Below are 45287 nucleotides of genomic sequence, written 5' to 3' on the forward strand. Positions count from 1 at the left end.
TCACCGGCTCCGGGGCGCTATACTCCCGCCCCTCCACGGTTTGGGGGGGCGCCCCCCCCCCCCCCCCCCCCCACCACCGCCTTGTCCGCATACGTTCGTCCCGCTGCGAGCCGCCGGGTCAACGGCGGCTCCCCATACGGGAGATCGGGGGTGTGCTCGTGCGCATCGGACTGCTGACGGAGGGTGGCTATCCGTATGTGAGCGGTGACGCCAGACTCTGGTGCGACCGGCTCGTACGCGGACTCGGTGGCCATGAGTTCGACATATACGCGCTCAGCCGCAGCGAGCGGCAGGAGGACGAGGGCTGGATCGAGCTGCCGCCGCAGGTCAGCCGGGTCCGGACCGCTCCGCTCTGGACGGCCGAGGACGACGGGGTGGCATACGGCCGCCGCGCGCGCCGCCGGTTCGCCGAGTGCTTCGGCGAGTTGGCGGCAGCGCTGTGTACCGGGCCCGACACGGGGAACGCGCCGGACGGACCGGACGCGTCCACCACTGAGGCGGACCGTTTCGGCAACGCGCTGTACGGCCTCGCCGAACTCGCCCGCGACGAGGGCGGGCTGGTCGGCGCGCTCCGCTCGGAAGCCGCCGTGAGCGCCCTGGAGCGCGCCTGCCGTGCGCCGGGCGCGCTGGGAGCGGCGCGCGAGGCGCGCGTCCCGGAGCTGCTCACCGTCGCCGCACAACTGGAACGCGCCCTGCGCCCCCTCTCGCTCGACTGGTACGAGGACGACGGCCTCGGCTCGGTCGACCTGTGCCACGCGGCGGCCGGTGGCCCGGCGGCGCTCCCCGGACTGCTCGCCCGCCACTTCTCCGGCGTCCCCCTGCTGGTCACCGAGTACGGGGTCCCGCTGCGGGCGCACTACCTCGCCTCGGGCGCCGACGACAGCGCCCCGGCCGTACGTGCCCTGCTCGCGGCCTTCCACGGCGGGCTCGCCTCGGAGGTCTACCGGCGGGCCACGCTCGTCACCCACGGCAACACGCACACCCGCCGCTGGCAGGAGAGATGCGGGGCCGACCGGGAGAAGCTGCGGACCGTGTACCCCGGCATGGACGCGTCCCACTTCGCGGAGGTGGGCGAGTCGCCGGGGACCGCGGATCCCGACACGCTGATCTGGGTCGGCCGGATCGAGCCCGCCAAGGACCTGGTGTCCCTGCTGCACGCCTTCGCGGAGATCCGCAAGGAGCAGCCGAAGACCCGGCTGCGCGTCATCGGCGCGGCCACGGGAGCCGAGAGCGAGGCGTACCTCGGCCACTGCCGGGCGCTGGCCGCGCAGCTCTTCCCCGACGAGGCCGAGGGCATCCACGCCGTCGGCGACAACCCGGTGTCGTTCGAGGAGATCGGCGGCCCGGACGCACCGACGCTCGCGGAGGCCTACGCGGCGGGCGGGATCGTCGTCCTGTCCAGCGTGGTCGAGGGCTTCCCGATCAGCCTCGTCGAGGCCATGTTCTGCGGCCGGGCGACCGTGTCGACCGACGTGGGCGCGGTGGTCGAGATCGTCGGCGGTACGGGGCTCGTGGTGCCGCCGCGCAACCCGAAGGCGCTCGCGGAGGCGTGCGTGGCGCTGCTGCAGGACCCGGAGCGCCGTGAGCGCCTTGGCGCCGCCGCACGCGCCCGTGCCCTCGAACTGTTCACCGTCGAGCAGAACATCGCGGCATTTCACGGCATTTACCTGGAGGTCGTCTCGCGCAGCCCCGTCGACAAGGTGGTCCTCGACGGCACCGGGGAACCGCTCCCGTTCGCCGTCCCCGCGGAGGCCCACGTCGCCGGCCGCTGGACGCGGGGCGGCATAGGCGTGGTGGCCCGGGGCGGGCCCAGCTGGGCGACAGGACGCGCATCCGCACCGGTACAGGCGACCCCCGTACCGGCCGGGGAGGGCGCGCGATGAGCGAGCTGGGATCACTGGACCGCCCCGGGACACCGGACAGCCCCGGCGCCTGGGACGAGAACGCGGAGGACTGGCTCATGGGAGCCGTGGAGACGGAGGAGACGGAAAGGACGGAGGAGGCAGAGGGGACGGCAAGGGCGGCCGGGGCAGCGGAGACGACGGCGTCGGCGGCAGCGTCAGCGGAGGTACGCGACACGCCGACGCGGGCCCGGTCGGCCGCTCCCACCACCACCCGTACCGCGCGCCGGGGCACCGCGGACCCCGTGAAGGCCCTCATGCACCGGCACCGCGAGCTGTGCGAGCGAGCGGTGGACCCGCTGGAGATCGCCGCGGGACTGGAGGCCTACGGCGTCACCGACCGGACGGCCGCCCGCTTCCGCCACCGGGACGTCTTCTCCCTGGCCGAGGAGATGTACGCCCGCGTCTCCCGGGACACCGAAACGGCACCGCGCCCCGCCCCGCCGACCGCGTCCGGCGTACGGGCCGACTGGGTCCTGCTCTCGCTGCTGCCGGGCGCCCTGTGCGCGGCGACGGTGACGGGCCTGAACCTCACCCAGGGGCGCGTCCGGCTCGCCGTGGCGACCCTGGGCGCCCTGGCCGTCACGCTGGCCGTACGCGCCGCCCTCGGCCGGGGACCACTGAGCCCCAGGTCCCACCCGGCGCCCCCCGGCAGCTACGCGAGCCACACCCCGACCACCACGCGCGCGTGGACCTACTGGCTCCTCGCGTACGCCCTCCTCGGCGACGGCCTGCTCACCCTCGGGCTGACGGGCGGCCTCGACAGCATCACCACCGCCGCCCGCGACCTGTCCACCGCCCCCGTGCTGGCCCTCACCCTGGCCTGCGCGCCGGCGGCCTGGTGCGCCCACCTGTTCACGGGCCGGGCCCGGCGCAAACTGACCGCCAGCCGAGGCCTCGCGGACTTCACCGCGGCCGTGAAACCCCTCCTCCTGGGCACCTTCGCCCTGTTCCTGTGCACCCTGACGGCCCTCGTGGCCGCCTGCGGCACGGTCCTGCACGAACCGGCCGCCTACACCACGACCGTCACCCTGGGCGCCCTCCTCCTCCTGGCCCGCCTTCTCACGGCCCACGGCTTCACCCACGCCCCGGCGGTACTCCTTGGCGCGGCAGCGGCCACGGAGGCAGCCGCCCTGGCCACCGCCTTCGCGTCCCGCCTCCCCGGCTGCGCCTTCTTGGCCGTCCCCGTGGACACGGTCGTGGCCGCCTGGGGTCCGGCGGCCGTCTCGGCGGTGGCCTGCGGAGGGGCCGCCCTGCTCCTCCTGCTGCACGCGACCCGCACGCTGACCAGGGCGTCGGCGCACGCGACGCCGGGTGAGCCCGGATGACGCCCCGCTCCACGACCACGGCAGGTGACCGATCCCGCAGCACCGCACGACCCCCCATCACGAACGCACCCGCAACCCCAGAAGGAGCACACCGATGATCACCTCCCGACCCGGAGCCGGAGATTCCGCCGAGGGAGTCGTCCGATGAGGGTTCTGCTGATCGGAGCCAACGGCTATCTCGGCCGCTTCGTCGCCGACCGACTGCTCGCCGACCCGGCCGTGCAGCTCACCGCCCTCGGCCGAGGCGACGACGCCGACGTCCGTTTCGACCTCGCGTCCGGCAGCCCCGGAGCACTCACCCGCTTCCTGGACGCCGTCCACCCCGGAGTCGTCGTCAACTGCGCGGGCGCCACCCGCGGCGGTGCCCGCGAACTCACCCGCCACAACACCGTCGCCGTCGCCACCGTCTGCGAGGCCCTGCGGCGCAGCGGCTGCGGTGCCCGGCTGGTCCAGCTCGGCTGCGGCGCCGAGTACGGCCCCAGCCAGCCCGGTTCCTCCACGGCCGAGGACGCGGTGCCCCGCCCCGGCGGCCCGTACGGCGTCAGCAAGCTCGCCGCCACCGAACTGGTGCTCGGCTCCGGCCTCGACGCCGTCGTCCTGCGGGTCTTCTCACCCGCCGGGCCCGGCACCCCCGCCGGCTCCCCGCTCGGCCGTCTCGCCGAGGCGATGCGCCGGGCGATGCAGTCGGGCGACGGCGAGCTGAAGCTCGGCGGCCTCGGCGCGCAGCGCGACTTCATCGACGTACGGGACGTGGCCCGTGCCGTCCACGCCGCCTCTCTCTCGGCCGCGCAGGGCGTCATCAACATCGGTTCAGGGCGCGCCGTGCGGCTGCGCGACGCCGCCTCTGTCCTCGCCCGCGTCGCCGGATACGGCGGCGCGCTGCACGAACTCGACGGCCCGCCCGGCCCCTTGCGGGCGACCATCGGCCACCCCCGCCCCGACCCGGACCACGCGGGCCCGGTCGCGTACCCGTACCCGGACGGCTGCGGCAGCTGGCAGCAGGCCGATGTCCGCACCGCCCGCGACCGGCTCGGCTGGCGCCCCCGGATCAATCTGGAGGAGTCCCTCGCCGACATCTGGATGGAGGCGGCGTGCCGCATCTGACCAGCGCCCGGGCGGGCACCGCGAGCACCGGTGTCCGTACCGGCTTCGGCGTCCCGGGCTTCGCGCACCCCCTGCTCGCCCCGGCCGAGTGGGGCGGGCTCACCCGCCCGGGCACGCCCCTGCACTGGGTCGTCCTCAATGTCGCCGACGGCCCGGGCAGCCGCCCCGACCCGCACTGTCTGGAGGCCGCGGGCCGGCTGCGCAACGCGGGCGTCCGCGTCCTCGGCCACCTCGACACGGCCCACGGGGCCCGCACGCACGGGGAACTCGCCGCCGAGGCGCGGCGCTACCGCGACTGGTACAAGGCCGACGGCTTCCTCCTGGACCGCTGCCCGACCGACCGCACCGCCCTCCCAGCGCTCGCCCGCACGACCGACATGCTCCGCGCGGCGGACGACGGCACGCACCTCGTCCTTGGCCACGGCACCCACCCGCACCCGGACTACCTGGACCACGGCGACCAACTCGTCACCTTCTCGGGCCACTGGAGCGACTACCGCTGGTCGCAGGTGGCCGAGTGGACCGCGGAGCATCCGCCCGAGCGGTTCTGCCACTTCGTGCACGGACTGCCGCACGGTCATCTCGAAGAGGCGCTGCGCGTCGCCCGCTGGCAGGGCGCCGCCACGATCTACTTCACCGACCGCACGGACCGCGGTGGCCGCACCGACCCGTGGGAGACCATGCCCGGCTACTGGGACGACATCGTCTCGCGCCTCGGAACGGGTGTCTCGGAATGAAGAAGGGCGTGGCAGTGTTACGGGGAGAACAACTGTAGTGATTGACCGACCAACGGAGTCCCCGTGTCGCTGCCACCCCTGGTCGAGCCCGCTGGCGAGCTCACCGTAGACGAGGTCCGCAGGTACTCCCGCCACCTGATCATCCCGGATGTCGGGATGGACGGGCAGAAGCGGCTGAAGAACGCCAAGGTGCTCTGTGTGGGCGCCGGCGGCCTGGGCTCGCCGGCGCTGATGTACCTGGCCGCGGCGGGCGTGGGCACGCTCGGCATCGTGGAGTTCGACGAGGTCGACGAGTCGAACCTGCAGCGCCAGATCATCCACAGCCAGGCGGACATCGGCCGCTCCAAGGCCCAGTCCGCCCGTGACTCGGTGCTGGGCATCAACCCGTACGTCAACGTCGTCCTTCACGAGGAGCGGCTCGAAGCCGAGAACGTGAAGGAGATCTTCAGCCAGTACGACCTGATCGTCGACGGCACGGACAACTTCGCGACCCGCTACCTGGTCAACGACGCGGCCGTACTGCTGAACAAGCCGTACGTCTGGGGCTCGATCTACCGCTTCGACGGCCAGGCCTCCGTCTTCTGGTCCGAGCACGGCCCCTGCTACCGCTGCCTCTACCCCGAGCCCCCGCCGCCGGGCATGGTCCCCTCCTGCGCCGAGGGCGGCGTCCTGGGCGTGCTGTGCGCGTCCATCGGCTCCATCCAGGTCAACGAGGCCATCAAGCTCCTCGCGGGCATCGGCGAGCCCCTCGTCGGCCGCCTGATGATCTACGACGCCCTGGAGATGCAGTACCGCCAGGTCAAGGTCCGCAAGGACCCCGACTGCGCGGTCTGCGGCGAGAACCCGACCGTCACCGAACTCATCGACTACGAGGCCTTCTGCGGCGTGGTGTCCGAGGAGGCCCAGGAGGCGGCGGCCGGCTCGACGATCACTCCCAAGCAGCTCAAGGAGTGGATCGACGACGGCGAGAACATCGAGATCATCGACGTCCGCGAGATCAACGAGTACGAGATCGTCTCGATCCCCGGCGCCAAGCTGATCCCGAAGAACGAGTTCCTCATGGGCACCGCCCTGGCATCCCTCCCGCAGGACAAGAAGATCGTCCTGCACTGCAAGACGGGTGTCCGCAGCGCGGAGGTCCTCGCGGTCCTGAAGTCCGCCGGTTTCGCGGACGCGGTCCACGTCGGTGGCGGAGTGATCGGCTGGGTCAACCAGATCGAGCCGCACAAGCCGGTCTACTGACCAGCACATCACCCTCCTGTACGTCCTGTTCGGCCGGCGGGGGTCTCGCGCACCACAGGTGCCCGGGGCCCCCGCCGCCGTCATGAACAGACCTTGCCGTCCTTCGGTGCCGTCCCGTCCAGCAGATACGTGTTCACCGCGGAGTCGACACAGTCGCTCCCATTGCCGTACGCCCCGTGCCCCTCGCCCTTCCAGGTCAGCATCACGCCGACGCCCTTGCCCAGCTCGTCCGCCATCTTGCGCGCGCCCTCGTACGGCGTCGCCGGGTCCCCGGTGTTGCCGACCACCAGGACGGGCGCCGCGCCGGGCGCGCTGACCTCCGGGGTGTCGTACCGACCGGTCACCGGCCAGTCGTGACACCAGCCGGCCGTGTCCCAGCCCATGAAGTCCCCGAACACGGGCGAGATCTTCCGGAACTCGGGCAGTCGCGCCTTGGCCTGCGCGGCGGTCGGCCGCTGCTTGTCGTCCGAGCACGATATGACCCGTTGGGCATGGGTCGTCGTGCCGTAGTGGCCCGAGGCGTCACGGTCGTTGTAGGCGTCGGCGAGCGCCAGCAGGTCCGTTCCGTCGCCCTGTTCGGCCGCTTCGAGGGCGCTGGTCAGCGCCGGCCAGCTCTGCTCGCTGTACAGCGGGACGATGACGCCGGTGACGGCCAGGCCCTGGGTCAGCTTCCGCCCGGAGGAGGTGGACAGCGGCTCGGCGTCGATCCCCTGGAGCAGGGCCGTGATCTTCCGCGACCCTTCCTCCGGGTCCTGGCCGGTCGACTTCAGGTAGTTGTCGAGGGCGCGCTGGAAGCCCCTGGCCTGGTTCTTCGCGTGTCCCACCATGTCGGCGGCCGGGTCGACCACGGCGTCGAGGATGAGGCGCCCCACGTTCTTCGGGAACAAGTGGGCGTACACACCGCCGAGTTCGGTGCCGTACGAGATGCCGAAGTAGTGCGTCTTCGTGTCGCCGAGGACCTGGCGCATCAGGTCCATGTCGCGGGCGGAGTCGGTCGTCGAGACATGCGCGATGAGGCTTCCGGCGGCCTTCTCGCAGCCCTTGCCGAAGTCGGCGGCGTCCTTGAAGTACGCCGTCTCCTCGGCCGCGTCGTCCGGCGTCGGGTCCACCGACTCGGCGGCCTGGATCTCCTTGTCGCTGCGGCAGCGCACGCCCTCGCTGGCGCCGACCCCGCGCGGGTCCCAGCTCACCAGGTCGTAGCGCTCGCGGAGCGCGGAGACCGTGCCTGCGTACGAGGGCATCACGGAGAGGCCCGACTGGCCCGGTCCACCGAAGTTGAACAGCAGGGACCCGATCCGGTCGCCCCCGGTGGACTTGGCGCGGATGAGCGCCAGGTCGATGGTCTCGCCTTCCGGTTTCGCGTAGTCCAGCGGTGCCTTGAGCGTCGCGCACTGCCAGTCGCTGCCCGGAGTGGGGGAGTCCGCCGTGCCCTTGCAGCGGCCCCAGTCGAGCTTCTGCGAGGTCAGCGAGGCGGGCAGTCCGGGCGAGGCCCGGGACGAGGACGTGGCCGACGAGGACGGGGTGGCGGCGCCCTTGTCGTCACCGCCGCCCGACGAGCCGCCGCTGCAGCCGGCGACCAGCAGCGCGGCGGCGGTCGCGGCCGTCCACCGTACGAAACGAGACATCTGTACTCCCCCCTGCGTGCCGCCCGCTCGGATCTGCGGGTGGCGGTCCGGCCATAGTAGGCGGATCACGCCGAGGCCGTATCAGCCTGTGGATAACCTTCTGACCTGCACTTTTCTAGGAGCAGACGGTTCCTGCCGCCGGTACCTTCCCGTTCAGCAGATAGCCGTGCACCGCCGTGAGCACACAACGGTTCCCGCTGCGGTACGCGCCGTGCCCCTGCCCCTTGTACGTCAGCTCGACGCCCACGCCCTCACCCAGTGCCCCCACCATTTTCCGCGCCCCTTCGTACGGCGTGGCCGGGTCGCCGGTGTTGCCGACGACGAGGATCGGCGCCGAACCGGTCGCGCCGACGTCGGGGTGGTCGGCGGCGCCCGGCACGGCCCAGTCGGTGCAGCTGACCATGGACCAGGCCATGAAGTCGCCGAACAGGGGAGAGGCGGCGCGGAACTCGGGCAGCCTCGCCTCGACATCCGCGACGGTGTAACGCGGCTTCCCGTCGGAGCAGTTGATGGCGATGTTCGCCGCCGCGATGTTGCTGTACTCGCCGTTGCGGTTACGTCCGTTCATCGAGTCGGACAGCAGCATGAGGGTCGTGCCGTCACCTTCGTACGCCTGTTCAAGGCCGTCGGTGAGGTAGGGCCAGAACTCCTCGGAGTACAGGGCCTGTGCGATGCCGTTGGCCGCCGCGCTCTGGGTCAGCTCGCGGGGAAAGAGCCCCGGGATCGGCTTGGCGTCCAGATCCTTGAGGAGCTTGGCGATCCGGTCCTCGACGTCCTGGGCGGTGTCGCCTAGCGGGCAGTCCTCGGTCTTCGACGTGCAGTCCTCGGCGAAGTTGTCGAGTGCGAGCTGGAAGCCCTTGGCCTGCCCGAGCGAGCCCTGTTCGGGGGTCTGGGTCGGGTCGACCACCGCGTCGAAGACGGCCCGGCCCACCTTCTTGGGGAACAGGTGTGCGTAGACGCCGCCGAGTTCGGTGCCGTACGAGATGCCGAAGTAGTACAGCCTGTCGTCGCCGAGGACCTGGCGCATCAGTTCCATGTCGCGGGCCGCGTCGGTGGTGCGCACATGCGGGAGCACCTTCTTGGAGTGCTTCTCGCAGGCCGCGTTGAACCTCCGGGTGTTGTCGAGCAGTTCGGAGCGTTCGGCCGCGCTGTCGGGCGTCGCGTCCTGCTGGAAGTAGACGTCGAGCTGTTCGTTGTCCTCGCAGCGCACACCGGCGCTGCGGCCCACCCCGCGCGGGTCGAAGCTCACCAGGTCGTAGCGGGTGCGCAGGGTCGCGTACTCGTTGCCGAACGCGGGGAGCGTGCTCACTCCCGAGCCTCCGGGCCCGCCGAAGTTGAAGATCAGGGACCCGATGCGCTTGTTCGCGGCGCCGCTCGCCCGCGCGCGGATCAGCGCCAGCTCGATCGTGTCGCCCTTCGGCTCGGCCCAGTCCAGCGGCGCCTTCATGGTCGCGCACTGCCAGGTGTCGCCGCCCGGCAGCGGGGACGGGGCATCGCCGCCGCCCTCCGACTCGGACGGCGCGGGGCAGTCCTCCCAACTCGGCTTCTGGGCCGACAGATCCTCGTCCGCGGAGCCGGAGTCGTCGCTGCACCCCGCCATCAGGGACGACAGCAGAAGGGCGGCGACCGTCAGGGCAGCGGCACGCGGCCGGGAGGGGTTGGGCATGCCCCCATCCTGCGGTCGTACCCGGCGGGGCGCTCGGGGCGCGAGCCGTACGAGGTACCGCGCGCGGGGACGTACTCCCTAGAGGGAGCCCTTGCGTGTCAGGTGGTTGAAGAACAGCCAGCCCGGCAGCACCGGGATCCACAGGGTCAGCAGCCGGTAGAGCAGCACCGCGGGGGCGGCGACCTCCTTGGGGAGGCCGACGGCGATCAGACCGACCGTCAGGGTCGCCTCGACCGCGCCCACACCGCCGGGGGTCGGCGCCGCGGACCCCAGCGCGTTGCCGGCGAGGAAGACGACGGCGACGCTGGCGAGGCTGAGCGAGGTCGACTCGTCGCCGAACGCGCGGATCGACGCGTCCAGGCACATCACGAAGCACGCGGTCAGCAGCAGCATGCCGCCGATGCCGGTGACCAGCTTCTGGGGCCGCTGGAGCACGTCCAGCATGCGCGGGACGACACCGGCGAAAAGCGACCGCACGCGCGTGACGACGAATTTCCGCAGGAACGGCACCGAGGTCACCACAAGGACGAGCACCGCGACGGTCAGCAGACCCGCGATGACCGTCCGGGACGGCGACAGCGACGGCGTCTTCTCGGTGCCGGTCAGATAACCGAACGACAGCAGCATCAGGATGTGGCAGCCGAGCCCGAACAGCTGCGACGCGCCGACACTGGCCACTGCGAGCCCAGGACGCACCCCCGCGCGCTGCAGGAAGCGCGTGTTCAGGGCCACGCCGCCCACCGCCGCGGGCGCCACGATCTTCACGAAGGACCCGGCGACCTGCGCGGCCACCGTGCGCATGAACGGCACCCGCTCGGGCACGAAGCCGAGCAGACTCATCGCGGCGGCGAAGTAACTCAGCGCCGAGAACAGCACGGCAGCGATGACCCAGCCCCACTCGGCGTTGTCGAACAGGGTGGCGAACTCGATGTGGGTGAGCTGGGAGAGCAGGAAGTACGCGCCGAACGCACCGGCGATGAAGCTGATCAGCGTGCGCGGTCTCACCCGCTCCAGACGGGCCGGTTCGACCGGCGCCTGGGGTCTGATCAGCAGCACCTGGTGGCGGATCTGGGTGAGCAGATCCTCCTCGCGGGCGTCCTCCAGAGCCTCGTCGATGGCCCGCTTCTCGGCCCGCTGCTCCGCCCGTACGGCCTTCTTGCCGGGCTTCTCCAGCACGACGACGGGCCCGGTGTCGGCGTGGGCCGCCTCCAGACGGGCCTGCTTGGCCTGCTGGGACGCCTCCAGGACCGCCTCACGCTGTCGCTGGGCCCGCTCGCGGGCGAGTTTGCGCAGTGTCGCGCGCGTGGAGCGGGACAGCGCGATCGGCTGGAGCATCGGGAGGCAGTTCGCCACCGCGTCCGGGCCCAGCACGCCGACCGCCGACGCCACCGCGCGTTCCGCGCCCACGCGCAGGCCCAGTGTCGACACCAGCTGGGCGATGTCCATGCGCAGCAGCAGGTCCCCGGCCGCGATCTCGCCGACCCGGAGGTCCGTCAGGATCACCTTGCCGGAACGATCCACCAGAATCGCCTCGCCGACGAGTCTGCGGTGTGCGATGCGCCGTGACTGCAGGGCCCTCACCTGGTGCCAGGTGTTGCGCAGCAGGTCGTCGGTGATCTCCTCGTCGTCCAGCGAGTCGAGCGTGCGGCCTCCGGTGTGCTCGTAGACGAGCATCACGGCGTCCGGGCCCAGCTCCGAGGTCGCGATCAGCTTGGGCGCGTTGGCACCGGCGGCGATGGCCGCGTACGCGAGGAGCGCCTCCTGCTCCAGGGCCTGGCGCAGTGACTGCAGGCTGCTGCGGGTGGCCAGGCCGCGCAGCGTGATGTTGCGCCACATGCGGTAGAAGAAGCCCTGCGCCTGCTGCTCGCGGTCGACCACGGTGACGTCCAGCGGTGGACCGTCCTCCAGGGTGACGAAGTAGCGCCGGCCCCGGTCACCGCTGTCCGTCGCCTCCGGCACCTCCTCACGGGCCGCGCTCACCGGGCGGAAGCCGACGTGCCGCAGGCCCGCCATCAGGTTGCGGCCGGTGGGGCGCACGTTCGGCGAGCCGACCGCGTACAGCGTCCCGTACGCCACCGACCAGCCGATCAGCACCGTCAGGATGATCGAGAAAGGTGTGGTGTAGCCGGTGACCAGCATCGAGAAGGCGTCGAGCAGCAGCACCACCCACAGCACGGCACGCCAGCGCGGACGCCGGGACATGCCGACGGCCGTCATGTAGGCGATGACCGGCGCGAGATAGCCGTGCACCGGGTCGGTGAGGGCTTGGATGTCGCTGGGGGAGGGCTGGGTGAGCGCCTCCTGGATGGAGTCCGGGGCGGCCTTGGCGACCCACAGGTCGGTGGCGAGGGTCACTCCGTGCGCGAGGACCGCCGCCAGGACGCCGTCGGCGATCCGCAGTCCGTCCCGCTTGATCAGCCGCTCGATCGCGAAGGCGACCGGCACCAGGAGGATCGCGATGCTCGACGCCAGACCCGCGATCTTGATCAGCAGGTCGGGTGCCTGGCCGGTGCCCTTGTTGATGTCCTGTTCGAGCCCTGAGGTGGTGCCGTGCGCGAACGCGGCGATGGCGAGCAGGATGACGACCGCGATGACGCCCGCCAGGAGCCGCATGAGATCGGAGGGGCGGTGCACGCGCGCGGGGAGCAGCGGTTCGTCGCCCTCGACCTCTTCGACGTGGGCGTCGTCGTCGGCGCAGTCGGCGGGCGGGCCGGCCGGATCCCGCTCGGCCTCGGGGCCGGTGCCGTCGGCACCGGGGCGCGACGAGACCTCAGAGGTGCCCTCCGCGTCTTCGGGGTGCACGCCCTGCTGCTTCATGGTCTCTTCTTGGTCTCGTATCACCGGTCACCGCCCGCACGATGGTGGCATGCCCCACTGACACGCAGGGGCATCAGGGTGTGGTGCGGGGGCGCACAGTCTGCCGCAAGCGCCGCCCCGGGGCGAGGAATACCCACGGTCGCCGCCTCGTCACGTTGTCGGTGGGGTGGGGCAGGATGGGTCGGATGAGTGACGAGAGCCTTCCGGCGGACGCCCTGCCGGACTACGCCGAGCGGGCCCTGGAGGCCGCGGAACTGATCCCGCCCGGGCGTGTCATGACGTACGGCGACGTGGCCGAGTGGCTGGAGGAGGGCGGACCGCGCCAGGTCGGGCGGGTGATGGCCCTCTATGGAGGGGCCGTTCCCTGGTGGCGGGTCGTCCGCGCGGACGGCGTCCTGCTGCCGGGCCACGAGCTGGAGGCCCTCGCCCACTACCGCGCGGAGGGCACGCCCCTGAAGGAGGCGAGCAGGGCCGCCGAGGGGCACCTGCCGCGCGTCGACATGAGACGCGCGCGGTGGGACGGCGGCGAGCGGGCGGAGGGTCACACCTGACAGCTTCCGCCATCGGGCGGGCGACAGGGGAACCTGTGGCCCGTACGGGGTAAACCGGGCACGTCCGTGCCATGGCGTACGTTCGTGGGGCGAGGGGGCGAAGTGGCGCCCGAGGCGGGAGGGAACGAGCGGAAGGTCTGCTTCCGGACCGCCCGTCGGCGTAGCGTCGGCGGCACCCGTCCCCGTCACCCTCGACAGATGGCACACCCACCAGGACCGGCGAACCACGTGAGCTCCTCTTTCTCCACCAGGCGCCTGTCGCACCCCCAGGGGCGACAGGGGGACCGTGGCGCTTACCGACTGGTGCGTACCCCGCCCACGCGGCAGGCCCCCCCTCCTCTGGACGCCGCACAGCGCGCGGTGGTTGACCATGAGAGGGGACCTTTGCTCGTCCTCGCGGGTCCCGGCACCGGAAAGACCACCACGCTCGTCGAGTCCGTGGCGGCCCGCGTCGCCCGGGGCGGGGACCCCGAGCGGATCCTTGTACTGACCTTCAGCCGCAAGGCCGCCGTCGAACTGCGCGACCGGATGGCACTGCGCATCGGAGCCGCGCGCGCTCCCCGCGCGACCACCTTCCACTCCTTCTGCTACGCCCTGGTCCGCGCCCACCAGGACAGCGAGCTGTTCGTGGAGCCCCTGCGGCTGCTCTCCGGCCCCGAACAGGACGTGGCCGTCCGCGGGCTGCTCGCCGGTCAGCCCGACCTGGAGCGGCTCGGCCTCGCCCATGTGCGCTGGCCGGACGAACTGCGCGCCTGCCTCACCACCCGGGGCTTCGCCGACGAGGTCCGCGCGGTCCTCGCCCGCAGCCGCGAACTGGGCCTCGGCCCGGACGCCCTGGACGCCTTCGCCCGCCGCATCGGCCGCCCCGACTGGCGGGCCGCCGCCGCCTTCCTCGCCGAGTACCTCGACGTGCTCGACATGCAGGGGGTGCTCGACTACGCGGAACTCGTGCACCGCGCGGTACTCCTCGCCGACCGACCCGACACCGCGGGGCAGCTCGCCGCCCGCTACGACGCCGTCTACGTGGACGAGTACCAGGACACCGACCCGGCCCAGGTGCGGCTGCTGCACGCGCTCGCCGGGAACGGCCGGACCCTCGTCGCCCTCGGCGACCCCGACCAGTCGATCTACGCGTTCCGTGGCGCGGACGTCAACGGCATCCTGGACTTCCCCGGGGCCTTCCCGCGCGCGGACGGCCGCCCCGCGCCGGTCGAGGTCCTGCGGACGTCCCGCCGCTCCGCCGCCGTCCCGCTGACCGCCACCCGTCTCCTCACCCAGCGCATGCCCCTGACCCGCCTCCCGGCCGAGAAGATCCGCGCCCACCGCGGACTCGCCTCCGTCCGGGACGGGGGCCGCGTCGAGGTCTGCACCTACCCGACGGCGGGCACGGAGCTGGACAACATCGCCGACACACTGCGCCGCGCCCATCTGGAGGACGGCATTCCCTGGGGCGAGATGGCCGTCCTGGTGCGCGCGGGCGGCCGTACGATCCCGACGGTCCGGCGCGCTCTCACGGCCGCCGGGGTCCCCCTGGACATCGACGGCGACGACCTGCCCCTGCGCCACGAACCGGCGGTGGCACCGCTCCTGACGGCACTCAGGGCGGTCGCGACGGCGGAGGCGTCCGGCCCGGACGAGGAGCCGCGCGCCGAAGAGCCAGGGGACGACGACACCGCCGCGCCGGGGGACACCGCCTGGCTCGGCACCGAAACCGCCCTGACCCTGCTCACCTCGCCCCTCGCCGGCATGGACGCCGCCGATCTGCGCCGCCTCGGCCGCGCCCTGCGCGAGGAGGAGCGGGCCGCGGGCAACCCCGTACCGCCGCCCTCGGACGAACTCCTGGCCCGCGCGCTCGCCGAACCGAAACGCCTTGTCGCCCACGACCCGACCTACGCGCGGGGCGCCCAGCGGCTCGGCGCACTGCTCGGGAAGGCACGTGGGCGCCTCGCGGGCGGCGGCACCGCCGAGGAGGCCCTCTGGGCCCTGTGGAACGGCACACCCTGGCCGGGACGGCTGGAGCGGGCCGCCCGGCGCGGTGGCGCGGCGGGCCGCAACGCCGACCGCGACCTCGACGCCGTGTGCGCCCTGTTCGCGACCGCCGCGCGCGCGGAGGAGCGCACCGGCGGCCGGGGCGCCCTCAACTTCCTGGAGGAGATCGACGCCGAGGACATCGCCGCCGACACCCTCACCCGCCGTGCCGTACGCCCCGACGCCGTACGCCTGATGACCGCGCACCGCTCCAAGGGCCTCCAATGGCGCCTCGTGGTCGTCGCCGGCGTCCAGGAAGGCCTGTGGCCCGACCTGCGCCGCAGAGGCTCCCTCCTGGAGGCCGACCGCATCGGCCGCGACGGCCTCGCCGAACCGCTCACCCCGGGAGCGCTGCTCGCCGAGGAACGACGCCTGTTCTACGTGGCCGCCACACGCGCGCGTGAACGCCTGATCGTCACCGCGGTGAAGGCCCCCGCCGACGACGGCGACCAGCCCTCCCGCTTCCTCACCGAACTCGGCGTCGAACCCAAGGACGTCACGGGCCGCCCGCGCCGCCCCCTCTCCGTCGCAGCCCTCGTCGCCGAACTCCGGGCCACCACGGTCGACCCACGCGTCTCAGGTTCCCTCAGAGAGGCCGCCGCACGCAGGCTGGCCCGGCTCGCCGCGCTCACCGACGAGGACAGCCGACCCCTCGTGCCGTCCGCCCATCCCCACCGCTGGTGGGGCATGTACGAGCCGACCGAGAGCAAGGTCCCGCTGCGCGACCGCGACCAGCCCGTAGTGCTCTCCGGCAGCGCCCTCGACCAACTCGCCAACACCTGCGCCCTGCAGTGGTTCCTGGGCCGAGAGGTGAAGGCCGACGCCCCCGCGACCGCCGCCCAGGGCTTCGGCAACGTGGTGCACGTCCTCGCCGACGAGGTCGCCTCCGGACACACCCCCGCCGACCTCGACGTCCTCATGGAACGCCTCGACTCCGTGTGGAACGCGCTCGCCTTCGACGCTCCGTGGAAGTCGGCGCAGGAGAAGGAGCACGCGCGCGTGGCGCTCGAACGCTTCCTGACGTGGCACGTCGACTCCGCCCGCACGGGCCGTACCCCCGTGGCCAGCGAGCACGACTTCGACGTGACCCTCGGGGCGGGCGACTACGAGGTGCGCATCCGCGGTTCCATGGACCGCGTCGAGGCCGACGGCGAGGGCCGTGCCTACGTGGTCGACTTCAAGACCGGCAAACAGGCGCCCACCGCCGCCGAGGTGGCCCGCCACCCCCAGCTCGCCGTCTACCAGCTCGCCGTCCGCGAAGGCGCCGTCGACGACGCCTTCGACGGCGTCCGCCCCGAACCGGGCGGTGCCGAACTCGTCCAGCTGCGCCAGGGCGCCGCCAAACGGGACGGTGGCGAGACCCTGCCCAAGGTGCAGGCGCAGGGTCCCCTCGAAGGAGGGGACGGGGAAGGCGCGCAGGGGGAGTGGATCGGCGACCTGCTGGCCACCGCCGCCGGCAAGGTGCTCGACGAACGCTTCACCCCGACCGCCGGCCAGCACTGCGCCCACTGCTCGTTCCGGGCCTCGTGCAGCGCCCGCCCCGAAGGCCGGCACGTGGTCGAGTGACACCGACTGTCAGTGGCCGCCGCTAGCCTCTCTGACGTGCCAGCCAGCATCAGCGACCCCGAGCAGCTCAAGGAGCTCCTCGGCATCCCCTTCACCCCGGAGCAGACCGCGTGCATCGTCGCGCCGCCCGCCCCGCAGGTCATCGTGGCCGGAGCCGGGTCGGGCAAGACGACGGTGATGGCGGCACGCGTGGTGTGGCTGGTCGGCACCGGCCAGGTCGCCCCCGAACAGGTGCTCGGCCTCACCTTCACCAACAAGGCCGCCGGTGAACTCGCCGAACGCGTCCGCAAGGCACTCGTCAGGGCGGGCGTCACCGACCCGGACGTCATCGACCCCGACAACCCGCCCGGCGAACCGGTCATCTCGACCTACCACGCCTTCGCCGGCCGTCTCCTGACCGATCACGGCCTGCGCATCGGCCTCGAACCCACGGCCCGCCTCCTCGCCGACGCCACCCGTTTCCAGCTCGCCGCGCGCGTCCTCCGTGAGGCCCCCGGCCCGTACCCGGCGCTCACCCGTTCCTTCCCCGACCTCGTCAGCGACCTCCTGACGCTCGACTCCGAACTCGCCGAACACCTCGTCCGCCCCGAGGAGCTGCGCGCGTACGACGCCGAGCTGCTACGTGCCCTGGAGGGCGCCAAACTCACCAACGCGGACCTGCGCAAGGTCCCAGAGACGGCCGCCGCCCGCCGTGAACTCGTCGAACTGGTGACCCGCTACCGGGCCGCCAAGCGTGAGCGCGACCTCCTCGACTTCGGCGACCAGATCGCCCTCTCCGCGACGCTCGCCCGCATCCCCGACGTGGGCCGCCTCCTGCGCGAGGAGTTCCGGGTGGTGCTCCTCGACGAGTACCAGGACACCTCGGTGGCCCAACGCGTCCTCCTGGCGGGCCTGTTCGGCGGCGGCACCGGCCACCCCGTGACCGCGGTCGGCGACCCCTGCCAGGCCATCTACGGCTGGCGCGGCGCCTCCGTCGCCAACCTCGACGACTTCCCCGAGCACTTCGCCCACGCCGACGGCGGCTCGGCGGCCCGCCAGTCGCTCAGCGAGAACCGCCGCAGCGGAGGCCGTCTCCTCGACCTCGCCAACGGCCTCGCCGAGCCGCTGCGCGCCATGCACGCGGGCGTGGAGGCCCTGCGCCCCGCGCCCGGCGCCGAACGTGACGGCCAGGTGCGCTGCGCGCTGCTGCGCACCCACGCCGAGGAGATCGACTGGCTCGCCGACTCGATCGCCCATCTCGTGAACACCGGCAAGGCGCCAGGCGAGATCGCCGTCCTGTGCCGCACCGCCACCGACTTCGCCGAGATCCAGGGCGCGCTCGTCGCCCGGGACGTCCCCGTCGAGGTCGTCGGCCTCTCCGGGCTGCTGCACCTGCCCGAGGTCGCCGACCTGGTGTCCGTCTGCGAGGTCCTCCAGGACCCCGGGGCCAACGCCTCCCTGGTCCGGTTGCTGACCGGCCCGCGCTGGCGGATCGGCCCGCGCGACCTCGCCCTGCTGGGCCGCCGGGCCCGGTTCCTGGTGTCCCACGCGCGCGGGGGTGACGCCGACGACCCGGACCGCAGGCTCGCCGAGGCCGTCGAGGGGGTCGACCCCTCCGAGGTGATATCGCTCGCGGACGCCCTCGACACCTTCCTGGAGACCTCCATGCGGGGCGAGGGCGACGACGACGGGCTGCCCTTCTCGACGGACGCGCGCGTGCGCTTCGCCCGCCTCGCCGTCGAACTGCGCGACCTGCGCCGCTCCCTCGCCGACCCGCTGATGGACGTACTGCACCGCGTGCTCGCCGTCACCGGCCTGGAGGTGGAGCTGTCGGCGTCCCCGCACGCGCTGGCCGCCCGCCGCCGCGAGACCCTCTCCAACTTCCTGGACATCGCCGCCTCGTTCGCCGCCCACGAGAGCGAGGCCAGCCTGCTCGCCTTCCTCGGTTTCCTGCGGACGGCGGCGCAGTACGAGAAGGGTCTCGACAACGCCCTGCCCGGTGGCGAGAACACCGTCAAGGTGCTCACCGCCCACAAGTCCAAGGGCCTGGAGTGGGACGTCGTGGCCGTCCCCGGCCTGGTCACCGGCGCCTTCCCCAGTGACCGGGGCCGCGAGAAGTGGACCTCCCAGGCCAAGGTCCTGCCGCACGGACTGCGCGGCGACACCGACACGCTGCCCGACATCGAGGCCTGGGACTCCCGGGGCATGAAGGCCTTCCAGGAGGCGATGAAGGACCACCAGCACACCGAGGAACTCCGCCTCGGCTACGTCACCTTCACCCGCCCCCGCTCCCTCCTGCTCGGCTCCGGCCACTGGTGGGGCCCCTCCCAGAAGAAGGCCCGCGGCCCCTCCGACTTCCTGAAGGACCTGTACGACCACTGCACGGCCGGACACGGCGAGATCGAGGCCTGGGCGGACGAACCCGAGGAGGGCGAGGAGAACCCCGCCCTGCACGCCACGACCGCCGACCAGCTGTGGCCCCTGCCCCTGGACGACGCCGCGTTCCGCCGCCGCCGGTCCGCCGCCGACACGGTCCTCGCCCACCTGGAGACCCTCGCCTCCCACGAGGACGGCCACCCGGCGACCGCGCAGGACCCGGACACGTACGAGGACCCGGACTGGCCCCCGCCACCGGACGACGACGAGATCCCCTACGAGGACGACGCACCCTTCGACGAGCCGTTCGACGACGGCCCGCTCGACGACGCCGTGCTCCCCACCGACGACGACGCCGACTGGGACGCCTGGAGCACGGACCGCCCCGAACCGCCCGCACGGACGCCGTCCCACGCGCGCGTGCCCACCGTGCCGCACGCCCGCAGGCACCCCGCCGAGGCGGATCTCACCCCTGAGGAGGCCCGTGCCGTTGCCTCCTGGGACCGTGACCTCGACGCCCTCACCGGGGAGCTGCTGCGCGCGCGGGAGAGCGTCACCGACGTACCCCTACCCCCGTCGCTGACCGCGTCCCAACTGATGCTCCTGGCCGCCGACCCGGACGCCCTCGCACAGGAACTGGGCCGCCCCATGCCACGGCCGCCGCAGCCAGCCGCCCGCCGGGGCACCCGCTTCCACGCCTGGGTCGAGGCCCGCTTCGAGGAGCTGCAGCTGCCGATGCTGGAGCCCGACGAACTGCCCGGCAGCGACGCGGAGATCGCCGACGAGCGTGACCTTGAACACCTCAAGGACGCGTTCGAGAACACCGAGTACGCCCACCGCACGCCCTACCGGGTCGAGGCCCCCTTCCAGCTCGCCATCGCCGGACGGGTCGTACGCGGCCGGATCGACGCCGTCTACAAGGAAGGCGACGGCGAGGCGGCGACGTACGAGATCATCGACTGGAAGACCCACCGCGCCCCCACCGCCGACCCGTTGCAGCTCGCCGTCTACCGGCTGGCCTGGGCCGAGCAGCAGGGCGTGCCCCTGGAAGCCGTCGGGGCCGCCTTCCTCTACGTGCGCAGCGGCGAGGTCGTACGGCCCGAGCTTGCGGACCGGCGCGCGCTGGAGCGGCTGCTCCTGGAGGAGCCGGCCGCGTTCGAAGTACCGGACGAGGATGTCAGTGCGGGCCGATAGGCTCTTGACCATGAGCCATCCCGTTGACAGTGACGTCAGCGCCGTCCGCACGTACATCGAGCAGCACCGCGCGGCCTTCCTCGACGACCTCGCCGAGTGGCTGCGCATCCCGTCCGTGTCGGCCCAGCCCGACCACGCCGCCGATGTCCGCCGCAGCGCCGACTGGCTCGCCGCCAAACTCCGGGAAACCGGCTTCCCGACCGTCGAGGTCTGGGCGACCGAGGGCGCCCCGGCGGTCTTCGCCGAGTGGCCCGCCAACGACCCCGCCGCCCCCACGGTCCTCGTCTACGGCCACCACGACGTCCAGCCCGCCGCCCGCGAGGACGGCTGGGGCAGCGACCCCTTCGAACCGGTCGTCAGGGGAAACCGGCTCCACGCGCGCGGGGCGGCCGACGACAAGGGCCAGGTGTTCTTCCACACACTCGGCGTCCGCGCCCACCTCGCCACCACCGGCCGCGCCGCACCCGCCGTCCACCTGAAGATGCTCGTCGAGGGCGAGGAGGAGTCGGGGTCCGTCCACTTCCGCGACCTCGTCGAGGAACACGCCGACCGGCTCGCCTCCGACGCCGTGATCGTCTCCGACACCGGCATGTGGGCCGAGGACACCCCCACGGTGTGCACCGGCATGCGCGGCCTCGCCGAGTGCGAGATCCACTTCCACGGGCCCGACCAGGACATCCACTCCGGCTCCTTCGGCGGCGCCGTGCCCAACCCGGCGACCGCGATCGCCCGCCTCGTCGCCGCACTGCACGACGACCACGCGCGCGTGACGATCCCCGGCTTCTACGACGGCGTCACCGAACTCACCGACCGCGAGCGCGAACTCCTCGCCGAACTCCCCTTCGACGAGGAGCGGTGGCTGCGCACCGCCAAGTCGTACGCCACCCACGGCGAGGCCGGACACACCACCCTGGAGCGCGTCTGGACCCGCCCCACCGCGGAGGTCAACGGCATCGGTGGCGGCTACCAGGGCCCCGGCAGCAAGACCGTCGTCCCGGCCTCCGCCATGGTGAAGCTCTCCTTCCGGCTGGTCGCCGGCCAGGACCCCGACCACATCGAGAAGATCGTCCGCGACTGGACCGCGGACCGTGTTCCCGCCGGAATCCGCCACAGGATCACCTTCGCGGCGGCCACACGCCCGTGCCTGACCCCGCTGGACCACCCCGCCCTGCAGTCCGTCGTACGCGCCATGGGCCGTGCCTTCGGCAAACCGGTCCGCTACACGCGCGAGGGCGGCAGCGGGCCGGCCGCCGACCTCCAGGACGTCCTTGGTGCTCCTGTGCTCTTCCTGGGCATCTCCGTCCCCTCGGACGGCTGGCACGCCCCGAACGAGAAGGTGGAGATCGACCTCCTCCTCAAAGGCGTCGAGACCACCGCGCACCTGTGGGGCGACCTGGCGGAGAACTGGCGCCATGAGTCCTGACGACCGCCCGCGATCCGGACCGGAAGCCGCCCCGGGGCACACTGGAAGTACCTCCGAGCACCCGCGAGAGCCCGCCCGGAAACCGACGCCCCCCACCCGTCCCCACCCGAATTCCGCTGAACCGCCCGCTGAAATATCCGTTCCACCGGGGGAGTTGGAAGCACCTGTGACCACCTGGACCGACCACACCGCCGACCGTCCCATCTCGCTCACCGCCCCCAGCGGCATCGACCGGGCCGCGCACCACCGGCTCGACGAGGCCTGGCTCGCCGCGGCGTGGAGCCACCCCACCACCCGCTGCTTCGTGGTCTCCGGCGGTCAGGTCCTCATCGACGAGACGCCCGAAGGGCGCACCGAACTCGTCATGACCCCCTCCTTCGAAGCCCCCCTCACCGAGGCGCACCGCTATTTCCTCGGCACCGACGAGGACGGCACCAGCTACTTCGCCCTCCAGAAGGACGCCCTGCCCGGCCGCATGGACCAGTCGGCGCGCTCCGCCGGACTGCGCGAGGCAGGCCTGCTCCTCGACCCCCGGGACGCCGGGCTGATGGTGCACGCCGTCGCCCTGGAGAACTGGCAGCGGCTGCACCGCTTCTGCTCCCGCTGCGGCGAGCGCACCGTCATCGCCGCCGCCGGTCACATCCGCCGCTGCCCTGCCTGTGGCGCCGAGCACTACCCGCGCACCGACCCGGCGGTGATCATGGCCGTCACCGACGAGGAGGACCGCATCCTCCTCGGCCGCCAGGTCCACTGGCCCGAAGGCCGCTTCTCGACGCTCGCCGGATTCGTCGAGCCCGGCGAGTCGATCGAGCAGTCGGTGCGCCGCGAGGTGTTCGAGGAGGCCGGCATCCTCGTCGGCCACGTCGAGTACGTCGCCAGCCAGCCCTGGCCGTTCCCGTCCAGCCTCATGCTCGGCTTCATGGCCCGCGCCGCCTCCACCGACATCGAGGTCGACGGCGACGAGATCCACGAGGCCCGCTGGTTCTCCCGCGAGGAACTGCGCGCGGGCTTCGAGTCCGGCGAGGTCCTCCCGCCCTACGGCATCTCGATCGCCGCCCGCCTGATCGAACTCTGGTACGGCAAGCCCCTGCCGAAGCCGGGCAGCGCCCTCTGACAGGGCTGACCCACGACAAGACCCCCGCACGGCCGCCGGGCCGGTCGGGGGTCTGGGGCGCGCGGGTCAGGCGCCGAGGGCCTGCTTCACCTGCGCGAGGCTCGGGTTCGTCATCACGACCTCGGGGCCGGCATTGGAGGGAACGACCAGCACCGTCGGAACCGTCTGGTTGCCGCCGTTCGCCTTCTCCACGAACGCCGCCGACTCCGGGTCCTGCTCGATGTTGATCTCGTTGTACGCGATGCCCTCGCGGTCCATCTGGCTCTTCAGCCGACGGCAGTAGCCGCACCACGTGGTGCTGTACATCGTCACAGTGCCCGGCATGTCTCTCGCGCTCCTCGGCAGATCGGGGGACGGGTGCTCGCTGGGTGGAACGTACGCGACCCGTCCGTCATTCCCACGGGGGGTATCCGGGACATCCGGGTCTCACGGGGGACACCTGCCGCATTAGTACGACTGCGAGGGGGTGCCTGTGGACAACCGACTCACCTGTCTCCGGCGACCTGGCAGCATGGCGGTGTGACAGCAGCAACGCACTCCACCCTCTTCCCGCAGGTTCCGGACTCGGCCGACGCGGTGCTCGACGGACTTGATCCCGAGCAGCGCGAAGTGGCCACCGCCCTGCACGGTCCGGTGTGCGTGCTGGCAGGCGCCGGCACGGGGAAGACACGGGCGATCACCCACCGCATCGCCTACGGCGTGCGCGCCGGGATCCTCCAGCCCTCCAGCGTGCTCGCCGTCACCTTCACCAACCGCGCCGCCGGTGAGATGCGCGGGCGGCTGCGCCAGCTCGGCGCCGGTGGAGTCCAGGCGCGCACCTTCCACTCGGCCGCGCTGCGCCAGCTCCAGTACTTCTGGCCGAAGGCCGTCGGCGGCGCCATGCCCCGGCTCGTCGACCGCAAGATCCAGCTCGTCGCCGACGCCGCGGCGGCCTGCCGCATCCGCCTCGACCGGGGCGAACTGCGGGACGTCACCGCCGAGATCGAATGGTCCAAGGTCACCCAGACCGTCCCCGCCGACTACGCCCCCTCCGTCGCCAAGTCCGGCCGCGTCGCCCCCCGGGACCCGGCCGAGATCGCCCAGATCTACGCCACCTACGAGGACCTCAAGCGGGACCGCTCCGTCATCGACTTCGAGGACGTCCTGCTGCTCACCGTCGCCGTCCTCCAGGACCGGCGCGACATCGCCGAACAGGTCCGCTCGCAGTACCAGCACTTCGTGGTCGACGAGTACCAGGACGTCAGCCCGCTCCAGCAGCGGCTGCTGGAGCTGTGGCTCGGGGACAGGGACAGCCTGTGCGTGGTCGGCGACGCCAGCCAGACCATCTACTCGTTCACAGGAGCAACTCCGGACCATCTGCTCGACTTCCGCATCCGCCACCCCGGTGCCACCGTCGTCAAGCTGGTCCGCGACTACCGCTCCACCCCCCAGGTCGTCCACCTCGCCAACGGTCTGCTCGCCCAGGCCCGGGGCCGAGCCGCCGACCACCGGCTTGAATTGATCTCGCAGCGCGACCCGGGCCCCGAGCCCGGCTACACCGAGTACGCCGACGAACCCGCCGAGGCCGAGGGCGCCGCCCGCCGAATCCGTGACCTCGTCGCCGCAGGCGTCCCTGCGGGCGAGATCGCCATCCTGTTCCGGACGAACGCCCAGTCGGAGACGTACGAACAGGCCCTCGCCGACGCCGGGGTCCCCTACCAACTGCGCGGCGCCGAGCGGTTCTTCGACAGACCCGAGGTGCGCAAGGCGATGAACCAGCTGCGTGCCGCCGCCCGCTTCGGCGGCAACGACTCCCTTCTGGACGACGTCGTCGACCTGCCCTCCCAGGTGCGTGCCGTCCTGTCGGGGGAGGGCTGGACAAGTCAGCCGCCCGCGGGCTCCGGCGCCGTCAGGGAGCGCTGGGAGTCGCTGGCCGCGCTGGCCAACCTCGCAACCGACTTCACCGCCGCGAAACCGGGCGCCACGCTCGCCGACCTCGTCGCCGAACTCGACGAGCGGGTGACCGCCCAGCACGCCCCGACCGTTCAGGGCGTCACCCTGGCCTCCCTCCACTCGGCCAAGGGCCTGGAATGGGACGTCGTCTTCGTCGTCGGAGTCGCCGAGGGCATGATGCCGATCACCTATGCGAAGACCGACGAGCAGATCGAGGAGGAGCGCCGACTCCTCTATGTCGGTGTCACCCGCGCGCGAGAACGCCTCCATGTCTCCTGGGCCCTCTCCCGCGCACCCGGTGGCCGCCCGAGCCGCCGCCCCAGCCGCTTTCTCGACGGACTGCGCCCCGGCTCCGTCACCACCGCCTCCCGGACGGGCGCGGCCGGTGTCGGCGGCATCGACCGGGGCTTCGACCGCGGCCTGGGCTCCAGCGTCGGCAGCGCCCCGCGCCGGACACAGAGAACCCCGGCCCGCTGCCGCGTCTGCGGGCGCACGCTGACCGACGCGGGCGAGATGAAACTGATGCGCTGCGACGAGTGCCCCTCCGACATGGACGAGGGCCTCTACGAGCGGCTGCGCGAGTGGCGGGCGGTCCAGGCGGCGCGCAGCGGGCAGCCCGCCTTCTGCGTCTTCACCGACCGGACCCTGATGGCCATCGCGGAGACCGTCCCGGACGAAGCAGGGGAGTTGGCCCGTATCCCCGGTGTCGGAGTGCGCAAGCTCAACCGGTACGGAGCCGATGTTCTGGCCATCTGCGCAGGTCACGAAGTTGAGGGGGAGAGCGGGAGTGACTGATTCAAACTCGTCGGAAAAATAGTTTGCGCATGCCCCGGCAATCCCCATAGGTTCTTAGCCACGGGCACGGAGTCTTCTCAGAAGACCTGGATCCGTGCTGTACTTCATAGTCGTATATCCGTTGGACCGGTTGACCCCGGTCCCCCAAGACGCCGAGAGGAGGCGAGTCCAGTGATCAGCATCTACACCAGCTCTGTCAGCGAGGTCAAAATGACCGATCTCTCGACCGTCTCCCTGTGCATGCTCGGCGTCTCGAACCTGGGCACCGGTCTGTCCGGCATTCCTGCCGTCCGGCCGGCGTCCTCCGTGTCTCTCGCCGGACTCCCTGTCCGCGAGCGCAATGAGCGACCGAGCAAGGCACTGGAAGCAGGAGCAGTAAAGGCACAGGCCCCGGTCTATGCCTTCGCGGCCGGTGCCGGATCCCTCAAGCAGACGACGCAGCAGCACCACACGATGTGGGCCTTCCGTGGGCCAGAACCCTGGAGTGATCCAGCCTGAGTGATCAGGCCGGCGCCTTCAGGGCCGCGGAACCCCATCCGGGATCCGCGGCCCTTCTGTTTGCCCCGAACGGGGACGACGGAGTCGAAGGGGCCTCGGGACAAGAGAAAACCCGCCGGTACCAGCCACACCGGCCCAACAGGGCCGGAACGAACAGACGAGGAAGACGACCCGTGCAACTCGAAGCGCACGCCCCGTCAGTACCGCCTTCCGAAACGATCCCCCCGCCCGGCCTCACGGAGGACTCCACCTTGATCCCGCTCACCGCGCTCACCGCGCTCGACGACGCCATCGAGAACCTCGGCGTACCCGTCCCCTGCCGTTCCTACGACCCGGAGGTCTTCTTCGCCGAGTCGCCGGCCGACGTCGAGTACGCCAAGTCGCTCTGCCGCACCTGCCCGCTCATGGAGGCCTGCCTCGCCGGCGCCAAGGAGCGGCGTGAGCCCTGGGGTGTCTGGGGTGGCGAACTGTTCGTCCAGGGTGTCGTCGTAGCCCGCAAGCGGCCCCGTGGCCGTCCGCGCAAGAACCCGGTCACGGCATGAAAACCGCAGGAACGATCGACCGTCCCTTCACGCACGACCCCAAGAAGCAGGCCCCGATGACGCCTACCACCAGCGAGCCCGCCGGCTCCGCGACCCCGGACTTCACCACCACCGGTGCGAACGACTCGCGCCAGAACAGGACCCGAGAGATGCAACTCATCCCAGAAGCCCTGGCTCGTGCGCATATGCACGACCGCCTCCAGGAGGCCGAGCGGGAACGCCGCGCATACCGCGTGGTGACCGCCCGCCGCCTCCAGCGCCGGGCCGAGCGCGCCTCGCTGCGTGCCCGCCGTGCGCTGGCCATGGCGGTCATGCAGTAACGACCACGGCAGTCAGGCAGTAACAGCAGTCCCTTCCCGCGGGGGCCGGTCCGTCCGAACGGACCGGCCCCCGCAGTGCGTTGTGCCCGCCGGACCACCGCTCACGGCGTTATCGTCGGCTGATGACGACTGTTCCCGGCAGCAGCGACGGTCCCGGCGGCGGTGACGACAGCGGTTCCCCGACCGGACCCCACCCCGTCGACTGCGCCCACTGCGGCACGCGGGCCGAGGGCCCGCCGCTCACCTGGACCTGCTCGGTGGAGAACGGAACACGTCACTACCTCTGCGACCGCTGCGCCCGGGAGAACCTCAGGGCCATCGAGGGGCGGCTGGACCCGGCCTGGTGGTGAGCCCGCTCAGATCTCGGCGACCGACGGCTCCTCCTCGGCCTCCGGCAGGAAACCCGGCAGCCACTCCTCCAGTTCCGCGCGCATGCGCACCGTCGCCCCCAGCTGGCACAGCACGCCGATGGTGCTCAAGGTGACCCGGTGGATCAGGAGATACGACGGCGGCAGGTTGAGCTGCTTGCCCAGCTGGTGTGCGGGGGAGCGTGGGTCCGCTATGCGGGCCGCCTGGCTGCGCATCCAGCCCCGGGTGAAGGTGAACTCGTCCGCCTGCGCCGGTTCGATGATCGGTACGAGGTAGTCCAGCACCGCCTCGGGGTCCAGGTCGATCGAGTCCTTGACGAAACCCTCCGCGCACAGGGTCTCGTAGACCGCCTCGGCCCGGCCGTCCAGCGTCAGCCGCAGTGAGTCGCCGATCGTCGGCGGCAGCCCGCCCGGGAGACGGTCGACGGTGCCGAAGTCCAGCACACCCAGACGCCAGTCGCCCTTGCCGCCCGGGCCGCCGGGCAGCAGCCGGAAGTTGCCGGGATGCGGATCGGCGTGCAGCAGGCCGGTGCGGGCGGGGCCCGAGAAGAGGAACCGGGTCAGCAACTGGCCCGCGCGGTCGCGCTGCTCCTTCGTGCCCCCGGTGATCACCTCTGACAGCGGGATGCCGTCGATCCACTCCGTCACCAGGACCTGCTCGCACTGGTGGACGACGTCCGGCACCACGACGTCCGGATCGCCCATGAACTCCGCCGCGTGGGCCCGCTGGGCCTGCGCCTCCAGGCCGTAGTCGAGCTCCTCGGAGACCCGGTCCCGCAGTTCGGCGATCAGCGGCTTGATGTCCATCCCGGGGATGAGAGGGCCCAACAGGCGGGCGAAGCGGCTCAGTTGGGTCAGGTCGGAGAGCAGGGCCTCGCCGGCGCCCGGATACTGCACCTTGACCGCGACCTCGCGCCCGTCGTGCCAGACCGCCCGGTGCACCTGGCCGATCGAGGCCGCGGCGGACGGCTTGTCCTCGAACTCCAGGAACAGTTCCTGCCAGTCCGCGCCGAGCCGCTTCTCCAGTACCGAGTGCACCGTGCGGGTCGGCATCGGCGGTGCCGCTTCCTGGAGCTTCGTCAGCGCCGCGCGGTAGGGGCCCGCGACCTCCTCGGGCAGGGCCGACTCGAAGACGGACAGGGCCTGCCCGAACTTCATCGCACCGCCCTTCAGCTCGCCGAGCACCTTGAACAACTGCTCCGCGGTGCGCTGCTGCAGTTCGCGGCTGACGATGTCCGCCGACTCGCCGACGATCCGTTTGCCCAGTCCCCAGGTGGCCCGCCCGGCGATGCCGAGCGGGAGCGCGGCGAGCTTGGCGGTCCGGGTGACCGCCTTCCGGGGAAGATCAGACATGAGCCCTCCAAGTTCCGGACAGCCGCGCCGCGTGTGCCTTACGGCGTAACTCCGTCGACGGCCGTTGCCCGGCCATTGTCTCGTGCGACTCCCCGTCCTCCGAGGTGCGTTCCCCCTTCTTACTCTTCTCCTCCGCGCCGCAGGGACATGCGGGGTGTGCCCAGACCGGGCGGGGCTGCCAGTCGAGCCCGGGGACGGTGACCTCCCAGCGGGCACCCGCCGTGGTCGGGAGCCCGCCGTCCAGGAAGGCGAGAGCGTGGCTCGCGGTCAGACCCGCGACCGTCGTCGCCAGGGCCAGGTCGCATGCCCTGACCTGGCGCGGCCGTGCGGAACGCCACTGCGCCACCAGACGCGGCCAGACCGGGTCCCGGTCGACGCGCCACCGGTCCAGACAGCCGGCGCAGGACGTCTCGCCGGGCAGGACCAGCGGGCCCACGATGCCGGTTCCCTCCACGACACCGGCGTACAGATGCGGTGTGCCGGAGGTCACGAGCGGTTCGGCGGCGGCCGGGTCCGGCGCGTGCACGGCGAGGTCGTCGCGCGGGGCGAGGATCACCAGGGAGAACCCGGGGTCGCTCCCACCGAGCGGCGACTCGGCGGACGTACGCCGTGGTGGGCGGTCCGGGGCCGCCCGGCGGACCGCGCGCCGCGCGGACTCGTCCCGGCGTTCGCCGACGGAGTCGGCGGGCAGGCCGCCAGGGGCGACGTCCCACGGCTCGACCACGCCGCCGTCCCGCACATCGACGTGCCCCACGCCCGCTCCCGCCAGCAGCGAGGCCACCACCGCGCCCACCCGGCCCGCACCCCGGACCTGCACGCGCAGTGACCGGCGGGCCGCCAGCCGGGCCATCGGCTCGCCCGGTGCGGACGCCACGAGGGAGAGGGCGGCCAGGTCGGGAGCCAGCCGCTCCAGGACCTTCTTCCTGCCGCGCAGGGCTTCGGCCTCCGGGCCGCCGCCCGTCGCGTCGTCCAGGAGGCCTGCCTCGCCCAGCCGCTCCACGAGTCCGTCGACATGGGCGGCCGGCAGGTCCATGCGGTGCCCCTCTTCATGGAGACGCGGCAGTCCGCGGGTGCCGTCGAGCATGCCCAGGAAGCTGCCCGTCGCCGTGTCCACCGGACCGAGGATCATCGCGTGCGCGGGTGTCATCCCGAACTGGACCGTGTTCAGGTCCCGCCAGCCGCGCCGCAGCGCGGGTTTCGTCATCGGATGGGTGATGCGCGGGCGAGTTTTATTCGAGTGGTCCGTGTCCGGCGGTGCGGCAGCTGTGTCCGCCCTGTCCGACGCAGGCGCAGGTGTCGTGGTTGAACGCATGGCAGGCCCCCGTAGCCAGAGAAAGTCCCCGTTGAAAGTCCCTGTTTGTCGGCGGATGTCAGTTCTCGTGCCGCCGACGAGTGCCAGCATGCCGGGTCCGCTCGGCGGGCGTCGAAAGTTGTCCACAGGCGGTGGGTATTCGTCGTACGAATCAGACGCATGGTGGGGGATCGGCGCCGAACCGTCCCGGAGTCAAGACTTCCCCCGTGTGCAGCGGGTAACGTCGTGCCGTGCCCGCCGACCCACTGCACCGCGCCGGAAACCCACAGCGCAGTACGACGAGCCAGCCGCCAAGCGGCTCGGGGGCGAGCGCGATCGAGGTTCGCAGGAGTGCCCGGCGACGCCGGACGGTCTCCGCGTACCGCGAGGGCGATCGCACCGTCGTGCTCATCCCGGCCCGGATGTCCGAAGCCGAGGAACAGCGCTGGGTGACTGTCATGCTCGACAAACTCGCCGCCCAGGAGAGCAAACACAAACGGGTGCCCGGCGACAGCGAGCTGGCCGAGCGCGCCGAGCAGCTGTCGGACCAGTACTTCGACGGCCGGGCCCGGCCCACCACGGTGCGCTGGGTCACCAACCAGAACACCCGCTGGGGCTCGTGCACCCCGGCCGAAGGCAGCATCCGGCTGTCGCACCGGCTGCAGGGCATGCCCGAGTACGTCGTCGACTACGTCCTCCTCCATGAGCTGGCACATCTGCTGGTGCCCGGGCACGGGCCCCGTTTCTGGCGGCTCCTGGACGCCTATCCGCGCACCGAGCGGGCCCGGGGCTACCTCGAAGGGGTCGTCGCCGCCGACCGCCTGCCGCATTCGCCCTCCGCGCGCGGGGACTGACCTGCGGGCCACGCGCGCGTGTGTGACGGTCACGGGGTGTTGTGTACCGGGTTTGTACCGGCCTCGGTCAAGGCCGGAATTAGCCGTTAGCCTGACCCGACGCATTCGGCATTCGGGATGGGGGACGGTCGGTACGCATGGCCAGGGAATTCCAGCGCGGCCACAAGGCCAGGATCAGTGATCTCACCGCGGGCACGGATCTGTACGTAGGTGTGCAGATCTCCGGACCGGGGCTGACCTTCGACATCAGCTGCTTCGGCCTCGACGCCGACGAGCAGCTCTCGGACGACCGGTACTTCGTCTTCTTCAACCAGCCGAAGTCCCCGGAGGAGTCCATCCAGCTCCTGGGCGCCCAGGCGGGCGACACGGAGTCCTTCCGCGTCACGCTCGACCGGGTCCCGCCGCAGATCCAGAAACTGTCGTTCACGGCGACGCTCGACGGCGCCGGGCAGATGTCGCACATCGCCCCCGGGTACATCCGTATCGTCGCGGGCGGCGAGGAGGTGGCCCGCTACGCCTTCGACGGCTCGGAGTTCTCCACCGAGCGGGCCGTGATGCTGGGTGACTTCTACCTGAAGGACGTGTGGCGGTTCGCCGCGGTCGGACAGGGGTTCGACGGCGGCCTCGACGCGCTGCTGAAGAACTTCGGCGGCGAGGTCGCCGAGGAGGAGCCGCCCGCCCCGGAGCAGCCCCAGCCCGCCGCCGCCCCCGGTTTCGCGCCTCCCGCGTTCGGCGTCCCGGCTTCGGCACCCGCACCCGCACCCGCACCGGCTCCGGCCGCTCCGCAGCCCGCCGCCCAGGGATTCGCGCCCCCGGCTCCGGCGCCCGCGCCCCCGGCCCCCGTGCCGTCGGTGCACGCGGCCCCCACCATCGTCGCGCCCCTGACACCGCCCGGCGGCGCCCAGGTGCCGCCCCCGGCTCCGGCCCCCGCGCCCTACGGGCAGCCGCCGCAGGCTCCACAGCCCCCGCAGGCTCCGTACGGCCAGACGCCCGGCCAGACCGGCTCGCTGCCTCCCGGCTACGGCCAGCCGCAGCCGCCCCAGGCCCCGGCAGGCCCGCCCGGTCCTCCTGGACCTCCCGGTTACGCTCAGCAGCCGCCGTTCGGGCAGGCCCCCGGCCCACAGGCCTCCTACGGGGTGCCCCAGGGCGCCGGGCAGAACCCCGGTGTCACCGCCGCGCTCCAGCAGTTCAAGGAGACGCCGACCGGGCAGCGCTGGACGCAGCAGAACAAGAAGCTGGTCCGCGTCGACCTGGGCGTCGCGGGCCAGCCCGTGCTGGCCCGGCAGGGCAGCATGGTGCTCTACCAGGGCAAGGTCGACTTCAGCTACAAGGGCGCCGGATTCGCCGGCCGCATCGTGGGCGGCGCGACCGGCCAGGAGATGCAGCTGATGCGCTGTACCGGCCAGGGCCAGGTGTTCCTCGCCGACAACTCCACCCATCTGCACCCCGTGGAGCTGCAGGGCGACGCGATCTGCGTCTCCGCGGAGAACGTCCTCGCCTTCGACGAGAGCCTCCAGTACGAGGTCCGTCGCGTCGAGGGACACGGCATCCCTGGTGGCGCCTTGTTCACGATGCAGTTCCAGGGCACCGGCACGATCGTCGTGAAGACGCACGGCACCCCCGTGGTGCTGCCCGTCACGCCCACCACGTTCGCCGACTGCAACGCCGTCGTCGCCTGGTCGGCCGCCTCCCAGGTGGTCGTCTCCAGCCAGGTGCGGATGCGCCGCAACGCCTACCCGGGCGACACCGGAGAGAGCGTCAACCTCCAGTTCCGGGGTGCGCCCGGGAACTTCATCGTCGTCCAGCCGTACGAGGTCTGAGGGAGCCCGTCATGAACCAGCCGCTCGCGGGCTACGCTCCCGCACCCGTCACCGCCCGTATGGAGAACCACGGCAACCACATGCTGAAGGTCGCCATGCAGACCGGAAACGACCTCCTCGCGCGCGTGGGGTCGATGGTCGCCTACGAAGGCTTCGTCCAGTACGAGCCCAACCCGCCGGCCGTGCGCCAGATCGCGCGCGACTGGGCCACCGGTGAGGGAGCGCCCCTGATGAAGTGCTCCGGGGACGGCCTGCTCTATCTCGCCGACTACGGCGCGAACGTCATCGTGATCAACCTCAACGGCGACGGCATCTCCGTCAACGCCACCAACCTGCTCGCCTTCGACGCCCACCTCAGCTGGGGTGTCGAACGGGTCAAGGGGCTGGCCAAGTTCGCCGGACAGGGCCTGTGGAACACCAAGATCTCGGGGCAGGGCTGGGTCGCGCTGACCTCCCGGGGCAAGCCGATCGTCGTCGACTGCGGTGGCGGCGAGGACGAGACCTACGTCGACCCGGACGCGCTCGTCGCCTGGTCGCCGAACCTCAAGGTGAAGGGCAAGCGCAGCTTCAAGGCACAGTCCCTCATCGGGCGGGGCAGCGGCGAGGCCTACCAGATGGCCTTCTCCGGCCAAGGCATCGTCGTCGTCCAGCCCAGCGAGGACAGCACCGACCGTCTCCGGATCCGGGGCTGAGGGGGAGCCAGAACGCCATGCAGAGCTCACTTTTCGCGCACAACGACTCGCAGACCCAGGAACGCTGGAGCCTGCAGAGCAAGCAGATGCTCCGGGTCACCCTGGAGGGCCACGACGACATCCTCGCCCGCAAGGGCACGATGGTCGCCTACCAGGGGCTGATGGAGTTCGACGCCGAGTACCAGAGCAGAGGCCAGGGCCGCTCCCGGGCGGCCACCGGCGAGGGCCTGGACCTGATGCGCTGCCACGGGCAGGGCACGGTCTATCTCGCCAACCTCGCCCAGCACATCCATGTGGTGGACGTGGAGCAGGACGGGCTGACCGTCGACAGCAGCTACGTCCTCGCGATGGACTCCGGGCTGCACCACGAGGTCATCGCCGTGGACAGCCTGTACGGCATCTCCGGCTCCGGGAAGTACCAGCTCAACATCACCGGCCGCGGCAAGGTCGCCCTGATGACCTCCGGTGCGCCGCTGATGATGCAGGTGACGCCCGACAAGTACGTCAACTGCGACGCCGACGCGATCGTGGCCTGGTCGACCGGACTGCGCGTACAGATGCAGGCCCAGACGCACACCTCCGGTGTGTGGCGGCGCCGTGGCAACACCGGTGAGGGCTGGGAACTCAGCTTCATGGGCAGTGGCTACGCGCTGGTCCAGCCCAGCGAGCTGCTGCCGCCGCAGAACGCCCAGATCGGCTCCGGCCTCGCCGCGCAGTACGGGATGGGCCAGCAGGGGGTCCGCAGCCAGAACCAGGGCAACGCCTGGAGCTAGCCGCGCGGGACAGCCGTCCGGACAGGCAGTGCGGATGTGTAAGGGGCGACCACCATGGGCGGTCGCCCCTTACCCGTGGTCGCCCTTCACTCGCGGTCGCGCCTCACCCGGTCACAGTCTGGCGCGCGTCGCTTCGAGCAGTCGTACGACCGAGTCGTCCGCCACCTCCGCCACCTCGGCGTAGGCGAACCAGCGCAGGTCCAGGGACTCGTCGCTGATCTCCTGGACCGCTCCGGGCGGCGCCACCACCGCGTACTGCACATCGAGGTGCCAGTGGCACGGTGCCGGGATCGGATGGCGGTCCAGCCGGACCGGGCCGCCCTTGAGCAGCGTCAGGCCCGCCGTGATGCCCGACTCCTCCGTGGCCTCGCGCAGCGCCGCGGCGGCGACGGAGACGTCCTGCGGCTCGCAGTGGCCGCCCATCTGCAGCCACATCCGCAGCTTCTTGTGCAGCGTCAGCAGCACCTGGCCGCGCGAGGGGTCGATCACCAGCGCGCTCGCCGTGAGGTGCCCCGCGCAGCACGACTTCCACATGCCGTCCGGATGTGCCTCCAGATGGCCGAGATAGGCGTCCCGCAGCTCTTGCTGGTCCTCGTACTCCTTCAGTACGAGGACCGCGTCGTCGTACAGACTCACTCGGAGTCGTCGTCCTTCTTGAGGTTGGGCTTCTCGGCTGCCTCGCCGAGCATCTTGTCCAGCTCCGAGAAGTCGAGCTGCTCGCGGTGCACGAAGCCGTCCGGGTCGTCCAGGTCGGAGGCGGTCGGCAGCATGTCCGGGTGGGCCCACAGGCCGTCCCGGCCGTCGACACCGCGCGCGTCCGTCAGCGACGCCCACAGGCGCGACGCGTCGCGCAGCCGGCGCGGGCGCAGCTCCAGGCCGATCAGCGTGGCGAACGTCTGCTCGGCCGGACCCCCCGAGGCCCGCCGGCGGCGCAGCGTCTCGCGCAGCGCGTCCGCGGACGTCAGACGGGGCTTGGCCGCCGCGTGGACCACCGCGTCCACCCAGCCCTCCACCAGGGCCAGTGCCGTCTCCAGCCGGGCCAGGGCGATCTTCTGCTCCGGGGTGTCCTCCGGCTGGAACATGCCCTGCTGGAGCGCCTCCTGGATCTGCTCCGGGTTCTGCGGGTCGAACTGGCCGACCACGTCCTCCAGCTTGGCCGTGTCGACCTTGATCCCGCGCGCGTAGCCGTCGACCGCGCCGAACAGGTGCGAGCGCAGCCACGGCACATGGGCGAACAGGCGCTGGTGGGCGGCCTCGCGCAGGGCGAGATACAGCCGCACCTCCTCCTGGGGCACGCCCAGGTCCTTGCCGAACGCCTCGATGTTCGCCGGCAGCAGCGCGGCCCGGCCCGCCGGACCCAGGGGCAGACCGATGTCCGTGGAGCCCACGACCTCGCCCGCGAGGACCCCTACGGCCTGCCCGATCTGCGTACCGAACATGGCGCCGCCCATGGAGCGCATCATGCCGATCAGCGGGCCCGCCATGGCCTGCATCTCCTCGGGCAGCACATCGCCCATGGCCGCGCCGACGCGCTCGGCGACCGGGTCGACCAGCTCCTTCCACGCGGGCAGGGTCGCCTCGACCCACTCCGCGCGGCTCCACGCCACCGCGGAGCCCGCACCGGACGGCAGCGATGTCGCGTCGTCCAGCCACAGGTCCGCCAGCCGGACGGCCTCCTCGACCGCGGTGCGCTCGGCGGGACCGATGCTGGCGTCCTTGACACCGTCCGACGTCCCCTGGGAGACCGTCTGGCGGGCGATCTGCTTGGCCATGTCCCAGTTCACCGGCCCGCCCTCGTACGAGAGCATCTGGCCCAGCTGCTGGAACGCTGCGCCCAGGTCGTTGGGGTTCAGGGAACCGAACATGGCTGCGAGCGGATTGTCGCCTCCGGGACCGCCGAAGCCGGCAGGTCCGAAACCGAACGGTCCCTGACCACCACCGCTCTGCTGGTCCTTCTTCTTGCCCTCGTCGCCGTTCTCCGGCTCCTCCGGCGGAAGGCCGAATCCGAATGGGGTGTCACTCACGGGATTCCTCGGCTGGTAAGGCCGTCGGTTCTCCCGACGGCGGCTGCCCGACAACACCACCCAGCCTAGACACCGCGGCCGGTTGTGGGGCTCGGTGCTCCGCCGACTCCTGGCCTGCGGCAGGATGGATGTCACCTGGTACGTACGCGTCACGCGCGTCCTTACTGAAGACAACCGCTGGAGACGCCGGTGAGTTCCCCAGATCCGCAGGTTCGCGCAGCGCGAAACCACTCAACCAATCCGGCCATACGCGGGCCGGTCGTCGCGGTCACCGGCGCCGCGACGGGCATCGGGGCACTGCTCACCGAGCGGCTCGCCGCGTCCGACGAGATCAAGCAGGTCGTCGCCATCGACGAGCGCCGGGGTGAGTGCGCGGCGGCGCAGTGGCACATCCTGGATGTACGGGATCCGGCCATCGCGGAGAAGCTGCGCGGCGCCGATGTCGTGGTCCATCTGGCTGTCGATCTGGACCTGGAGACGGACGGCGCCGCCCGTACGGCCTACAACGTCCGCGGGACGCAGACCGTACTGACCGCCGCCGCTGCGGCCGGAGTGCACCGGGTCGTGCTGTGCACCTCCGCGATGGTCTACGGCGCGCTGCCGGACAACGAGCTGCCGCTCGCCGAGGACGCCGAGCTGCGGGCCACCGCCGAGGCGACCGGGGTCGGGGACCTGCTGGAGATCGAGCGGCTCGCGCGGCGCGCGCCGCGGGCGCATCCGGGGCTGAACGTGACGGTTGTGCGGCCCGCAGTGCTGATCGGAGGTACGGACACCGCTCTGACCAGGTACTTCGAGTCGCCTCGGCTGCTTGTCGTGGCCGGGTCGCGGCCCGCGTGGCAGTTCTGCCACGTCGAGGATCTCTGCAGCGCTCTGGAGTACGCGGTGCTGGAGAAGGTCGAGGGGGAGCTTGCCGTCGGGTGTGACGGGTGGCTGGAGCAGGAGGAGGTCGAGGAGCTGAGCGGGATCCGGCGCATGGAGCTGCCGTCCGCCGTCGCTCTCGGCGCGGCTGCCCGGCTGCACCGGATCGGGCTGACGCCCTCTCCGGCGGGGGATCTGGCGTACACGATGTATCCGTGGGTGGTGAGCGGGAGTCGGTTGCACGATGCGGGGTGGCGGCCTCAGTGGAGCAATGAGGAGGTGCTTGCTGAGCTGCTGGAGGAGGTTGCGGGGCGGCATACGGTTGCCGGGCGGCGGTTGGGGCGGAAGGACGCGACTGCGGCGGGGGCTGCGGGGGCGACTGTGGCGTTGTTGGGTGCGGCTGCGGTGGTGCGGCGGGCTCGGAAGGCTCGGCGGCGGATTTGAGGGGTGGGGTGCGGGTGGGGTTTTCCTCGCCCCCGCCGCCCCTACCCGTCCCTCCCCCAGAGGGGGGACCCCCACCGGGGGCTGCGCCCCCAGACCCCCGCCTGTCGCGCTGAACGCGCTCGTCCTCAAACGCCGGACGGGCTGGAGGGGGTGCTGGGGTGGCACCATGGGGGTATGGCATCCCTTGACGTTCATCCCGGTGAGTTCGCCGCTCTGGAGCCCATCAAGCTTGTTGCCGTTCGGGATGAGGCGCTCTCCCTCGATGAGGTTTTTCGGGCCGTGGGGGACGACTCCGCCGGGGGGACCGTCCTCTTCGTCGGGACCGTTCGGGATCATGACGGTGGGGCCGATGTCGAGGGGCTCGGGTATTCGTGTCATCCCAGCGCCGAGGCCGAGATTCGGCGTGTCGCCGAGAAGGTCGTCGCCGAGTTTCCCGTGCGGGCGCTTGCCGCTGTGCATCGGGTCGGGGATTTGAGAGTGGGGGATCTGGCTGTTGTCGTCGCCGTTTCCTGTCCGCATCGGGGGGAGGCCTTCGCCGCCTGTCGGAAGCTGATCGACGATCTCAAGCGCGAGGTGCCCATCTGGAAGCACCAGACCTTCTCCGACGGGACCGAGGAATGGGTCGGCGCCTGCTGAGTGCGCGTCGCTCCGGTTGCGTAACCGCACCCCGGGCGTGAGCGTTAACACAGCGGAGGTTAATCTGCTGATCAGTCAGTTGCGGTCACTCTTTTGGGGTTGGGAGGTCGGCATGGCGGCACTCGCCTGGTTGCTGATTCCGCTGGTGGCTGCGATCGGCGCCGGCCTGTGGGGAAGTTGGGCCAACCGGACTCGCAGGACACGCGGTGACGGGCCCGAACTCGACGGCTACGTGCGGTTCCGCGAGGCCATGGAGAAGTCCCGGACCTGATACCCGTACGGGCGGCCCTGACGGTGCGCCGACAGGACCGTCCCGTACTGTCGTGCCATGCCACGCCGCACCGCGACGATGCTCGCCTCCACCCTCATGCTGATCGCGCTTTTCTGCGCCGGAGTGTTCATCACCGTGCCGTACGCGGAGATGTCGCCGGGGCCGACCGTGAACACCCTCGGGGACCATGACGGCGAGCCGGTGCTGCAGATCTCCGGGCGCAAGACCTACGCGACCTCCGGACATCTGAACATGACCACCGTCCGGGTCACCAGCGCCGACTACAACATGAACCTCGTCGAGGCCGTGTACGGGTGGCTCGCGCACGACAACAAGGTCGTGCCGCACGACACGCTCTATCCGGACGGCAAGACCGAGGAGCAGTCGACCCAGGAGAACGCCGAGGAGTTCAGCCAGTCCCAGGAGAGTGCCAAGGTCGCGGCTCTGAAAGAGCTTGATGTTCCCGTGCAGTCCTGGGTCATTGTCTCCACCGTGTTGAAAGGCTCTCCTGCCGAGGGGGAACTGCACGCCGGTGATGTCATCAAGGCCGTCGACGGTACGGCCGTCAAGGAGCCCTCCGACGTCGCCAAGCTGGTGACGAAGCACAAGGCCGGCGAGAAGGTCGTCTTCACCATCGTGCCCGCCGCCGAGCAGGCCGCCGCCGAGAAGGCGAACCGGGCCGCCACCAAGACGCAGGACATCACCATCACGACCACGAAGTCCGAGGACAGCGGCACCCAGCGCGCCATCGTCGGGATCTCCGCCGGGACCGACCACACCTTCCCGTTCACCATCGACATCAAGCTCGCCGATGTCGGCGGCCCGAGTGCCGGACTGATGTTCGCCCTGGGGATCTACGACAAGCTGACGCCCGGGAGCCTCACCGGCGGCAAGTTCGTGGCCGGTACCGGCACCATCGACGACGACGGCAAGGTCGGTCCCATCGGCGGGATCGAGATGAAGACCGTCGGCGCGCGGGAAAAAGGGGCTCAGTACTTCCTGACCCCGGCCGACAACTGCGCGGCTGCCGCCAAGGACACCCCCGAGGGGCTCACGCTCGTCAAGGTGGGCACCATTGGCGATGCGTTGAGCGCCCTCAAGGACATCCGGTCCGGCGACACCGGCGATCTGCCTAAGTGCGGCACCAAGTAGGCACTCCGTAGGAGTGCCCGCTCGTTACTCCGCCATCACTCCGCGAACGTCGCCGACAGGGCCTCCGCCAGGCCCGGTACCAGGCCCGAGCCCGTCAGCACCTCCGTCGCCGCGTCCTTCTCGCGCAGGCGGACCGCCGAGTCCCGGGTGCCGTCGCGCAGCACCCCGACCGTCATCCGGACCTCCTGGCGGTCCGGGTGCGCGGCGACCCAGGCCGTCAGCTTCTTGTCGCTCAGCCCCTGCGGGACCGACGCCTCCGCGGACGGCGGCAGCATCAGCCGCTCCACGGTGAGCGCGCAGCCGACGACCGCGTCCGGCCAGGCGATGGTGGCGAGGAAGTCGTCCAGCGGCTTGCCCGCCGGGATCTCGTCCTGCTCGATCGGGGTGAGACCGGCGGCCTCCTGCTCCTCGGTCAGGCCGAGCTGGGCGGCGAGAGAGGGTTCCTGGACCTTCAGCCGGGCGGTGTCTACGAGTGCGAAGAGCCTGGCCGGCTGGTCCCAGCCGAGGCCGGAGACGTACTCGTCGATCTCGAGTACGGCCCGGGTGAGCGGGTTCGCCGCCATGGGAGTGTTGGACATGGTCACAATCCTGCCTCGTTCATGGCCCGAAGCGGGAACCGAGTAAAGCGTGAGTAAGTTGCATAGGTGAGGCCTCTACGATCACGAGGCCTGACGGATGGTCCGCGATCACGGGGGCCTGACGGACCGACAGCGACTTTTGAGGTGCCACCTTGGCTTTCCAGATGCCGGACCGCGGCGGAGGCCCGCAGGGGCCACGGATCAGAGTGGGCCGCCCGTCCCGGCGCGTCCGGACCCTGCTCATGACGCTGGGCGTCCTTGCCGTACTCGGCATGGCGTTCGTCATGTTCGCGGGATTCTGGACGGACTGGCTCTGGTACCGCTCGGTCAACTACTCCTCGGTCTTCACGACCACGCTGTGGACCAAGATCGGACTTTTCTTCGTCTTCGGCCTGCTGATGGCGACCGCCGTAGGGGTCAACATCTGGCTGGCGCACCGGCTGCGCCCGCCGCTCAGCGCCATGTCGATGGAGCAGCAGAGCCTCGACCGCTACCGCATGGGCATCGCCCCGTACAAGAAGTGGCTGCTCCTCGGCATCACCGCCCTGGTCGGCCTCATCGCGGGCGCCTCGGCGTCCGGGCAGTGGCGGACCTGGCTGATGTGGGTCAACGGTGTGTCCTTCGGACAGAAGGACCCCCAGTTCGGTCTGGACGTGTCCTTCTACGCCTTCGACCTGCCCTGGTACCGCTTCATGCTGGGCTTCGGCTTCGCCGCCACGATCCTCTCCCTGATCGCCGCCGCCCTCACCCACTATCTGTACGGCGGGCTGCGCGTCACCAGCCCGGGAGCGCGGGCCACGGCCGCCGCGACCGGGCATCTGTCCGTGCTGCTGGGTCTCTTCGTCGCCCTCAAGGCGGTCGCGTACTGGCTCGACCGGTACGGCCTCGCGGTGAAGTCGAGCGACTTCAAGGCGACCGGCAACTGGACGGGCCTTCGGTACGTCGACGCCAACGCCTATCTGCCGGCCAAGACGATCCTGTTCTGCATCGCGATCATCTGCTCGCTGCTGTTCTTCGCGACGCTCTGGCGGCGCACCTGGCAGCTGCCCGTCATCGGCTTCGGACTGATGGTCCTGTCGGCCATCCTCATCGGCGGGCTCTACCCGGCGATCGTGCAGAAGTTCCAGGTCCAGCCGAACGAGCAGGCCAAGGAAGCGCCCTACGTCACCAAGAACCTCAAGGCGACGCGTGAGGCGTACGGCATCGACGACGCCAAGGTCAGCGAGTACGCGGGCCGCAGCGACACCGAGGACAAGACCAAGCTGCGCGACGACGTCGACGCCACGGCGAGCATCCGCATCATGGACCCGAACATCGTGTCGCCGACGTTCCAGCAGCTCCAGCAGATGCGTAACTACTACGCCTTCCCGACCAACCTGGACGTCGACCGGTACAGCAAGGACGGCAAGGACCAGGACACGGTCATCGGTCTGCGTGAGCTGAACCTCAACGGCATTCCGAAGAACAACTGGATCAACGACCACTTCCGCTACACGCACGGCTTCGGTGTGGTCGCGGCCAAGGGCACCACGGCAGACGCCGAGGGCCGCCCGGTCTTCACCGAGTCCGACCTGCCGTCCACGGGTGACCTCGGGACGTACCAGCAGCGGATCTACTACGGCGAGAAGACCAGCCAGTACTCGATCGTCGGCGGTCCCCAGAAGGAGATCGACTACTCCGACGACACCGGTGAGAAGACCACCAGCTACACGGGGAAGAGCGGCGTCAACCTCTCCAACCCGATGAACCGTGCCGCGTACGCCGTCGCGTTCAGCGAGCCGCAGATCCTCTACTCCGGTGCCATCGGCGAGGGTTCGCGGATCCTGTACAACCGCACGCCCAAGGAGCGCGTCGAGGCGGTCGCGCCCTGGCTGACCATCGACGGTGACGCCTACCCGGCCGTCGTCGACGGTGAGATCCAGTGGATCGTCGACGCGTACACGACGACGAACGGCTATCCGTACGCCTCCCGCACCACGCTGGGCGACACGACGGCCGACTCGCTCACCGCCAACAACAACCAGCGCGCCGTGGTGGCCCAGCAGAACCAGGTCAACTACATCCGCAACTCGGTGAAGGCGACCGTCGACGCGTACACCGGTGAGGTCAAGCTCTACCAGTGGGACACGAAGGACCCGGTCCTCAAGACCTGGATGAAGGCCTTCCCGAACACGGTCGAGCCGAAGAGCGACATCTCCGCCTCGCTGATGGCTCATCTCCGGTACCCGCAGGACCTGTTCAAGGTCCAGCGCGAGCTGCTCACCCGCTACCACGTGGCGGACGCCGAGACCTTCCTCAGCGGCTCCGAGGTGTGGCAGGTGCCGGACGACCCGAGCAACAAGTCGGGCGACGCGGTGCCGCCGTACTACCAGAGCCTGAAGATGCCCGACCAGCAGGCGCAGACGTTCTCCCTGACGACGACGTTCACGCCGAACGGCCGGGACAACCTCAGTGCCTTCATGTCGGTCAACGCCGAGGCGGGGACCAGTGATTACGGCACGATCAGAATCCTGAAGCTGCCGACGAGCAGAACGGTCGACGGGCCCAAACAGGTCCAGAGCCAGTTCAACTCCGAACAGGACATCGCCGAGTCCATCAGGCTGCTGAGAGGCGGCGACTCGGAGATCGAGTACGGCAACCTGCTGACCGTGCCGCTCGACGGGGGGCTGCTCTACGTGGAGCCCGTCTACGTACGCGGCAGCGGCCTCAAGTACCCGCTGTTGCGCAAGGTGTTGGTGACCTACGGCGGCCAGACCGCCTTCGAGGACACGCTCGACGCCGCGCTCAACAAGGTCTTCGGTGCGGAGGGCACGGTCACCGAACCGCCGGACGACGGCGGTGGTACGACGACACCGCCGCCGACGTCCGACAATCCGACGGTCCAAGAGGCACTCGACGATGCCCAAAAGGCCTTCGACGACGGCCAGGCGGCCCTCAAGAAGGGCGACTGGGAGGCGTACGGCAAGGCGCAGGCCGACCTTGAGGACGCCCTCCAGCGGGCCGAGGAGGCACAGACCGCGGCCGACAAGGCAGGCAGCGGGACCGGCAGCGGTAGCGGGAGTGGTTCCGGAAGCGGTGCTTCCGCCAGCGCCAGTCCCAAGCCCAGCAGTTCGCCGAGCAGCAGTCCCAGCAGTAGTTCCACCAGTGGTTCCAGCAGCGGTTAGTGCTGGTCGGGGGCCTGTTCAGACAGTGGCTCCCGCTCCTCCCGCGCCGTGGTACGGTTGCAACACAACGGCGCGGGGTGGAGCAGCTCGGTAGCTCGCTGGGCTCATAACCCAGAGGTCGCAGGTTCAAATCCTGTCCCCGCTACTGATTGCGAAGGCCCGGATCCTCCAAGGATCCGGGCCTTCGTGGTGTGCGGGTGTGCGAACGTGTGTGCCGACCTGGTGAAGGCCGCGCCTTCCGGGGGCAGTTGAGGGGAACTGTGTTTGACTTGTCTCTCTGTGGGCATGTCGACAAAACGCTGTAGAGACCTCACTGACTGCGGTATACCAGGTGTACCCAGGTTGCAGGTGGTGCGACGATGGACGTTATGGGGGACAAGGCAACTCTGTTGGAGACAGGGCGATTTGTGCAGCCTCCCGACCGGGACGAAACCGGCGAGGCGGTAGAAGAGGCACGCCAACGGCTCGCCGCCGAGGCCGGCGACGTCGAGGCGATGAGTGTCCTCGGAGCCATGCTGCTGCGCCGTGGCGATCTCGACGGAGCCGAGCCTCAGCTGCGTGCCGCCACCGCGGCGGGTGACCGTGCCGCCGCCAACAACCTGGGGGTCCTCCTCCATCAGCGCGGGTACGCGGACGACGCCGCCGGGTGGTGGCGGATCGCCGCCGTGGCCGGCTCCGCCCCCGCCGCGCACGCGCTCGGCCGCCACCACCGTGAGCGTGGTGACGAGCCGGCCGCCGAGTACTGGCTGCGCCAGTCCGCCGAGCAGGGCCATGTGCTGGGCGCGTACGCGCTCGCCGATCTGCTGGAGCACCGCGGGGACGTCGCCACCGAGCAGTGGATGCGGGTCGCCGCCGAGCGGGGGCACCGGGAGGCGGCGTACCGGCTGGCCCGGGCGCTCGACCGGAAGGTCTCGGAGGGGGCCGGGGGCGCGGGCGCCGAGGGTGCGGGTGACGGTGCCGGTGAGGTCGAGCAGTGGTATCGGCAGGCCGCCGCCCGTGGGCATCGGCGGGCCGCGCTGCAGCTCGGCGCCATCCTGGAGAAGCGCGGTGAGCTGAAGGAGGCCGGGCGCTGGTATCTGACCTCCGCCAAGGAGGGCGAGGCCCGGGCCGCGTGCGCGCTCGGGTTCCTGCTGCGGGACGCGGGCGACACCGAGAGCGCCGCCGTGTGGTGGCTGCGCGCTGCCCAGGACGGGGACGGCAACGCCGCCAACGCGCTGGGCGCGCTGCACGCCGAGCGGGGTGAGACCCAGACCGCCGAGCGCTGGTACCGGGCCGCCATGGACGCGGGGGATGTCAACGGCGCGTACAACCTCGGGCTGCTCTGCGCCGAGCAGGCGCGTACGGCGCAGGCCGAGCAGTGGTATCGCCGTGCCGCGTACGCCGGGCACCGGGAGGCCGCCAACGCGCTCGCCATTCTGCTGTTGCAGGGCGGGGACGCGTCGGGGGCCGAGCCGTGGTTCTCCAAGGCCGCCGAGGCGGGGAGCGTCGACGCCGCCTTCAACCTCGGGATTCTGCATGCCGGGCGGGGCGAGGACGAGGCGGCGCTGCGGTGGTACGAGCGGGCGGCTGGTGCCGGGCACACCGAGGCGGCGCTTCAGGTCGGGATCGTGCGGTTGCGGGACGGGGACGAGCGGGAGGCTGAGCGGTATCTGCGGTGCGCGGCGGGTGGGGGGAGCCCCGAGGCCGCGTATCGGCTGGCTGCCGTGCTTGACGCTCGGCGTCCGCAGGCGCCCGCGCATGAGTTGGGGGAGATCGCGCACGAGAAGACGGAGTGCGAGGAGTGGTACGAGCGGGCGGCTTCTCAGGGGCATCGGCGGGCTCAGGTGCGGGTGGGGATGCTGGCGTCCGCCCGGGGGGACGTGGTCGAGGCGGCTCGGTGGTATCGGGCTGCGGCTGAGGCGGGTTCCCGAAACGGGGCGTTCAACCTGGGGTTGCTGTTGGCTCGGGAGGGGAGTGAGCCCGAGGCCGCTGTGTGGTGGGCTCGGGCTGCCGAGGCGGGGCATGGGCGGGCGGCGTTGAGGTTGGCGCTGGTCTATGCGCGGCGGGGGGAGTTGGCTGAGGGGCAGCGGTGGGCTGATCTTGCCGTTTCTCTTGGGCCGGGGGAGGTCGCTGAGCGGGCGGCTCGGTTGCGGGATGCTTTGCGGGAGGAGCTTTCTGCGTGAGTGGGGTGCGTGGGTGGGGGTGGGCGTTGGGTTTTTCTCGCCCCCGCCGCCCCTACCCGTCCCATCCCTTCCTGGGGGGGGGGCCGCCCCCCCCCCCCCGGGGGGGGGG

Annotated in this window: 34 protein-coding genes and 1 tRNA gene; 26 read left to right on the forward strand and 9 right to left on the reverse strand. The window is 71.3% G+C overall.

Annotated elements, in window-relative coordinates; genetic code table 11:
• Positions 1–158 precede the first annotated feature (158 nt).
• From CW359_RS03880 to moeZ, 5 genes are all read left to right on the forward strand, one after another.
• Positions 159–1883, forward strand: coding sequence for a DUF3492 domain-containing protein (locus tag CW359_RS03880; RefSeq protein WP_105968346.1), 1725 nt, complete (start codon positions 159–161; stop codon positions 1881–1883).
• Positions 1880–3229, forward strand: coding sequence for a hypothetical protein (locus CW359_RS03885; protein ID WP_105968309.1), 1350 nt, complete (start codon positions 1880–1882; stop codon positions 3227–3229). Before CW359_RS03880 ends, CW359_RS03885 begins: the two co-directional genes overlap by 4 nt.
• Positions 3230–3373: 144 nt before the next feature.
• Positions 3374–4333, forward strand: coding sequence for an NAD-dependent epimerase/dehydratase family protein (locus CW359_RS03890; protein ID WP_105968310.1), 960 nt, complete (start codon positions 3374–3376; stop codon positions 4331–4333).
• A complete protein-coding gene (locus CW359_RS03895; protein ID WP_105968311.1) occupies positions 4321–5070 on the forward strand; it encodes a spherulation-specific family 4 protein in 750 nt (249 codons plus the stop codon). Before CW359_RS03890 ends, CW359_RS03895 begins: the two co-directional genes overlap by 13 nt.
• A 63-nt stretch (positions 5071–5133) precedes the next feature.
• Positions 5134–6312, forward strand: a complete 1179-nt coding sequence (gene moeZ, locus CW359_RS03900; protein ID WP_105968312.1) for an adenylyltransferase/sulfurtransferase MoeZ — start codon at positions 5134–5136, stop codon at positions 6310–6312.
• Positions 6313–6392: 80 nt separating this feature from the next.
• Here moeZ and CW359_RS03905 read toward each other — a convergent pair whose 3' ends face one another.
• The 3 genes from CW359_RS03905 to CW359_RS03915 all read right to left on the reverse strand — a co-directional run bounded on the left by CW359_RS03905 (position 6393) and on the right by CW359_RS03915 (position 12420).
• The gene (locus CW359_RS03905; protein ID WP_105968313.1) at positions 6393–7937 is read right to left on the reverse strand and encodes an alpha/beta hydrolase; all 1545 of its coding nucleotides are present in this window, start codon (positions 7935–7937) and stop codon (positions 6393–6395) included.
• Between the two features lie 115 nt (positions 7938–8052).
• Entirely contained in the window at positions 8053–9603 is a 1551-nt protein-coding gene (locus CW359_RS03910) for an alpha/beta hydrolase (RefSeq protein ID WP_105968314.1), read from the reverse strand.
• 78 nt (positions 9604–9681) lie between these two features.
• On the reverse strand, positions 9682–12420 hold the full coding sequence (locus CW359_RS03915) for a lysylphosphatidylglycerol synthase transmembrane domain-containing protein (protein WP_105968315.1): 2739 nt from the start codon (positions 12418–12420) through the stop codon (positions 9682–9684).
• A 185-nt stretch (positions 12421–12605) separates the two neighbouring features.
• Here CW359_RS03915 and CW359_RS03920 point away from each other — a divergent pair, with 185 nt between their 5' ends.
• From CW359_RS03920 to nudC, 5 genes are all read left to right on the forward strand, one after another.
• Positions 12606–12971, forward strand: a complete 366-nt coding sequence (locus CW359_RS03920) for an MGMT family protein (protein ID WP_198655077.1) — start codon at positions 12606–12608, stop codon at positions 12969–12971.
• 198 nt (positions 12972–13169) lie between these two features.
• The gene (locus CW359_RS03925) at positions 13170–16565 is read left to right on the forward strand and encodes an ATP-dependent helicase (RefSeq protein ID WP_408647449.1); all 3396 of its coding nucleotides are present in this window, start codon (positions 13170–13172) and stop codon (positions 16563–16565) included.
• A 36-nt stretch (positions 16566–16601) separates the two neighbouring features.
• Positions 16602–20114: an ATP-dependent DNA helicase gene (locus tag CW359_RS03930; protein WP_105968318.1), complete on the forward strand. Its 3513-nt coding sequence runs from the start codon at positions 16602–16604 to the stop codon at positions 20112–20114.
• Between the two features lie 10 nt (positions 20115–20124).
• A complete protein-coding gene (locus CW359_RS03935) occupies positions 20125–21537 on the forward strand; it encodes a dipeptidase (RefSeq protein WP_105968319.1) in 1413 nt (470 codons plus the stop codon).
• 166 nt (positions 21538–21703) lie between these two features.
• Positions 21704–22651 carry an NAD(+) diphosphatase gene (gene nudC / locus CW359_RS03940; protein WP_198655078.1) on the forward strand — a complete coding sequence of 316 codons (948 nt, stop codon included), beginning with the start codon at positions 21704–21706 and terminating at the stop codon, positions 22649–22651.
• Between the two features lie 66 nt (positions 22652–22717).
• On the opposite strand, the gene CW359_RS03945 is transcribed toward nudC, so the two are convergent.
• Complete coding sequence (locus CW359_RS03945) at positions 22718–22975, reverse strand: glutaredoxin family protein (RefSeq protein WP_105968321.1); 258 nt, start codon at positions 22973–22975, stop codon at positions 22718–22720.
• A 195-nt stretch (positions 22976–23170) separates the two neighbouring features.
• Here CW359_RS03945 and CW359_RS03950 point away from each other — a divergent pair, with 195 nt between their 5' ends.
• The 5 genes from CW359_RS03950 (at position 23171) to CW359_RS03970 (ending at position 27088) form a co-directional block, all read left to right on the forward strand.
• On the forward strand, positions 23171–25378 hold the full coding sequence (locus tag CW359_RS03950; protein WP_198655079.1) for an ATP-dependent DNA helicase UvrD2: 2208 nt from the start codon (positions 23171–23173) through the stop codon (positions 25376–25378).
• 171 nt (positions 25379–25549) lie between these two features.
• Positions 25550–25876 carry a hypothetical protein gene (locus tag CW359_RS03955; RefSeq protein WP_105968322.1) on the forward strand — a complete coding sequence of 109 codons (327 nt, stop codon included), beginning with the start codon at positions 25550–25552 and terminating at the stop codon, positions 25874–25876.
• A 173-nt stretch (positions 25877–26049) separates the two neighbouring features.
• On the forward strand, positions 26050–26418 hold the full coding sequence (locus CW359_RS03960; RefSeq protein WP_020119791.1) for a WhiB family transcriptional regulator: 369 nt from the start codon (positions 26050–26052) through the stop codon (positions 26416–26418).
• Positions 26415–26738 carry a hypothetical protein gene (locus tag CW359_RS03965; protein WP_105968323.1) on the forward strand — a complete coding sequence of 108 codons (324 nt, stop codon included), beginning with the start codon at positions 26415–26417 and terminating at the stop codon, positions 26736–26738. Before CW359_RS03960 ends, CW359_RS03965 begins: the two co-directional genes overlap by 4 nt.
• A gap of 122 nt (positions 26739–26860) precedes the next feature.
• Complete coding sequence (locus tag CW359_RS03970) at positions 26861–27088, forward strand: hypothetical protein (protein ID WP_105968324.1); 228 nt, start codon at positions 26861–26863, stop codon at positions 27086–27088.
• A 6-nt stretch (positions 27089–27094) separates the two neighbouring features.
• On the opposite strand, the gene CW359_RS03975 is transcribed toward CW359_RS03970, so the two are convergent.
• Both CW359_RS03975 and CW359_RS03980 read right to left on the reverse strand, forming a co-directional pair.
• Positions 27095–28459 (reverse strand): ABC1 kinase family protein, encoded by a 1365-nt coding sequence (locus tag CW359_RS03975; RefSeq protein WP_105968325.1) that lies wholly within the window; start codon positions 28457–28459, stop codon positions 27095–27097.
• A complete protein-coding gene (locus tag CW359_RS03980) occupies positions 28452–29663 on the reverse strand; it encodes a TOMM precursor leader peptide-binding protein (RefSeq protein ID WP_105968326.1) in 1212 nt (403 codons plus the stop codon). Before CW359_RS03980 ends, CW359_RS03975 begins: the two co-directional genes overlap by 8 nt.
• 338 nt (positions 29664–30001) lie before the next feature.
• On the opposite strand from CW359_RS03980, the gene CW359_RS03985 reads away from it, so the two are divergent.
• From CW359_RS03985 to CW359_RS04000, 4 genes are all read left to right on the forward strand, one after another.
• Positions 30002–30604, forward strand: coding sequence for a M48 metallopeptidase family protein (locus CW359_RS03985; protein ID WP_105968327.1), 603 nt, complete (start codon positions 30002–30004; stop codon positions 30602–30604).
• Between the two features lie 137 nt (positions 30605–30741).
• The gene (locus CW359_RS03990) at positions 30742–32424 is read left to right on the forward strand and encodes a TerD family protein (protein ID WP_105968328.1); all 1683 of its coding nucleotides are present in this window, start codon (positions 30742–30744) and stop codon (positions 32422–32424) included.
• 11 nt (positions 32425–32435) lie between these two features.
• Positions 32436–33116 (forward strand): AIM24 family protein, encoded by a 681-nt coding sequence (locus CW359_RS03995; RefSeq protein ID WP_105968329.1) that lies wholly within the window; start codon positions 32436–32438, stop codon positions 33114–33116.
• A 17-nt stretch (positions 33117–33133) separates the two neighbouring features.
• Positions 33134–33889 (forward strand): AIM24 family protein, encoded by a 756-nt coding sequence (locus CW359_RS04000; protein ID WP_105968330.1) that lies wholly within the window; start codon positions 33134–33136, stop codon positions 33887–33889.
• Between the two features lie 111 nt (positions 33890–34000).
• Here the strand turns inward: CW359_RS04000 and CW359_RS04005 are convergent, their stop codons facing one another.
• Positions 34001–34525 carry an NUDIX hydrolase gene (locus CW359_RS04005; protein ID WP_105968331.1) on the reverse strand — a complete coding sequence of 175 codons (525 nt, stop codon included), beginning with the start codon at positions 34523–34525 and terminating at the stop codon, positions 34001–34003.
• Complete coding sequence (locus tag CW359_RS04010) at positions 34522–35913, reverse strand: zinc-dependent metalloprotease (protein ID WP_105968332.1); 1392 nt, start codon at positions 35911–35913, stop codon at positions 34522–34524. Before CW359_RS04010 ends, CW359_RS04005 begins: the two co-directional genes overlap by 4 nt.
• A 189-nt stretch (positions 35914–36102) precedes the next feature.
• Here CW359_RS04010 and CW359_RS04015 point away from each other — a divergent pair, with 189 nt between their 5' ends.
• From CW359_RS04015 to CW359_RS04025, 4 genes are all read left to right on the forward strand, one after another.
• Entirely contained in the window at positions 36103–37215 is a 1113-nt protein-coding gene (locus tag CW359_RS04015; protein ID WP_105968333.1) for an SDR family oxidoreductase, read from the forward strand.
• Between the two features lie 174 nt (positions 37216–37389).
• Positions 37390–37851 carry a molybdenum cofactor biosynthesis protein MoaE gene (locus CW359_RS04020; RefSeq protein ID WP_105968334.1) on the forward strand — a complete coding sequence of 154 codons (462 nt, stop codon included), beginning with the start codon at positions 37390–37392 and terminating at the stop codon, positions 37849–37851.
• A 112-nt stretch (positions 37852–37963) separates the two neighbouring features.
• A complete protein-coding gene (locus CW359_RS45735) occupies positions 37964–38122 on the forward strand; it encodes a hypothetical protein (RefSeq protein WP_189147013.1) in 159 nt (52 codons plus the stop codon).
• Between the two features lie 57 nt (positions 38123–38179).
• Entirely contained in the window at positions 38180–39274 is a 1095-nt protein-coding gene (locus tag CW359_RS04025) for a YlbL family protein (protein ID WP_105968335.1), read from the forward strand.
• A 35-nt stretch (positions 39275–39309) separates the two neighbouring features.
• On the opposite strand, the gene CW359_RS04030 is transcribed toward CW359_RS04025, so the two are convergent.
• Positions 39310–39852: a PPA1309 family protein gene (locus CW359_RS04030; RefSeq protein ID WP_105968336.1), complete on the reverse strand. Its 543-nt coding sequence runs from the start codon at positions 39850–39852 to the stop codon at positions 39310–39312.
• A 164-nt stretch (positions 39853–40016) separates the two neighbouring features.
• On the opposite strand from CW359_RS04030, the gene CW359_RS04035 reads away from it, so the two are divergent.
• The 3 genes from CW359_RS04035 (at position 40017) to CW359_RS04045 (ending at position 45178) form a co-directional block, all read left to right on the forward strand.
• Positions 40017–43016, forward strand: coding sequence for a UPF0182 family membrane protein (locus tag CW359_RS04035; RefSeq protein WP_105968337.1), 3000 nt, complete (start codon positions 40017–40019; stop codon positions 43014–43016).
• 71 nt (positions 43017–43087) lie between these two features.
• Positions 43088–43161: transfer RNA gene (locus tag CW359_RS04040), tRNA-Met, on the forward strand.
• Positions 43162–43375: 214 nt separating this feature from the next.
• Positions 43376–45178: a tetratricopeptide repeat protein gene (locus tag CW359_RS04045; RefSeq protein ID WP_105968338.1), complete on the forward strand. Its 1803-nt coding sequence runs from the start codon at positions 43376–43378 to the stop codon at positions 45176–45178.
• The last annotated feature ends 109 nt before the right edge of the window (positions 45179–45287 follow it).

Origin of the sequence: Streptomyces geranii, from assembly GCF_002954775.1 — a bacterium.
Classification (GTDB): domain Bacteria; phylum Actinomycetota; class Actinomycetes; order Streptomycetales; family Streptomycetaceae; genus Streptomyces; species Streptomyces geranii.

Bases quoted from the DNA above. Each gene is read 5' to 3' on its own strand.
- CW359_RS03885 (WP_105968309.1), top strand. From the start codon at position 1,880: ATGAGCGAGCTGGGATCACTGGACCGCCCCGGGACACCGGACAGCCCC.
- CW359_RS03890 (WP_105968310.1), top strand. From the start codon at position 3,374: ATGAGGGTTCTGCTGATCGGAGCCAACGGCTATCTCGGCCGCTTCGTC.
- CW359_RS03905 (WP_105968313.1), bottom strand. From the start codon at position 7,937: ATGTCTCGTTTCGTACGGTGGACGGCCGCGACCGCCGCCGCGCTGCTG.
- CW359_RS03910 (WP_105968314.1), bottom strand. From the start codon at position 9,603: ATGCCCAACCCCTCCCGGCCGCGTGCCGCTGCCCTGACGGTCGCCGCC.
- CW359_RS03915 (WP_105968315.1), bottom strand. From the start codon at position 12,420: ATGAAGCAGCAGGGCGTGCACCCCGAAGACGCGGAGGGCACCTCTGAG.
- CW359_RS03920 (WP_198655077.1), top strand. From the start codon at position 12,606: ATGAGTGACGAGAGCCTTCCGGCGGACGCCCTGCCGGACTACGCCGAG.
- CW359_RS03925 (WP_408647449.1), top strand. From the start codon at position 13,170: ATGGCACACCCACCAGGACCGGCGAACCACGTGAGCTCCTCTTTCTCC.
- CW359_RS03935 (WP_105968319.1), top strand. From the start codon at position 20,125: ATGAGCCATCCCGTTGACAGTGACGTCAGCGCCGTCCGCACGTACATC.
- CW359_RS03945 (WP_105968321.1), bottom strand. From the start codon at position 22,975: ATGCCGGGCACTGTGACGATGTACAGCACCACGTGGTGCGGCTACTGC.
- CW359_RS03965 (WP_105968323.1), top strand. From the start codon at position 26,415: ATGAAAACCGCAGGAACGATCGACCGTCCCTTCACGCACGACCCCAAG.
- CW359_RS03970 (WP_105968324.1), top strand. From the start codon at position 26,861: ATGACGACTGTTCCCGGCAGCAGCGACGGTCCCGGCGGCGGTGACGAC.
- CW359_RS03975 (WP_105968325.1), bottom strand. From the start codon at position 28,459: ATGTCTGATCTTCCCCGGAAGGCGGTCACCCGGACCGCCAAGCTCGCC.
- CW359_RS03980 (WP_105968326.1), bottom strand. From the start codon at position 29,663: ATGACGAAACCCGCGCTGCGGCGCGGCTGGCGGGACCTGAACACGGTC.
- CW359_RS03990 (WP_105968328.1), top strand. From the start codon at position 30,742: ATGGCCAGGGAATTCCAGCGCGGCCACAAGGCCAGGATCAGTGATCTC.
- CW359_RS03995 (WP_105968329.1), top strand. From the start codon at position 32,436: ATGAACCAGCCGCTCGCGGGCTACGCTCCCGCACCCGTCACCGCCCGT.
- CW359_RS04000 (WP_105968330.1), top strand. From the start codon at position 33,134: ATGCAGAGCTCACTTTTCGCGCACAACGACTCGCAGACCCAGGAACGC.
- CW359_RS04020 (WP_105968334.1), top strand. From the start codon at position 37,390: ATGGCATCCCTTGACGTTCATCCCGGTGAGTTCGCCGCTCTGGAGCCC.
- CW359_RS45735 (WP_189147013.1), top strand. From the start codon at position 37,964: ATGGCGGCACTCGCCTGGTTGCTGATTCCGCTGGTGGCTGCGATCGGC.
- CW359_RS04025 (WP_105968335.1), top strand. From the start codon at position 38,180: ATGCCACGCCGCACCGCGACGATGCTCGCCTCCACCCTCATGCTGATC.
- CW359_RS04030 (WP_105968336.1), bottom strand. From the start codon at position 39,852: ATGTCCAACACTCCCATGGCGGCGAACCCGCTCACCCGGGCCGTACTC.
- CW359_RS04035 (WP_105968337.1), top strand. From the start codon at position 40,017: ATGCCGGACCGCGGCGGAGGCCCGCAGGGGCCACGGATCAGAGTGGGC.
- CW359_RS04045 (WP_105968338.1), top strand. From the start codon at position 43,376: ATGGACGTTATGGGGGACAAGGCAACTCTGTTGGAGACAGGGCGATTT.